General features: G+C 65.6%; 61 protein-coding genes, 2 tRNA genes and 1 pseudogene (1 of these 64 running past the window's edge). 12 read left to right on the forward strand and 52 right to left on the reverse strand.

Features of this window, described 5'->3' with window-relative positions; translation table 11 throughout:
- Nucleotides 1-86: 86 nt before the first annotated feature.
- The 3 genes from AAFU51_07950 (at nucleotide 87) to yajC (ending at nucleotide 1413) form a co-directional block, all read left to right on the forward strand.
- A complete protein-coding gene (locus AAFU51_07950; protein MEO1571189.1) occupies nucleotides 87-575 on the forward strand; it encodes an NfeD family protein in 489 nt (162 codons plus the stop codon).
- Nucleotides 576-618: 43 nt separating this feature from the next.
- Nucleotides 619-1014 carry a MauE/DoxX family redox-associated membrane protein gene (locus AAFU51_07955; GenBank protein ID MEO1571190.1) on the forward strand — a complete coding sequence of 132 codons (396 nt, stop codon included), beginning with the start codon at nucleotides 619-621 and terminating at the stop codon, nucleotides 1012-1014.
- A 102-nt stretch (nucleotides 1015-1116) separates the two neighbouring features.
- Nucleotides 1117-1413, forward strand: coding sequence for a preprotein translocase subunit YajC (gene yajC, locus AAFU51_07960; GenBank protein MEO1571191.1), 297 nt, complete (start codon nucleotides 1117-1119; stop codon nucleotides 1411-1413).
- A 63-nt stretch (nucleotides 1414-1476) separates the two neighbouring features.
- Here yajC and rnc read toward each other — a convergent pair whose 3' ends face one another.
- Nucleotides 1477-2346 carry a ribonuclease III gene (rnc, locus tag AAFU51_07965; protein ID MEO1571192.1) on the reverse strand — a complete coding sequence of 290 codons (870 nt, stop codon included), beginning with the start codon at nucleotides 2344-2346 and terminating at the stop codon, nucleotides 1477-1479.
- Between the two features lie 348 nt (nucleotides 2347-2694).
- On the opposite strand from rnc, the gene AAFU51_07970 reads away from it, so the two are divergent.
- On the forward strand, nucleotides 2695-4092 hold the full coding sequence (locus AAFU51_07970; GenBank protein MEO1571193.1) for an MBL fold metallo-hydrolase: 1398 nt from the start codon (nucleotides 2695-2697) through the stop codon (nucleotides 4090-4092).
- 30 nt (nucleotides 4093-4122) lie between these two features.
- Here the strand turns inward: AAFU51_07970 and rpoN are convergent, their stop codons facing one another.
- Together rpoN and AAFU51_07980 are read right to left on the reverse strand one after the other, a co-directional pair.
- Nucleotides 4123-5673 (reverse strand): RNA polymerase factor sigma-54, encoded by a 1551-nt coding sequence (gene rpoN, locus AAFU51_07975; GenBank protein ID MEO1571194.1) that lies wholly within the window; start codon nucleotides 5671-5673, stop codon nucleotides 4123-4125.
- Nucleotides 5674-5798: 125 nt separating this feature from the next.
- Nucleotides 5799-6416 (reverse strand): DUF3109 family protein, encoded by a 618-nt coding sequence (locus AAFU51_07980; protein ID MEO1571195.1) that lies wholly within the window; start codon nucleotides 6414-6416, stop codon nucleotides 5799-5801.
- A gap of 251 nt (nucleotides 6417-6667) precedes the next feature.
- Between AAFU51_07980 and ruvB the strand changes: the two genes are divergently transcribed.
- The 5 genes from ruvB to AAFU51_08005 all read left to right on the forward strand — a co-directional run bounded on the left by ruvB (nucleotide 6668) and on the right by AAFU51_08005 (nucleotide 11487).
- Entirely contained in the window at nucleotides 6668-7702 is a 1035-nt protein-coding gene (ruvB, locus tag AAFU51_07985; protein MEO1571196.1) for a Holliday junction branch migration DNA helicase RuvB, read from the forward strand.
- 44 nt (nucleotides 7703-7746) lie between these two features.
- Entirely contained in the window at nucleotides 7747-8301 is a 555-nt protein-coding gene (locus AAFU51_07990) for a hypothetical protein (GenBank protein ID MEO1571197.1), read from the forward strand.
- Between the two features lie 153 nt (nucleotides 8302-8454).
- On the forward strand, nucleotides 8455-9231 hold the full coding sequence (locus AAFU51_07995) for a class I SAM-dependent methyltransferase (GenBank protein ID MEO1571198.1): 777 nt from the start codon (nucleotides 8455-8457) through the stop codon (nucleotides 9229-9231).
- An 86-nt stretch (nucleotides 9232-9317) separates the two neighbouring features.
- On the forward strand, nucleotides 9318-10697 hold the full coding sequence (locus AAFU51_08000; GenBank protein MEO1571199.1) for a dipeptidase: 1380 nt from the start codon (nucleotides 9318-9320) through the stop codon (nucleotides 10695-10697).
- Between the two features lie 121 nt (nucleotides 10698-10818).
- The gene (locus AAFU51_08005; GenBank protein ID MEO1571200.1) at nucleotides 10819-11487 is read left to right on the forward strand and encodes a hypothetical protein; all 669 of its coding nucleotides are present in this window, start codon (nucleotides 10819-10821) and stop codon (nucleotides 11485-11487) included.
- Here AAFU51_08005 and rpe read toward each other — a convergent pair.
- From rpe to AAFU51_08215, 42 genes and pseudogenes are all read right to left on the reverse strand, one after another.
- Nucleotides 11481-12146, reverse strand: a complete 666-nt coding sequence (gene rpe / locus AAFU51_08010; GenBank protein MEO1571201.1) for a ribulose-phosphate 3-epimerase — start codon at nucleotides 12144-12146, stop codon at nucleotides 11481-11483. The two genes, AAFU51_08005 and rpe, sit on opposite strands and share 7 nt — an antisense overlap.
- A gap of 768 nt (nucleotides 12147-12914) precedes the next feature.
- Nucleotides 12915-13283 (reverse strand): annotated as a pseudogene (gene rplQ, locus AAFU51_08015) (50S ribosomal protein L17).
- 84 nt (nucleotides 13284-13367) lie between these two features.
- Nucleotides 13368-14357 carry a DNA-directed RNA polymerase subunit alpha gene (locus tag AAFU51_08020; protein ID MEO1571202.1) on the reverse strand — a complete coding sequence of 330 codons (990 nt, stop codon included), beginning with the start codon at nucleotides 14355-14357 and terminating at the stop codon, nucleotides 13368-13370.
- A 78-nt stretch (nucleotides 14358-14435) separates the two neighbouring features.
- Nucleotides 14436-15038, reverse strand: coding sequence for a 30S ribosomal protein S4 (rpsD, locus tag AAFU51_08025; protein ID MEO1571203.1), 603 nt, complete (start codon nucleotides 15036-15038; stop codon nucleotides 14436-14438).
- 194 nt (nucleotides 15039-15232) lie between these two features.
- On the reverse strand, nucleotides 15233-15637 hold the full coding sequence (rpsK, locus tag AAFU51_08030; GenBank protein MEO1571204.1) for a 30S ribosomal protein S11: 405 nt from the start codon (nucleotides 15635-15637) through the stop codon (nucleotides 15233-15235).
- Nucleotides 15638-15821: 184 nt separating this feature from the next.
- Nucleotides 15822-16202, reverse strand: coding sequence for a 30S ribosomal protein S13 (gene rpsM, locus AAFU51_08035; protein MEO1571205.1), 381 nt, complete (start codon nucleotides 16200-16202; stop codon nucleotides 15822-15824).
- A 95-nt stretch (nucleotides 16203-16297) separates the two neighbouring features.
- Nucleotides 16298-16414 carry a 50S ribosomal protein L36 gene (gene rpmJ, locus AAFU51_08040; GenBank protein MEO1571206.1) on the reverse strand — a complete coding sequence of 39 codons (117 nt, stop codon included), beginning with the start codon at nucleotides 16412-16414 and terminating at the stop codon, nucleotides 16298-16300.
- A 41-nt stretch (nucleotides 16415-16455) separates the two neighbouring features.
- Nucleotides 16456-17295, reverse strand: a complete 840-nt coding sequence (map, locus tag AAFU51_08045; protein MEO1571207.1) for a type I methionyl aminopeptidase — start codon at nucleotides 17293-17295, stop codon at nucleotides 16456-16458.
- Nucleotides 17296-17388: 93 nt separating this feature from the next.
- Nucleotides 17389-18702 (reverse strand): preprotein translocase subunit SecY, encoded by a 1314-nt coding sequence (gene secY / locus AAFU51_08050; GenBank protein MEO1571208.1) that lies wholly within the window; start codon nucleotides 18700-18702, stop codon nucleotides 17389-17391.
- 80 nt (nucleotides 18703-18782) lie between these two features.
- On the reverse strand, nucleotides 18783-19295 hold the full coding sequence (gene rplO / locus AAFU51_08055; GenBank protein MEO1571209.1) for a 50S ribosomal protein L15: 513 nt from the start codon (nucleotides 19293-19295) through the stop codon (nucleotides 18783-18785).
- Nucleotides 19296-19544: 249 nt separating this feature from the next.
- Nucleotides 19545-19733: a 50S ribosomal protein L30 gene (gene rpmD, locus AAFU51_08060; GenBank protein MEO1571210.1), complete on the reverse strand. Its 189-nt coding sequence runs from the start codon at nucleotides 19731-19733 to the stop codon at nucleotides 19545-19547.
- Between the two features lie 61 nt (nucleotides 19734-19794).
- Nucleotides 19795-20328, reverse strand: a complete 534-nt coding sequence (gene rpsE / locus AAFU51_08065; GenBank protein MEO1571211.1) for a 30S ribosomal protein S5 — start codon at nucleotides 20326-20328, stop codon at nucleotides 19795-19797.
- Nucleotides 20329-20361: 33 nt separating this feature from the next.
- A complete protein-coding gene (rplR, locus tag AAFU51_08070; protein MEO1571212.1) occupies nucleotides 20362-20721 on the reverse strand; it encodes a 50S ribosomal protein L18 in 360 nt (119 codons plus the stop codon).
- 137 nt (nucleotides 20722-20858) lie between these two features.
- A complete protein-coding gene (gene rplF / locus AAFU51_08075) occupies nucleotides 20859-21413 on the reverse strand; it encodes a 50S ribosomal protein L6 (protein MEO1571213.1) in 555 nt (184 codons plus the stop codon).
- A gap of 63 nt (nucleotides 21414-21476) precedes the next feature.
- Nucleotides 21477-21878 (reverse strand): 30S ribosomal protein S8, encoded by a 402-nt coding sequence (rpsH, locus tag AAFU51_08080; protein ID MEO1571214.1) that lies wholly within the window; start codon nucleotides 21876-21878, stop codon nucleotides 21477-21479.
- A gap of 138 nt (nucleotides 21879-22016) precedes the next feature.
- Nucleotides 22017-22286, reverse strand: a complete 270-nt coding sequence (rpsN, locus tag AAFU51_08085) for a 30S ribosomal protein S14 (protein ID MEO1571215.1) — start codon at nucleotides 22284-22286, stop codon at nucleotides 22017-22019.
- A 27-nt stretch (nucleotides 22287-22313) separates the two neighbouring features.
- On the reverse strand, nucleotides 22314-22886 hold the full coding sequence (gene rplE / locus AAFU51_08090; protein ID MEO1571216.1) for a 50S ribosomal protein L5: 573 nt from the start codon (nucleotides 22884-22886) through the stop codon (nucleotides 22314-22316).
- 161 nt (nucleotides 22887-23047) lie between these two features.
- A complete protein-coding gene (gene rplX / locus AAFU51_08095; protein ID MEO1571217.1) occupies nucleotides 23048-23434 on the reverse strand; it encodes a 50S ribosomal protein L24 in 387 nt (128 codons plus the stop codon).
- Between the two features lie 86 nt (nucleotides 23435-23520).
- The gene (gene rplN, locus AAFU51_08100; GenBank protein MEO1571218.1) at nucleotides 23521-23889 is read right to left on the reverse strand and encodes a 50S ribosomal protein L14; all 369 of its coding nucleotides are present in this window, start codon (nucleotides 23887-23889) and stop codon (nucleotides 23521-23523) included.
- A gap of 90 nt (nucleotides 23890-23979) precedes the next feature.
- Entirely contained in the window at nucleotides 23980-24423 is a 444-nt protein-coding gene (rpsQ, locus tag AAFU51_08105) for a 30S ribosomal protein S17 (GenBank protein ID MEO1571219.1), read from the reverse strand.
- Nucleotides 24424-24495: 72 nt separating this feature from the next.
- Nucleotides 24496-24684 (reverse strand): 50S ribosomal protein L29, encoded by a 189-nt coding sequence (gene rpmC, locus AAFU51_08110; protein ID MEO1571220.1) that lies wholly within the window; start codon nucleotides 24682-24684, stop codon nucleotides 24496-24498.
- A 57-nt stretch (nucleotides 24685-24741) separates the two neighbouring features.
- The gene (gene rplP, locus AAFU51_08115; protein ID MEO1571221.1) at nucleotides 24742-25173 is read right to left on the reverse strand and encodes a 50S ribosomal protein L16; all 432 of its coding nucleotides are present in this window, start codon (nucleotides 25171-25173) and stop codon (nucleotides 24742-24744) included.
- Between the two features lie 88 nt (nucleotides 25174-25261).
- On the reverse strand, nucleotides 25262-26047 hold the full coding sequence (rpsC, locus tag AAFU51_08120) for a 30S ribosomal protein S3 (protein ID MEO1571222.1): 786 nt from the start codon (nucleotides 26045-26047) through the stop codon (nucleotides 25262-25264).
- Nucleotides 26048-26059: 12 nt separating this feature from the next.
- On the reverse strand, nucleotides 26060-26422 hold the full coding sequence (gene rplV / locus AAFU51_08125; GenBank protein ID MEO1571223.1) for a 50S ribosomal protein L22: 363 nt from the start codon (nucleotides 26420-26422) through the stop codon (nucleotides 26060-26062).
- 104 nt (nucleotides 26423-26526) lie between these two features.
- The gene (rpsS, locus tag AAFU51_08130; GenBank protein MEO1571224.1) at nucleotides 26527-26811 is read right to left on the reverse strand and encodes a 30S ribosomal protein S19; all 285 of its coding nucleotides are present in this window, start codon (nucleotides 26809-26811) and stop codon (nucleotides 26527-26529) included.
- A gap of 86 nt (nucleotides 26812-26897) precedes the next feature.
- Nucleotides 26898-27728 (reverse strand): 50S ribosomal protein L2, encoded by an 831-nt coding sequence (rplB, locus tag AAFU51_08135; GenBank protein MEO1571225.1) that lies wholly within the window; start codon nucleotides 27726-27728, stop codon nucleotides 26898-26900.
- A 148-nt stretch (nucleotides 27729-27876) separates the two neighbouring features.
- Nucleotides 27877-28170 carry a 50S ribosomal protein L23 gene (gene rplW / locus AAFU51_08140; protein ID MEO1571226.1) on the reverse strand — a complete coding sequence of 98 codons (294 nt, stop codon included), beginning with the start codon at nucleotides 28168-28170 and terminating at the stop codon, nucleotides 27877-27879.
- A 28-nt stretch (nucleotides 28171-28198) separates the two neighbouring features.
- On the reverse strand, nucleotides 28199-28852 hold the full coding sequence (rplD, locus tag AAFU51_08145; GenBank protein ID MEO1571227.1) for a 50S ribosomal protein L4: 654 nt from the start codon (nucleotides 28850-28852) through the stop codon (nucleotides 28199-28201).
- Between the two features lie 42 nt (nucleotides 28853-28894).
- Nucleotides 28895-29533: a 50S ribosomal protein L3 gene (gene rplC, locus AAFU51_08150; protein ID MEO1571228.1), complete on the reverse strand. Its 639-nt coding sequence runs from the start codon at nucleotides 29531-29533 to the stop codon at nucleotides 28895-28897.
- A gap of 35 nt (nucleotides 29534-29568) precedes the next feature.
- Entirely contained in the window at nucleotides 29569-30105 is a 537-nt protein-coding gene (locus tag AAFU51_08155) for a hypothetical protein (GenBank protein MEO1571229.1), read from the reverse strand.
- 39 nt (nucleotides 30106-30144) lie between these two features.
- Nucleotides 30145-30453 (reverse strand): 30S ribosomal protein S10, encoded by a 309-nt coding sequence (gene rpsJ / locus AAFU51_08160; GenBank protein MEO1571230.1) that lies wholly within the window; start codon nucleotides 30451-30453, stop codon nucleotides 30145-30147.
- Between the two features lie 86 nt (nucleotides 30454-30539).
- Nucleotides 30540-31727 (reverse strand): elongation factor Tu, encoded by a 1188-nt coding sequence (gene tuf / locus AAFU51_08165; protein MEO1571231.1) that lies wholly within the window; start codon nucleotides 31725-31727, stop codon nucleotides 30540-30542.
- A 102-nt stretch (nucleotides 31728-31829) separates the two neighbouring features.
- Nucleotides 31830-33926 (reverse strand): elongation factor G, encoded by a 2097-nt coding sequence (fusA, locus tag AAFU51_08170; protein ID MEO1571232.1) that lies wholly within the window; start codon nucleotides 33924-33926, stop codon nucleotides 31830-31832.
- A 122-nt stretch (nucleotides 33927-34048) separates the two neighbouring features.
- The gene (rpsG, locus tag AAFU51_08175; GenBank protein MEO1571233.1) at nucleotides 34049-34516 is read right to left on the reverse strand and encodes a 30S ribosomal protein S7; all 468 of its coding nucleotides are present in this window, start codon (nucleotides 34514-34516) and stop codon (nucleotides 34049-34051) included.
- Nucleotides 34517-34595: 79 nt separating this feature from the next.
- Nucleotides 34596-34970 carry a 30S ribosomal protein S12 gene (gene rpsL / locus AAFU51_08180; GenBank protein MEO1571234.1) on the reverse strand — a complete coding sequence of 125 codons (375 nt, stop codon included), beginning with the start codon at nucleotides 34968-34970 and terminating at the stop codon, nucleotides 34596-34598.
- Nucleotides 34971-35276: 306 nt separating this feature from the next.
- A complete protein-coding gene (locus AAFU51_08185; protein ID MEO1571235.1) occupies nucleotides 35277-35900 on the reverse strand; it encodes a hypothetical protein in 624 nt (207 codons plus the stop codon).
- A gap of 96 nt (nucleotides 35901-35996) precedes the next feature.
- Complete coding sequence (gene ftsH / locus AAFU51_08190; protein ID MEO1571236.1) at nucleotides 35997-38090, reverse strand: ATP-dependent zinc metalloprotease FtsH; 2094 nt, start codon at nucleotides 38088-38090, stop codon at nucleotides 35997-35999.
- Between the two features lie 186 nt (nucleotides 38091-38276).
- A complete protein-coding gene (locus AAFU51_08195; GenBank protein ID MEO1571237.1) occupies nucleotides 38277-41165 on the reverse strand; it encodes a tetratricopeptide repeat protein in 2889 nt (962 codons plus the stop codon).
- Between the two features lie 163 nt (nucleotides 41166-41328).
- Complete coding sequence (gene pyk / locus AAFU51_08200) at nucleotides 41329-42753, reverse strand: pyruvate kinase (GenBank protein ID MEO1571238.1); 1425 nt, start codon at nucleotides 42751-42753, stop codon at nucleotides 41329-41331.
- 101 nt (nucleotides 42754-42854) lie between these two features.
- Nucleotides 42855-43622: a response regulator transcription factor gene (locus AAFU51_08205; protein MEO1571239.1), complete on the reverse strand. Its 768-nt coding sequence runs from the start codon at nucleotides 43620-43622 to the stop codon at nucleotides 42855-42857.
- Between the two features lie 197 nt (nucleotides 43623-43819).
- Nucleotides 43820-44722: a 4-hydroxy-tetrahydrodipicolinate synthase gene (dapA, locus tag AAFU51_08210; protein ID MEO1571240.1), complete on the reverse strand. Its 903-nt coding sequence runs from the start codon at nucleotides 44720-44722 to the stop codon at nucleotides 43820-43822.
- Between the two features lie 95 nt (nucleotides 44723-44817).
- Nucleotides 44818-46389: a T9SS type A sorting domain-containing protein gene (locus tag AAFU51_08215; GenBank protein MEO1571241.1), complete on the reverse strand. Its 1572-nt coding sequence runs from the start codon at nucleotides 46387-46389 to the stop codon at nucleotides 44818-44820.
- A 393-nt stretch (nucleotides 46390-46782) separates the two neighbouring features.
- Between AAFU51_08215 and AAFU51_08220 the strand changes: the two genes are divergently transcribed.
- Complete coding sequence (locus tag AAFU51_08220) at nucleotides 46783-47994, forward strand: hypothetical protein (GenBank protein MEO1571242.1); 1212 nt, start codon at nucleotides 46783-46785, stop codon at nucleotides 47992-47994.
- 81 nt (nucleotides 47995-48075) lie between these two features.
- Here the strand turns inward: AAFU51_08220 and AAFU51_08225 are convergent, their stop codons facing one another.
- The 4 genes from AAFU51_08225 to AAFU51_08240 all read right to left on the reverse strand — a co-directional run bounded on the left by AAFU51_08225 (nucleotide 48076) and on the right by AAFU51_08240 (nucleotide 51707).
- Entirely contained in the window at nucleotides 48076-49176 is a 1101-nt protein-coding gene (locus tag AAFU51_08225) for a TIGR03032 family protein (GenBank protein MEO1571243.1), read from the reverse strand.
- 35 nt (nucleotides 49177-49211) lie between these two features.
- Entirely contained in the window at nucleotides 49212-51470 is a 2259-nt protein-coding gene (locus tag AAFU51_08230; GenBank protein ID MEO1571244.1) for a tetratricopeptide repeat protein, read from the reverse strand.
- 36 nt (nucleotides 51471-51506) lie between these two features.
- Nucleotides 51507-51580 (reverse strand) — tRNA-Arg (locus AAFU51_08235).
- A gap of 50 nt (nucleotides 51581-51630) precedes the next feature.
- Nucleotides 51631-51707 (reverse strand) — tRNA-Pro (locus tag AAFU51_08240).
- Nucleotides 51708-51821: 114 nt separating this feature from the next.
- Here AAFU51_08240 and AAFU51_08245 point away from each other — a divergent pair.
- The gene (locus AAFU51_08245; GenBank protein ID MEO1571245.1) at nucleotides 51822-52265 is read left to right on the forward strand and encodes a hypothetical protein; all 444 of its coding nucleotides are present in this window, start codon (nucleotides 51822-51824) and stop codon (nucleotides 52263-52265) included.
- A 60-nt stretch (nucleotides 52266-52325) separates the two neighbouring features.
- Here the strand turns inward: AAFU51_08245 and AAFU51_08250 are convergent, their stop codons facing one another.
- The 3 genes from AAFU51_08250 to rpmB are packed head-to-tail and all read right to left on the reverse strand — an operon-like array spanning nucleotide 52326 to nucleotide 53007.
- A complete protein-coding gene (locus tag AAFU51_08250) occupies nucleotides 52326-52502 on the reverse strand; it encodes a hypothetical protein (GenBank protein MEO1571246.1) in 177 nt (58 codons plus the stop codon).
- A 48-nt stretch (nucleotides 52503-52550) separates the two neighbouring features.
- Complete coding sequence (gene rpmG / locus AAFU51_08255; protein ID MEO1571247.1) at nucleotides 52551-52721, reverse strand: 50S ribosomal protein L33; 171 nt, start codon at nucleotides 52719-52721, stop codon at nucleotides 52551-52553.
- A gap of 49 nt (nucleotides 52722-52770) precedes the next feature.
- On the reverse strand, nucleotides 52771-53007 hold the full coding sequence (gene rpmB / locus AAFU51_08260; protein ID MEO1571248.1) for a 50S ribosomal protein L28: 237 nt from the start codon (nucleotides 53005-53007) through the stop codon (nucleotides 52771-52773).
- A 323-nt stretch (nucleotides 53008-53330) separates the two neighbouring features.
- On the opposite strand from rpmB, the gene AAFU51_08265 reads away from it, so the two are divergent.
- Nucleotides 53331-54101, forward strand: the 5' portion of a protein-coding gene (locus tag AAFU51_08265; protein ID MEO1571249.1) for a YihY/virulence factor BrkB family protein. Its footprint extends 378 nt past the window's final position; only the first 771 of its 1149 coding nucleotides appear in the window; it begins with the start codon at nucleotides 53331-53333; its stop codon lies off the right edge, out of view.

Raw genomic sequence — 54101 nt, forward strand, 5'->3', positions numbered from 1 at the left:
GCCGTTGCGCAGGATAGGGTGCATCTGTTGGCGCGCTGGCCCGTAGATTTCGCCCAACGTCCCCCTCACCTGCTCCTCGCCGCGCTGTGGACTTCATCACGCCGCTGCTCTTCGTACTGGTCGGCCTCGCGCTGATCACGGCCGAGGTCTACTTCATTCCCGGCCTCAACGTGGTCGGCGTGGCGGGGGTGCTCAGCTTGCTGCTGGGCGTCGGCTATGCGTTTGTGACGAGTGGTCTGATAGGCGGTGCCGTGACGCTCGGTGGGTCCGTCGTGCTGAGCGGGTTGCTCGGCATCGCACTCGTGCGCTCTGGAGCGTGGAACCGATTCGTTTTGCAGTCGGACCTCGGTTCTTCGCCCTCGGACCGCTTGCTTGAGGAGGAGACCCGGGCCCGCTACCTCGGGCGCTCCGGCACCGCGGTGTCGCCGCTGCGCCCCACGGGCGTCGCGGAGATCGACGGGGAGCGGGTGGAGGTGCAGACCGAGGGTGAGTTCATCGCGGCCGGGAGCCGCATCCGCATCGTGGCGATGGACCGCCGCCGCTACTTCGCGCGCCTCGACAAGGGCGAGGCATGATCGGTGTGCCTGTGGTCCGGGGTGAACGGGCAGCCATAGTCGCATGACGCACCAGGGATCCGAAAGCCGGTGGCGGCGAGGGGCTCGCTGGGGGCTCGCGGCGCTGTTCGTGGGGGCCGGCGCGATGCACTTCGTGAACCCGGAACCCTACGTGCGCCTCATCCCACCCTACCTCCCCGCCCCGTTGCTGCTCGTCTACGTGAGCGGCGTCGCGGAGGTGCTCGGCGGCCTCGGCGTGCTCCCGAAAGTGACGCGGCGCTGGGCCGGGCTCGGTCTGATCGCGCTGCTGGTGGTGTTCCTCCTCACGCACGTCCACATGGCGCTCAACCCGGCGGACTACGCCGATCTCGGGGTGCCCGCGTGGGGCTGGTGGGCGCGCCTGCCGGTGCAAGGTGTCCTCGTCGCGTGGGTCTGGTGGACGACGCAGCCCCGCCGCTAGCGGGCCCGAATCCACGCGCGGCGCACGGATCGGCCGGGACCAGCCCCGTATCTTCTGCGCGGGAAACACCCCCACCTCCCACCTGCATCGCAGATCCACGCCATGACGCCCATTCTCGCCCAAGCCGCGCCCGGCTTCGACCCGAGCTTCCTCATCATGATGGGGTTGATCTTCGTGGTCTTCTACTTCTTCATCATCCGCCCGCAGCGCAGCCGCGAGAAGCAGCACCAGGCCATGATCGAGGCGCTCAAGAAGGGCGACCGCGTCACCACCATCGGCGGCATCCACGGCAAAGTCCACAGCCTCGACGACGGCACCGTGCTCGTAGAGGTCGATGGCAACACGACCAAGCTGCGCTTCGACCGCAAGGCCATCGCTGCCGTCCAAGGCAAGGAGTAAGGCAGCGCCTCGCCGTCCGCTATCCGCCTTCGACGACTCGAGCTCTCTGCACGGCGCGCACCGCTACGCGTCGCTCTCGGCATCCACCGTCACCTCGGCTCCGTCCTCTGCGGCCTGCCGGAAATACTCCAGCGCGACGCGCGCGGCTTTCTGCTCCGCTTTCTTCTTGGAGCGCGCCGTGCCCCGTCCGTAGGCGTTCTCGCCCACGTGCACCTCGACCGTGAACCGGCGATCGTGGCTCGGCCCCTCCTCGTGGACGACGAGGTAGGACGGCTGCGGCCACGCGCGGGCCTGGGCGTACTCCAGGAGTAGGCTCTTGTAGTTGCTGCGCGTTGCGGCGAGGTCGTCCAAGTCGACGCGTTCGTCGAGGAGGTCGAGGACGAACGTGCGCGCCGCCTCGATGCCCTGGTCGCGGTAGAGCGCGCCGAGGATCGCCTCGAAGGCGTCGGCAAGGATGGTCGCGTTGTGGCGGCCGTCGGTGGAGGCCATGTTGTCGCTCATGAGGATGAGCGGGCCGAGATCGATGGCCTCGGCGTAGGCTGCGAGCGCCTGCCCGTTGACCAGCTTGGCGCGCATGCGCGTGAGGAAGCCCTCGTCGCGGTCGGGGAACTCGTCGTAGAGCCGCTCGGCGACGATCATGCCCAACACGGCGTCGCCGAGGAACTCTAGGCGCTCGTTGGAGAGCAGATGGCTGTCGGGCTGGCCGCGCAGCACGGAGCGGTGGCGCAGCGCCCGCTCGTAGAGCGCGAGGTCGCCGACGGGCATGCCGAAGAGCGCTTCGAGGTCGCCGCGGGCCACGCCGGCCGGGCTCGCTTTGGGCGGGCGGCGCAAGAAGCGAAGTGCGCGCCCGAGCAGCGCGGCGGCGGCCGCGGCGCGCGAGGAGGAGCCGTTGCTGGTGACCGTGGTCGCCATCCTGAAGAGCAAAGAAGACACGCGCCGCATCAGGACGAGCAGGCGCGCCCGAGACACAAAGGCAGAAGCAGCGAAGCCGAGGGCGCGGCGATGCGGGCAGGGGTGGACATCTAATCTCCTTGTTTTCGTCCAAGGCTGCAAGCCCTTTTCTGGACAAGGGGGACAGCCTGCGACCTTTTGTTTGTAGTTCGCTCGCTTGTGGGACGCTCTCGGTGCTCGCTGTGGTTTGTTGCGTGTTGCGTGTTGCGTGGAAGCAAACTAGCCACCTCGCCGCGCCTAAACGAGTTCGTCCTCCTCTTCTCTAGTCGCTAGTTACCAGTCGCCTCCCTACCTTCCCCCACGCTCTTCTCCCCTCGATCCCCCCTCGCCATGCGACTCACCTTCTGGGGCGCGGCCCGCACCGTCACCGGCTCGCAGCACCTCGTCGAAACCGCCAGCGGCCACCGCCTCCTGCTCGACTGCGGGCTCTACCAGGGCCGCCGCTCCGAGGCCAACCGCATCAACCGCACCTTCGGCTTCGACGCCGCCTCGCTCGATGTCGTTCTGCTCTCGCATGCGCACATCGACCACTCCGGGTTGCTTCCGAAGCTCTACCGCGAGGGCTTCCGCGGGCGCATCTACGCCACGCACGCCACGCGCGACCTCTGCGCGCTCATGCTCCGCGACAGCGCCTACATCCAGGGCAAGGACGCCGAGTTCTACAACCGCAAGCTCCGCAAGCGCGGCCAGCCGCAGGTCGAACCGCTCTATGAGATGGAGGACGCCGAGGACGTGATGAACCTCTTCGTCGGCGTGGGCTACCGGCAGCCGTTCACGCCCGTCGAAGGCGTCTCGGTCGAGTACCGCGACGCAGGGCACATCCTGGGCTCAGCGTCGATGGTGCTCTCGGTCACGGAAAGCGGCACCACGAAGCGCGTCGGCTTCACGGGCGACCTCGGCATGCCCGACCGCCCCATCCTCCGCGACCCGCAGCCGATGGCCGACTGCGACGTGCTCATCGCCGAGTCGACTTACGGCGGGCGCACCCACGAGCCCGCCGACCAGGCGAAGGACCGCCTCCGCGAGATCATCAGCGAGACGGCGGCGCGCGGCGGCAAGGTCATCATCCCGGCGTTCGCCGTCGGGCGCACGCAGACGCTCGTCTACTACCTCGACCAGCTCGCCACCGAAGGCGCGCTGCCGGACCTGCCGGTCTTCGTCGACAGCCCGCTCGCGGTCAACGTCACCGGCGTCTTCCAGAGCCACCCCGAGTGCTACGACCGCGACCTCCTCGACTATATGCTCGCCGACCCGAACCCGTTCGGCTTCAAGCGCCTCGAATACGTCCGCGAGGCCGAGCGCTCGAAACAGCTCAACGACCTCAAGGTGCCGTTCGTGGTCATCTCGGCGAGCGGCATGGCCGAGGCCGGGCGCATCCTCCACCACCTCCGCAACCACATCGAGAACCCGAAAAACACGGTGCTGATCGTCGGCTACCAGGCCGAGCATACGCTCGGGCGGCGCATCGTCGAAGAGCGGCGCGAGGTCAAGATCTTCGGCCAGCCGCACCAGCTCCGCGCGAACGTGGAGGTGCTCAACTTCTTCAGCGCCCACGCCGACGAGCCAACCCTGGTCGACTTCGTCGGCACGCAGGACCGCGACCGCCTCCAGCGCATCTTCCTCGTCCACGGCGACCTCGAACGCCAGCAAGCCATGACGCACGCGCTCAACGAAGACGGCTGGGCCGACGTCGCCATCCCCGAGCGCGGCGAGTCGTTCGACGTGTAGCCCAACCTCTGACTACGCCAGCACGATTGACTACGCCAGCACGATCTGCTTGCGGAGGCGCGCGACGGGGATGTTGAGCTGCTCGCGGTACTTCGTGACGGTGCGGCGGGCGATGTTGAAGCCCTTCTCCGAGAGCGCGTCGGCGATCTTCTGGTCCGAGAGCGGCTTGCGCTTGTCCTCGGCCGCGATGATCTGCTCGATGATCGCCTTGACCTCCTTGTTCGATACCTCCTCGCCACTGTCGGTCGTGAGGCCTTCGGAGAAGTAGTACTTCAGTTCGTAGACGCCCCACTCGGTCTGGACGTACTTCCCGTTGACGACGCGGCTCACCGTCGAGATGTCCATCTCGATGATCTCGGCAACGTCCTTGAGGATCATCGGCTTGAGGTGGCCTTCGCCCATCCGGAAGAAGTCCTCCTGGATCTCGACGATGGCGTGCATCACCTTGAGCATCGTCTGTCGCCGCTGGTTGATCGAGTTGATGAACCAGCGCGCCGATTCCAGGCGGCTCTTGAGGAACGTGCGCGTCTCGTTGGAGCGTCCGTGGCGCTTGCGGCCGTTGCGGCCGTTCTTCGCACCCGCTTTCGAGGCAGCGAGACGGCCCTTTTTCTTGTCGACCGACATCTGGTTCCACATCTGCCGGTAGTGCCGGTTGACGCGGAGTTCGGGCGCGTTGCGGCCGTTGAGCGTGATGATGAACTCGCCGTCGACCTCCTTGACCGTGAAGTCGGGCGTGATGTAGTTGATCTGCGCCGAAAACTCGCCCTCACCGGGCTTCGGGTTGAGCGAGCGAATCAAGTCGTAGGCCTCCTTCAGCTCTTCCTCGTCGATGGAGAGCTTGCGCATGATCGTCCCGAAGTGCTTCATCGTGAACGCCTTGTAGGCGGTCGTGAGCATCTGGCGGGCATGCGTGCGGCCCGGCGTGTCGGACGGCATCACGTCGAGCTGGACGAGCAGGCACTCCTTCAGGTCGCGCGCGGCGATCCCGGCCGGTTCGAGGCGCTGGATGCGCGTGAGGACCTTCTCAACGTCGTCCTCGGTGAGCATCAGGCCCTGGTTGAACATGATGTCGTCGATGATCGACGTGATGGGGCGGCGGAGGTAGCCGTCCTCGTCGATGGAACCGATGACCTGCTCGGCGATGACCGTCTCGTGGTCGTTGAGGCTCAAGAGCCCGATCTGGTCGAGGAGGTTCTCGGCGAGCGTGGTGCGCGCGGGCATCGGAATCTCGCGGTCCTCCTCCAGCGCAGAGTGGTCGACCTGCGCCTTGTAGCCGTAGAGGTCGTCGCCGTTGTTGAGGTACTCGTCCCAGTCGAAGTCGTCCTCGGAATTGGCCTCGGTGTCGCGCTGGTCGGCGTCGGGGCGGTCCTCTACGCCCTCAGCCGTCGGCGACTCGTCAGGCTCGGTCTGGATGATCTCGTCCTCTTCCTCCATGCCCTCTTCGAGGACCGGGTTGGTCTCCAGCTCGGCCTTGATGCGCTGTTCGAGCGCGAGCGTCGGCAACTGCAGCAGCTTGATATACTGGATCTGCTGCGGCGACAGCTTCTGCTGCAGGCTTTGCTTTTGTTGGAGGTTGAGCATGGCGGAGAGTGCGGCTGGACCGCCGGGGTGACGGAGGAGGGAGGGAAAGCTTAGAGGAGTGCCAAGTGGCAGGTGTCAAGGAGGCCTTGGGTGCGAGTGTCTTGCTACCTGTCACTTGTTTCTTGCTACTCACGGCGCATCGCGTCGTTGAGCGTGGCGATGCGGTCGCGGACGGCTGCGCGGAAGCGCTGGTACCAGTCGGGGCCGTACTTGCGCGTCAGCGGCGTTTCGAGAAAGTCGGCGAGTTGGGTGTTCGTGCGCGTGCCATGGTTGATCGCGGGGCGGCAGAGGTCGATCTGCTCGTAGTTGACGACGTCGGTGCCAGGACCATCGTCGGTTGGGTAGGTCTCGATGCGGATCGGGTAGAGGTGGCAGGAGATCGGCTTCTCGAAGGTGAGGCGGCCGGCGTGGTACGCCTGTTGCAGGGCGCACTTGGCGACGGCGCGGTCGTAGACGACGAAGACGCACTCGCGATTGTCGACGGTAGTCGTGGCGTAGTGCCCCGGCTCATCCTCCTCCCAGACGCCGTCGCGGTCGATGACGGCGAGGGCCTCGGGGCGAAGGCGGTCCCGGACGACAGGGAGCGCGTGTTCGAGCTCCTGGCGTTCGTCTGGGTCGAGCGGCGCGCCCCGATCGCCGTGGACGCAGCAGCCGCCGAGGCAGCGGCCGAGGTGGCAGGCGAAGGGCGCGTCGAGCACCGCGTCGGACACGAGTACGTGGTCTACAGCAAACATCGTACCCATAACCTAGAAGGTTACCGAGCCAGTGTCAATAACCTCCTGGTTTTGCAACGCGATTTTCGCCGAGAGCCTCAAATGGAGCGCATAATCGACACATTTTTTCGCCAAACCTTGTGGACAAAATGTGCTCTCTCGGCTTCGGAACCCATGACACGAGGCTGACACCGCCTGCGCGTAGCTTGTAGCTCTCGCCCCCCCTCTCCAGGTTCTACCCGCGCAGGCCGCGCCGCGCGCCGATGCCCAGCAGTGACGCCATGACGACGCCCGAACGCGGCCCGCTCGCCGCCCAGCCCGACACCCGCGACGCTGACCTCGAACGGCAGCTCCGCCCCCGCTCGCTCGACGAGTTCATTGGGCAGGAGAAGATCAAGAGTAACCTCCGCGTCTTCATGACCGCCGCCCTGCAACGCGGCGAGACACTCGATCACGTGCTGCTCTCCGGTCCGCCCGGCCTCGGCAAGACAACCCTCGCCATCATTATCGCTGAGGAGATGGGCGCAGCCGTCAAGACGACGTCCGGCCCGGCGCTCGATAAGCCCGCCTCGATCGCGGGGCTGCTGACCAATCTGGAAGAAGGCGACGTGCTCTTCATCGACGAGATCCACCGGCTCAGCCCGGTCATCGAGGAGTACCTCTACTCGGCGATGGAGGACGGGGCCATCGACATCCTGATCGACTCCGGCCCGTCCGCGCGGAGCGTGCGCCTGGCACTGCCGCCCTTCACGCTCGTCGGCGCAACGACGCGCAAAGGATTGCTGACCGCCCCGCTGCGCGCCCGCTTCGGCATCGACTTCCGCTACGACTACTACACCGCCGATGTGCTCCGCCGCATCGTCCTCCGCTCCGCCGATGTGCTCGGCGTGGAGATCGACGAGCAGGGCGCGCACGAGATCGCGCGCCGCAGCCGGGGCACGCCGCGCATCGCCAACCGGCTCCTCCGCCGCGCCCGCGACTTCGCCGAGGTGGACGGCGACGGCGTCATCACGATCGCGCTCGCCGACCGCGCCCTCAACGCGCTCGACGTGGACGAGGCCGGGCTGGACGACATGGACACGCGCATTCTGCTGGCGCTCCTGGAGAAGTTCGAGGGCGGCCCCGTGGGCGTCTCGACGCTCGCTGTGGCCGTGGGCGAGGACCCCGGCACCATCGAGGAGGTCTACGAGCCGTACCTCATCCAGGAGGGCTTCATGGCGCGCACCCCGCGCGGGCGCGTCGCCGCCCGCCGCGCCTACGACCACTTCGACTACCAGCCGCCGCTCAAGTCCGGCGACCTGTTTCCATTTGAGTAGGAGTTAAGCCTTTGGACACCAACCTTTAAACACCCCTCAAACCCTTGTCAATTATCGAGACAGCATCCGCAGCATTCGGTTTACTTGAGGCAGGAATAAGACTTAGCAAGTCGACTACCGACGGCGACTTGGGGATCAGCCTCAAGATCAAAAACCTGGCTGTTGGTAAGAGTCGATTGGACACTGGTGCAGCACTAGCTTTTCTGGTTGTGACAAACAACTCGGACCAGCCTCGCTCCATAACGGATATCATTCTCGACTGGGGCACAACCCGAGCCAATCGCGTTCCCCTCGTCAGCCTAGAACCTATAGATTCTTTTGACTCTGCCCTAAATGAGCTTGACGCCAAGTCCCATGTGTATTCAGCTCTCTTCTACGAGGTCGATCCACTTTTCGCCGACTTGCGTATCCTGCCAGACGACATATACCTACGCCCAAATGAGTCACGTTCCGGTTGCGCGCTCTTTGCCTTCGAGGAGAAAGCAGGGGTAAGTGCTCCCTTAATCATAGTGGAGGTCGGTGGGCTTGGAGTGCTGTCGAAATCGCTTTGGTGCAACCCACGTGTCGAACCAGTACCGAAGGCGATCGAGGTAAAGTGACCTGTTCCCGTTTGAGTAGGAAGCCGAGGGCTTCAGGGGTTCAATTTCTCAGCAGTTCAGTGGGAGCTCACTGAAACACCGAACCCCTGGAGAACCCGAGCACCCAGTGCAGTGGTAGGTTGGGGCACGCTCTTCTCCTCGCCCCTGCCCCGCATGTCCTGGTACGAAGCCTGGTTTGACTCTGACGCCTACGAGGTCGTCTACCAGAACCGCAACCTCGCCGACGCCCGGCGGCTGCTCGACCTCATCGAGCGCGTCGCCGCGCCCGCACCCGACGCGGCGCTTCTCGATGTCGCCTGCGGGCGCGGGCGCCACGCACGGCTCCTCGCCCAGCGCGGCTACGACGTCACTGGTCTCGACCTCTCCGAGAACGCCATCGCCACGGCGCGCAAGCGGGCGAAACAGGAGGGCTTGAGCGAACGCGTCCGGTTCATGGTCGGCGACATGCGGCTGCCGCACTTCCAGCAGCGCTTCGACGGCGTTGTGAACCTCTTCACGTCGTTCGGCTACTTCGCCGACGAGGCCGACCACGCCCGCGCGGTCAGCGCGATGGCGCAGGCGCTCAAGCCGGGCGGCTTCCTCGTCCAGGACTTCCTCAACGCGTCGTACGTCCGCCAGCACCTCGTCCCTCGCGACGTGCGCACGCTCGACAGCATCGACGTGACGCAGGAGCGCTGGATCGCCGAGGACGCGCCGGGCGGCCCGCGCGTCGAGAAGCGCATCACGCTCTGCTGCTTCGAGTTCGACGAGGCCGAGGGTATCGCGGCCGAGGACCACGTCTTTACGGAGTCGGTCCGCCTGCTCACCCGCGACGACATCGCTGCGCTCTACGACGCCGCTGGCCTGACGCTCCTCGACACCTACGGGACCTACGACGGCGACCCGCACACGCCTGAGAGCCCCCGGCTTATTTTGCACGCACGGGCGTAGTCGGCTTGTCCCTGGTCACCAGTCACTGGTCAGCGACGACAGGGAACCGCCCAGCCGCCCTCACCAGTGACCAAGGACAACGAATCATGGACCAAGCCCTCGCCTACGCGCACGACCACGCCGACACGTTCGTCGACCAACTCCAGAACTGGCTGCGCATCCCGTCGATTTCGACGGACCCCGCGTACAACGACGAGACGCGCCGCGCCGCAACCTGGCTCCGCGACGAACTCGCGCGCGTCGGCGTGCAGGAAGTGCGGCTGATGGAGACCGGCGGGCACCCCATCGTCTACGCCGAGCACCGCGCGGGCGACGACAAGCCGACCGTCCTCGTCTACGGGCACTACGACGTCCAGCCGCCCGACCCGCTGGACCTCTGGACGAGCCCGCCCTTCGAGCCCGTCATCAAAGACGGCGACGCGCGCACGGGCACGCTCTACGCCCGCGGGGCCTGCGACGACAAGGGCCAGGCGTTCATGCACGTCAAGGCGCTCGAAGCCTACCTCCAGAGCGGCACCGACCTGCCCGTCAACCTCAAGTTCCTGATCGAGGGCGAGGAGGAGAGCGGCTCCGTGCACCTCGCCCCGTTCATCGAGGCGAACGCGGACCTGCTCGCCGCCGACGTGGTGCTGATCTCTGACACGGGCCTCTTCGGCCCCGGCATCCCGTCGATCACCTACGGGCTGCGCGGGCTGGCCTTCGTCGAGGTGACGCTGGAGGGGCCCAGCCGCGACCTCCACTCGGGGATGTACGGCGGGGCGATCGAGAACCCGATCAACGCGCTCGCCCGGATGATCGCTGACCTGCACGACGACGACCACCGCATCACCGTCGAGGGCTTCTACGACAACGTGCGCCCGCTCTCCGACGCCGAGCGCGAGCAGTTCGCCGCGCTGCCCTTCGATGTCGCCGAGTGGGCGGGCGAGGTGGGCGTCTCCACGACCAAGACTGAGGGGAGTTTCACCGCACTCGAAGGCGTGTCCGCGCGCCCGACGCTCGACGTGAACGGCATGTGGGGCGGCTACATTGGCAAGGGCGCAAAAACCGTGTTGCCCTCCAAGGCGAGCGCCAAGATCTCGTGCCGCCTCGTCCCGGACCAGACGCCGGACGAGATCACCGAGAAGCTACGCCGCCACTTTGAGGCGCACGTCCCCGACACGATGAAGCTCACGTTCACCGACCTCCACGGCGGGCACGGTGCCATCGTCGACATCACGGCGCCCGCGATGCAGGCCGCCAAGCAGGCGATGCGCGAGGTGTTCGGCCAGGACCCCTACTTCACCCGCGAGGGCGGCTCGATCCCCGTCGTCGCCGACTTCAAGCGGCTGCTCGGCCTCGACTCGGTGCTCCTCGGCTTCGGCCTCGACACCGACGCCATCCACTCGCCCGACGAGCACTTCGGCCTCGACCGTTTCCACCAGGGCATCGAGGCGGGTATCCGCTTCCTGAAGGCCTATGGTGGGTAGACGATCGGCCATCGGCTATCCACTCCTGGCGGCGAGCCTGCTCCTATCTCTGGCAGTGGGCTGCGGAACGAACGAGCGCCGGGCAGCGCCCAACCCACGCGCGGCGGCGGCCGTGCTGGACATGCCCCCGACTGAGGCGTTCGAGACGCTGCGGCAGGGTCTGCTTGACCAGCGCTTCGTGCGGGTCGACTTCAGCGTGGTTGCGGACTCGGGGCGGACGGCGAACCTCTCGGGCGCCTTGTGGCTCGGCCCGCAGAACCGCGCCTGGCTGCGCGCCTCCGGCACCTTTGCAGGCCAGCCGGTCTCCCCGAGCGCGCTCTCCGATGGCGGCCAGATGGTCTACGGCCGCGACGGCCTGACCGATTTCGACGCGCCGGTCCCAACGCCGCCCGCGCTCAACGAGGCACTCGTCGTCGGCTTCTTCGGGATGGGCGTCCTGCACAACCTGGCACTGCTCACCGCCGACACGCCGCCCGACCACGCTGACGGCGCCGCCGCGGCCTGGGTGACGGCCCACGACCTTGCCTGGGGCTCACCGGAGGAGCGCCGCGGACGAACGCTGCAGCCGCTCACGTTCGCGATCCAGATTGAAGGGCAACCGTCCGGCACCGCCACGCTGTGGCTCGACACGGAGACAGGCCACCCGGTCGAGCGGTCGCAGACCGTGCAGTTTGCAACGGGCGCGATGGAGGTCGTGGAGCGCTACCGCACCTGGCGCTTCGACCGCCCCCCGTTCGATTTCGTGCTTCCCCCCGCACCGCCTGACCCCACCGGCAGCGCGGCTCAGTGAGTCACCGCCTCACGGAACGCCCGCACATTTTCGGCGATGGATCCGGCGCCCTTGAAGATGGCGCTCGCAGCGACGAGCACATTGGCCCCCGCCTCTACGTTCTGAGCCGCGTTGGCGGGCGTCACGCCGCCGTCCACCTGGATGTAGAGGTCGGGCTGCTCCTGCGCAGCGCGGTGGGCGACCCCAGCGATTTTCGCCGTCGTAGTCGGGATGTAAGCTTGCCCTGCAAAGCCTGGATTGACGGACATGACGAGCACGAGGTCAAGGTCAGGCAGGATGTGGTCGAGTGCGCTGAGCGGCGTCGCCGGGTTGAGCGCGACGCCCGCCTGGCAGCCTAGCTCCTTGATGTGCTGCACGGTGCGATGCAGGTGCGGACACGCCTCGGCGTGCACGGTCAAGAGCCCGGCCCCGGCGTCGGCGAAGTCGCCGAGGTAGCGATCTGGCTCTTCGATCATCAGGTGCACGTCGAGCAACGTGGCCGTCTCCTCTGCGAGCGCGCGGAGGCTCTTCATCACCGGTGCCCCGAAGGAAATGTTGGGCACGAAGTGTCCGTCCATCACATCGACGTGCAACCACTCGCACCCGGCGTCGATAGCAGCGCGGGCGTCGGTCCGGAGATCGCCGAGGTCGGCGCCGAGGATAGAGGCAGAGAGGCGCATAGGAAGGACAATGAGCTAGGGACTATCGTGCTGGCTTTGCTCAAAAAACTACGACCGTGTCATCCTGAGCTCGTCTCAGAGCCGAAAGTCGGCGAAGCCAATCTCTGACAATTGCGATGCTACCCAGCATCGCTGCGATGCTGAATCAAGTTCAGCATGACAAGGTGGGTAATTTGTTCTCGAACGTAGTAGCAGCCGTCCGTGTAGCAGCCGTCCGTTGGGAGTGCGGTGGGACCGAACCTACGACGTATCTCGTGGCCCTCGCGTCAATGGGAAGCGCCCCGCTGGCATCAAGCTGGCGGGGCGCTTACGGTCGGGATCGGCGACGAGCTAGGCTGCGTCGCCGGTCTTTTCCTCGCTGGCATCGTCTGCCGCGTCGGCCTCAGGGGCGTCTGCGCCAGCCTTGGCAGCCTTCATCGACTCGACGTAGGCCGCGAGGCCTTCGGTGTCACCTTTCGCGAGGAAGGCGGCCTGCTCGGCCCACGTCTCCTCGTTGGCAGCCTCGTCGCTCGTGTCGCTGTCGGAGGCGATGACACCGCGCAGCGTGTCGAGGTCGGCATCGGCGAGCTGCTGGAACGTCGTGATGCCGTTCGCGGCCAGCGCGCCGGAGAATACCTTGCCGATGCCGTAGACCTTGGTGAGGTCGTCGGCTTTGGGCGTAGCCTCAGTCTGAGCTGCCGGTGCGGCCTGCTGGGCGTCGCCGCTCTTCTTGCGACGGCGGCCACCGCTGCGACGGGTACGCTTGCGGCTGCCGCTCGATGCGCCATCGGGACGCACGTCGTTGTAGTCGACGAGTTCGATGATGGCCATCTCCGTGGCGTCGCCTGCGCGCGAGCCGAGCTTGACGATACGCGTGTAGCCGCCGGGGCGGTCGCCGATCTTCGAGGCGATGTCGCCGAAGAGCTCCTTCACCGCGTACTTGTTGCGGAGGTAGCGGAATGCCTGACGCCGGTTGTGCGTCGTGTCCTCCTTGGCGCGGTTGATGATGGGCTCGACGAACATGCGCAGCGCCTTCGCCTTGGCGGCGGTGGTCTTGATGCGCTTGTGCTCGATGAGCGCCGACGACATCGCGGCCAGCGTGGCCTTGCGGTGCGCCGCCGTGCGCCCCATCTTTTTGAGTTTGACTCCGTGTCTCATGATTTCTGTGGTCGTGGGTCGTGCGTCCCAGGTCACAGGTCATCCCGACCCTAGACCCACGACGCGTGACCCTGGACGCAGCCGCTAGGCTGCCTCGGGTTCGAGATACTTGTTGACGTCCATGCCGAAGCGGAGGCCGCGCTCCTCAAGCACCTGCACGAGTTCCATCAGGCTCTTGCGCCCGAAGTTGCGGAACTTGAGCATCTCGCTCTCTTCGCGGCGCACGAGGTCGCCGATGGACTTGATCTGGGCCGCCTTGAGGCAGTTCTGCGCGCGTACGGAGAGCTCGAGGTCGTCAACCGACTGGTTGAGCATCGTGCGGATGCGCTGCACCTCGGCGTCGACTTCGGTCTCCTGCTTGGTCGGCTCCGGCTCCTGCTCGACCTGGACGAAGAGTCCGATGTGGTCGCGGAGGATGGCGGCGGCGCTGGTCAGGGCGTCCTCGGGCGTGATCGAGCCGTCGGTTTCGATCTCGACGGTGAGCCGCTCGTAGTCGATCCGCTGGCCGACGCGCGTGGGCGTGACGTTGTAGCGGACGTTGCGGATGGGCGTGAAGATCGAGTCGATGGCGATGACGCCGATGGGGTCGTCCGCGCGCTTGTTGTCGTCGGAGGCGACGTAGCCGTGGCCCTGGCCGAGGCGCAGGTCCACGAGTAGGCTGGCCTCGTCGCCCAGCGTGGCGATGTGATGCTCGGGGTTAAGGATTTCGAACTCGGCGGTGGCGTCGGCGACGTCCTGGCCGGACCAGGTGCCGGGGCCCTTGAGCTCGAACGAGATGACGCCTTCCTCGTCCTCCTCGTCCTGCGCCTTGAAGCGGAGGCCTTTGAGGTTGAGGATGATGTCAGCGACGTCCTCGGTCACGCCGGGGATGGTCGAGAACTCGTGCTGGACGCCGTCGATCTTGAGGGCCGTGATGGCGGTGCCACGCAGCGAGGAGAGCAGCACGCGCCGGAAGGCGTTGCCGATCGTGACGCCGAAGCCGCGCTCGAGCGGCTGCACGACGAAGCGGCCGAAGGTGGCGGTCATCTCCTCGACCTGGACGCCCTCGGGCATCTGGAGCAGGGGGTTGCTCATCGGTGGTTGCGGGTGCTTGTGGGGCAGGATGGCGAGGGACCCGCCCGCGCTCGGGACGAGGGCGGGCGGTGGGCAGTGCTACTTCGAGTACAGCTCAACGATGAGCTGCTCGCGGATTTGCTCCGGGATGTCCTCGCGCTGCGGGTAGTCGAGGAACTTGCCGGTGAGGCGGTCGCGGTCGACTTCGAGGTGCGGGAAGTTGCGGCGATTGCGCGCTACAGCGTCCTGTATCACTTCGAGGTTCTTGCTCTTGGGCCGGACCTCCACGATGTCGCCCGCGCGCAGCTGGTGGCTCGGGATGTTCGACACACGGTCGTTGACCATCACGTGCCCGTGGTTGACGAGCTGCCGGGCCTGTCGGCGTGTCCGCGCGAAGCCGAGGCGGAAGACCACGTTGTCGAGGCGCGCCTCCAGGAACTGGAGCAGGTTCTCGCCAGTGATGCCTTTCTTGCGGGACGCCTTCTCAAAGAGGTTGCGGAATTGACGCTCTAGGAGGCCATAGGTGTACTTCGCCTTCTGCTTTTCTTTGAGCTGGACGGAGTACTCGCTCTCCTTGCGGCGACGGCTCTGGCCGTGCTGTCCGGGGGGATAGGGCTTGCGCTCAAGCGCTTTGGAGGGGCCGAAGATCGGTTCCCGGAAACGCCGGGCGAGCTTCTGCTTTGGTCCGCGATATCGGGCCATGATGTGTTCTCAGTTGTCGTGGGTTGGGACAATGTGCGGTCCGCCCCCGCCGAAGCGTTTCCTAAGGAAGGGCTCGACGGAGCGGGCGCAACCGGGCTTATTCCGATTGAGGGTGTCTGATCTTCGATGTTCGACCTGCTGAGCAGCTGCTTTGAGCATCCACTCACAAGTTGAACAACTCCGATCGCAAACCCTCAGACGCGGCGACGCTTCGGAGGCCGGCAGCCGTTGTGAGGGATAGGGGTGACGTCGCGGATCGTAAGGATCTCCAGGCCCGCGGCGCTGAGGGCACGCACGGCGCCTTCGCGACCCGAGCCGGGTCCCTTGATGTAGACGTCGACGCGACGGAGGCCGAGGTCGTAGGCTTCCTTCGCGGCTTCGCCGGCAGCTACCTGCGCGGCGTAGGGCGTGTTTTTGCGCGAGCCTTTGAAGCCCTGCTTGCCCGACGAGCCCCACGAGATGGTATTCCCGTAGGAGTCGGTGATCGTGATGATGACGTTGTTGAACGTCGCCTTGACGTAGGCCGCGCCGTTGGACTCGACCTGGATCTTCTTGCGTTGCGTGCGGCGGCCCTTGCCGCCCTTCTGCTGCTTCGCCATGATTCGGAGTTTGTGTGTAGGGAGCCGGGCTCAGTGTCAGCGACCCGGCTCGTCTCGGTGAGGTGTTTATGCCGGGGTCGCCGCGCCCAGGGTGTGCTCGCGCCGGTAGCGAAAGCGTCTGGTCTGCGACGGGCCCAAGCCGAGCGACTGCACGCCCAACCATAGAGGCCGGGCGCAACGGGCGCTACTTACGGGGTGCCTTCTTCTTGCCCGCGACGGTCTTCTTGCGGCCCTTGCGGGTGCGCGCGTTGGTCTTCGTGCGCTGGCCGCGAACCGGCAGTCCGCGACGGTGGCGCAGACCGCGGTAGCAGCCGATGTCCATTAGCCGCTTGATGTTGAGTTGGATCTCGGTGCGGAGGTTCCCCTCCACGACGTAGTTGTCCTCGATGAGGCGGCGGACGCGGCGTGTCTCCTCATCGGTCCAGTCCTCCGCCTTGGAGGTGGGATCGAGTTCGGCACGCTCCAGGATCTCGATGGCGCGGCTGCGCCCGATCCCATAGATGTCCGTCAGCGCGAACTCCGCGCGCTTGTTGTTCGGTACGTCGACTCCTGCGATACGTGGCATAGGTGCTGGTCGATTTTTGATTTTTGATTTTTGATTTTTGAGATGCCTGACGAATCCGTCAATCGCAAATCAAAAATCTCCTATCGCAAATCCGCTTACCCCTGGCGCTGCTTGTGCTTGGGGTTCTTCTTGTTGATGATGTAGATGCGGCCCTTGCGGCGGACGATCTTGTCGTCGGCAGAGCGCTTCTTGACGCTGGCGCGGACTTTCATAGCTCTTGCTGGCTGTGTGATGGACTAGGAAGCGATTGGAATCAGGACGTGACAGCCGCGAGCGGCGTGGGCTCCGCGACGAAGGCCCCCCTTGCGCGAAGGGCGGCCTCGATGGATTCAAAGCTGGATAGGATTTCAGCGCGACCGCGACGGACAGCGACCATGTGCTCGTAGTGCGCGGCCGGCAGTCCGTCGGCAGTGCGGACAGTCCACCCGTCGGGGTCGACCTCCACGTCGGCGGTGCCGCGGTTGATCATCGGCTCAATGCAAATCGTCATGCAGGGCTTGAGTTTCTTGCCCTTGCCCTGGCGACCGTAGTTGGCGACCTGCGGGTCTTCGTGGAGACGTCGGCCGATGCCGTGCCCAACGAGGTCACGCACAACGCCATAGCCGCGGTCTTCGCAGTATGTCTGCACCGCATGACCGATGTCGCCCAGGCGCTTTCCGGCATAGGCGTTGGAAATGCCTGCATAGAGCGATTGTTTCGTGACAGCTAGGAGCCGCTGGTCCTCCTCCGAGATTTCGCCAACGGCAAACGTGTAGGCGTAGTCACCAAAGTAGCCGTCGAGTTCCACGCCGCAATCGACCGAGACGATGTCCCCCTCGGCGAGGATGGTACCGTTGGGGATGCCGTGCACGACGATGTCGTTGCGCGAGATGCAGAGCGACGCGGGAAACGGCTGGAGGCCGCCACCGCCGCCGTAGCCCTTGAACGCAGGGCGCGCGCCCTTCGAGCGGATAAGCGCCTCAGCGGCCTCATCTAGCTTGTGCGTCTCCACCCCCGGCTCCACCATCTGCGCGACGGTAGTCAGCACCTCGCCCACGAGCTCCGCCGACCGGCGAAGCCCCGCGATGTCGCGCTCGTTCTTGAGGTGGATCATGGGAGTGTTGCGGTATAGGAGTGTTGCAGTTTTGCGGTGGGCTTGAAGCAGTCACCGCCTCACTGCCGCACCGAAAAAGCGGCCGGACACACTTTAGCCTCGGCGTCCGCGCACGCGGCCGGACTTCATGAAGCCGTCGTAGTGGCGCATCAGGAGGTGGCTCTCCACCTGCTGGAGCGTGTCGAGTGCCACGCCGACCATAATGAGAAGGCTCGTGCCGCCGAAGAAGCTCGCGAAGCCGGGCAGGATGCCGAACTGGAACGCAACCGCCGGGAGGATGGCCACGACCCCGATGAAGAGCGAGCCCGGCAGCGTGATCCGCGTGAGGATGTTGTCGATGAACTCGTTGGTCTGCTTGCCCGGCCGGATGCCCGGAATGAAGCCGCCCTGGCGCTTCATCGTGTCCGCCATTTCCTGCGGGTTCACCGCGATAGCGGTGTAGAAGTAGGTAAAGAAGACGCAGAGGACGAAGAAGATCAGCGAGTACCAGAACCCGAAGATGTCCGCCGTCGCGCCGCCGATGCTCTGCCAGAACGTGCTGTCCGGGAAGAACGAGGCGATCGTCGCTGGGATGAACATGATCGACTGCGCGAAGATGATCGGCATGACGCCCGCCGCGTTGACGCGGAGCGGGAGGTACTGCGTCGCGCCGCCATAGACCTTGCGGCCGACCACGCGCTTGGCGTACTGCACTGGGATGCGGCGCGTGCCCTGCGTGACGTAGACAATGCCCATCGTGACGAGGAAGAGCGCCCCGATCTCGATCAGGAAGATGAAGACGTTCGAGGTCTCGCGCTGGAACTCGTTCAGCATCGCCGTCGGCAGGAACGTGATGATGCTCACGGTGATGAGGAGCGAGATACCGTTGCCGATGCCCTTCTCGGTGATGCGCTCGCCGAGCCACATCACGAACACGGTACCGGCTGTCAGGATGATGACCGCCGAGACCATAAAGGCCGTGTCACTCACCACGATGGCATCGCCAAACTGCACGCGCAAGTTGATGGCGTAGCCGATGGCCTGGAGCGCTGTGATGCCGACCGTCGCGTAGCGTGTCCACTGCGTGATCTTGCGGCGTCCGTCCTCGCCCTCGCGCTGCAACTTCTGGACGGTCGGGCTGACCGCGCCCAAGAGCTGGAAGATGATCGACGCCGTGATGTACGGCATGATGCCGAGCGCGAAGATGCCTGCCTGGCTGAACGCGCCCCCGACAAACATGTCGAACAACCCGAGCAGCCCGCCAAAGCCTTCGCCGACGAGGTCTTCGAGTTGGCCCGCGTCCACACCAGGCAGCGTGATGTACGCGCCGACACGGTAGACGAGGAGCAGCCCGAGCGTGAACAGGATGCGCTGACGCAGCTCGACGATGCGCCAGATATTCTGGAGGCTTTCCGTGAAGGAGGCCATGGGGATTGGGGAGCTTCGCGGAGCCGCCTAGCCGCGCGTGTCGCGGGGGCTAGACCGTCGTCTCCGCACGGGTGGAGAGCTTAGGCGTCGGCAGGGGCGTCGGCGCCCGAGGGGACGTCGTCGGAGGAAGCGTCGCCGTCGACGGTGGTGGCAGAGCCGCCCGCAGCCTCGATCTTCCGGATGGCCGACTTCGAGAAGGCGTGGGCCGTCACGTTGAGCTTGGCCGAGAAGTCGCCGTCGCCAAGGATTTTGAAGCGGCCGTTCTTGCCGCCGATGCCGAGCGCGCGGAGCGTGTCGGGCGTCACCGTCGCACCGTCTTCGAGCACGCCGTCTTCGACGAGACGACCGAGGCGGCTGAGGTTGACCGGATCGTAGGCAACGCGGAAGCGGTTCTTGAAGCCGAACTTCGGCAGGCGACGCTGGAGCGGCATCTGACCGCCTTCGAACCACGCGGGGAGCTTGCCACCGGAGCGGCTCTTCTGGCCCTTGTGACCCTTGGTAGAGGTGCCACCGTAGCCGCTGCCCTGGCCGCGGCCGATGCGCTTCTTCGAGTGCGTGCTGCCTTTTGCAGGCGTGAGCTTGCTGAGGTCCATGATTTATAGTTGGCTAAGGGCGCCTACCGGGCCGTCGGACGAACGGCGTGGCGGACTCGCAAAGAGTCAGAACATAGAAACGCAGCCGCCAGGGTCCTAGCCGCCGCGCCGGGCTTTACGCCCTATTCGCAAGGATGCGTATGGACTCTGTTTTCCATTTTAGTCATGCTGAACTTGATTCAGCATCTCAACAAGCTGTGGGAGACCCTGAAACGAGTTCAGGATGACAGCGGTGGGAAATCCAGAGTGCTACGCCGCGTCCACCGGCTCGACCGCGATGAGGTGCTTTACCTTCGCGATCATGCCCTGGATCTGCGGCGTGTCGTTTTGCTCGACCGACTTGCCGATGCGGCCCAGCCCGAGCGCCTCAATGGTGCGCTTCTGGACCTGCGAACGCCGGATCGTGCTGCGGGTCTGCGTGATTTTCAGTTTCGACATCGAACTAGGGTATGTGGAAGCTGGAACTAGCCGCTCCTGGCTTCCCACTTCAAACTTCGGCTTAGCCTTCGTAGACGCGCTTGAGCGAGATGCCGCGGCGCTTGGCCGTCTCGGCGGGGTCTTCGAGTTGACCGAGCGCGTCTACCGCCGCCGCAACGACGTTGTGTGGGTTGGACGAGCCCTGGCTCTTCGAGAGCACGTTCTTGACGCCCGCGCATTCGAGTACGGCGCGCACGCCGCCGCCCGCGATCACGCCCGTACCCTCGCTCGCCGGCTTGAGGAGCACCACGCCTGCGTCATTGCGACCACGCACGGCGTGCGGGATCGTGCCGTTCTTCGTGATCGGCACCCGGATCATGCTCTTCTTGGCGACCTCGGTGCCCTTCGCGATGGCGTCCGCCACCTCGTTGGCTTTGCCAAGACCGTGGCCGACGGCACCGTTGCCGTCACCGACGACGACGATGGCGTTGAACGACAGGCGACGCCCGCCCTTCACGGTCTTCGAGACGCGGTTGACCTCGACCAGCCGCTCGATGTAATTGGATTGTTCAGAGGCTTTGGCTCGACGCCCGCGCCCGCGATCATTCTTGGCCATGGTGGTATCTGGTTGTCTTGGGTGGGTGCGTCGTTAGAACTGGAGGCCGCCTTCGCGCGCGCCATCGGCGAGCGCTTTCACGCGCCCGTGGTAGCGGTAGCCACCGCGGTCGAAGACGCAGGTCGTGATGCCGGCGTCCTTCGCGCGCTCCGCGAGGAGCTTGCCGACGGCCTTGCCGACCTCGCTGGCGTTCTGCTCAGCATCGATGCCCCCGTCGGTGCTGCCCGCCGCGGCGAGCGTGCGACCCGCGAGGTCGTCGATGAGCTGGGCGTACATGTGCTTGTTCGAGCGGAAGACGCTCAGGCGGGGGCGCTCTGCCGTACCGCTGATCTTGCTACGAATGCGCCGGCGAATGCGAGCGCGCTGCGTAACCTTGCGTGCAGTCTTTGCCATGGTCTGGTTGCGTTGTGGGCCGACGATTCCGACCGTCCGGCCACGCGTGGGGAGTGTTGCGGTGTTTCAGTGTTGCGGTGTCGCAGTGGACGAGTACGGACACCGCCGCACTGCTCAACTGCCCCATCGCTTCACCACTAGCGGGCGGCGGTCTTACCGGCCTTGCGGCGGACGTACTCGCCCTTGTAGCGGATGCCCTTGCCCTTGTAGGGCTCCGGCGGACGGAGGGCGCGCAGCTTGGCTGCGACCTGGCCGACGAGTTGCTTGTCGATGCCGCTGATCTTGACGCTCGGGTTCTTGCCGCGCACCGTCTCCGCCTCGATGTTGATGCCGTCGGGCGGGAGGAAGTAGATCGGGTGCGAGAAGCCGAGGGCGAGTTCGAGAACGCCGTTCTGCACCGCCGCGCGATAGCCGACGCCGATGAGTTCGAGCTCCTTCGAGTAGCCTTCGGTGACGCCCTGGATGTTGTTGGCCAGGAGTGAGCGATAGAGACCGTGGAGCGCGCGGTGGCGCTTCTGTTCGGTCGGGCGAGTGACGACGAGTTCGCCGTCCTGCTGCTCTACCGCCAGGTCCGGGTCTACCTGGAGCGCCAGCTCGCCCTTCGGCCCTTTGACCGAGACGATGTTGCCGCTGGAGATCGTCACGCTGACCTTGTCAGTGAGCGGGATCGGCTGTTTTCCGATTCGGGACATGGGTTCGAGATCCTGCGTCCCGCAGCGCGCCGAGGCGACAAGCTGCGTGGACCGGTGACTGGTTTAGCTGACGTAGGCGAGAACTTCGCCGCCGATGCCGGCGCGACGGGCTTCTTTGTCCGACATCACGCCCTGGCTCGTGGACAGGATGGCGATGCCGAGGCCGTTCTTGACGCGCGGAAGGCGGTTGGCGCCGACATACTTGCGAAGACCGGGCGTCGAGACGCGCTCCAGGCGCTCAATCACGGGGGAGCCGCCGCGCTGGTACTTCAGGTAGACGCGGAGAAGGCCCTGCTTCCCATCGTCGATGTTGAGGTAGTTCTTGATGTACCCCTTATCCATAAGAATCTGCGTGATCGCTCGCTTGAGCTTTGACGCGGGGATGTCCGTGTGGGGGTGACGGGCCTTCTGGGCGTTGCGGATGCGGGTGAGGTAGTCCGCGACGGGATCAGTGATCGCGCTCATGGAAAGTGGGTTCTTCGACCAGTTTGTGCGGCCCCGCAGTGCAGTAGGAGGCACGCCACTTAATCGCTAGAGAAACGCCGACCGGGTCGGCTGACCGATGCGCTCGGCGGGCGGAGCCTGGAGGCTCAGGGGTCGGGCCTACCAGCTCGACTTGCGGATGCCGGGGATCTTGCCCTGGAGCGCGAGCTCGCGGAACATGACGCGGCTGATGCCAAACTTGCGCATGTAACCGCGCGGACGGCCCGTGAGGGCGCAGCGGTTGTGCAGACGCACCGGGCTGGCATTCTTGGGGAGCTTCTGGAGGCCCTCCCAATCGCCCTCGGCCTTCATGCGGCGACGCCTCGCGGCGTATTTCGCGACGAGACGTTCGCGCTTTTTCTGGCGGGCGATGACGGCAGTACGTGCCATGATTCAGTCAAAATCTGGAGGTTGGAGTTAGGCGAGTTCCTCTTCGCCGCGGCGGACGAACGGCATCCCGAGTTCCTTGAGCAGCCAGTAGGCCTCCTCGTCGGTCTCGGCGGTGGTGACGAACGTCACGTCCATCCCGCTCACGCGGTCCACCTTATCGATGTCGATCTCGGGGAAGATGATCTGCTCCTTGACGCCGAGCGTGTAGTTGCCCCGGCCGTCAAACGAGCGGTCGGGGACACCGCGGAAGTCACGGACGCGAGGGAGCGCTAGCGTCACGAAGCGGTCGAGGAACTCCCACATCTTGGCGTCGCGCAGCGTCACAGACGCGCCAATCGGCATGCCGTCGCGGATCTTGAAGTTCGAGACGCTCTTGCGAGCGCGGCGCGTGACCGGCTGCTGCCCAGTGATCTTGCGCAACTCCTCGATGGTATCGGTGAGGACCTTCTTGTTTGTTGCGGCCTCACCAACGCCCTTGTTGACGCTGATCTTGACGAGGCGCGGGACCTGCATGACGTTGTCGTAGCCGAAGCGCTCGGTGAGCGCAGGCATCACCTCCTCGCGGTACTTCGTCTTCAGGCGGGGGATGTAGTCTTCCATCGGAATGGGTTCGTTCTGGCTGCGCGCCGGGCGTTGTCGTGCTGAGCTTGGTGCAGTCGGGGCAGCCGAGGAGAAACGGAGGCGGGTGGAGGATGTTCTGCGCGCCCTGGGCTTTGTCCACACTTCAAACGCGAAGGCGGGCTGGAGGCGCAGCGTCGGACTTAGCTGTCGAGCTCTTCGCCGGTGGTCTTGGCGTAGCGGACCCAGCGGCCCTTGCCCGTCTCAGGATCTTCGATGCGCTTGCGCCCGACGCGGGTCGCGTTGCCGTCGGAGTCCACGGGGAGCACGTTGGAGACATGGATCGGCGCTTCGCGCTCGATGCGGCCGCCGTTCGGGTAGGTCTGGTTGGGCTTCGTGTGGCGGATGCGCACGTTGACGCCCTCCACGATCACCTGCTCCTTCTCGGGCATTACGGCGAGCACGCGGCTCTGGTAGCCCTTGGCGCGGTCGCGACCGAGCGACTTTGCGGAGGTGATCGCCTTCGTCAGCACGACCCGATCGCCCTTCTTGATGTGGAGCTTCTTCTGCTTGTTCTTGGTACGAGGCATAATAGGATTGGCGATTTTTGATTTATGATTTTCGATTTATGGGTGCGTATTGACCCAATCGTCAATCGAAAATCTCAAATCGTCAATTAGAGGACTTCGGGGGCGAGGGAGACGATGCGCATGAACTCCTTCTCGCGGAGCTCGCGGGCGACGGGCCCGAAGATGCGGGTGCCGCGGGGCTCGTCGGCGTCGTTGAGGAGCACGGCGGCGTTCTCGTCGAAGCGGATGTACGAGCCGTCCTTGCGACGGTATTCCTTCTTCGTGCGAACGACCACGGCGCGGGACACCTGCCCCTTCTTCACGTTGCCGCCGGGAATGGCCGACTTCACGGTCACGACGATCTTGTCGCCCACGCGGGCGTAGCGGCGACCTGAGCCGCCGAGGACGCGGATGCAGAGGACTTCTTTTGCCCCCGAGTTGTCCGCGACGTTGAGTCGAGATTCTTGCTGGATCATGACTAGACGAGTTAAAGGGTGAGTGTTGAACGTTGAAGGGTGAGCCGCTCAGCGCATGAGCGTTCCACCTTACACCTTCAACCCGTTGGCTTAGCGGCGGCGTTCGAGAACTTCGACGAGCATCCAACGCTTCGTCTTCGACATGGGGCGCGTCTCGCGGATGCGGACGGTGTCGCCTTCGCCGGCGTTGTTCGTCGCGTCGTGCGCCTTCAGCTTGGTCGTCTTCTTGATGATCTTGCCGTAGATCGGGTGCTTGACCTGGCGCTGCACGGCGACGGTGATGGTCTTGTCCATCTTGTCGGAGACGACAAGGCCGATACGCTCCTTGCGCGCGTTGCGGCTCTTGGGCGCGTCCTCTTTCGTCTCGTCAGCAGCCGGGGCCATGACCGGCGCGGGGGCGACCGGCGCGGGGGCCGGTGCTTCAGCGGCAACAGGGGCGTCGTCCTCGACCGCCGTGTTCGGCGTCTCGGTGGCGTCGACTACCGGCTCAGCGGCCGTGCCTGCTTCGGGAGCAGTAGTGTCTTTCGGTTCCATGGGTTGTCAGCGGTTTGCTTCGCTTGGTGAGCCGACACCTCACCAACTACGGGTTGTCGGAAGGGAAGACGCTCAGGCGCTCTTCTCCTTGAGGATGGTCTTGAGGCGAGCGACCTCACGGCGCTTGCGGCGCAGCGTGAGCGGATCGTCGAGGGGCGTGATGGTGTGCCGGAACGTGAGGTCCCGGATGGCCTGCTGCTCCTCGGTGATGCGCTGCTGGATTTCAGCAGCAGACAGCTCGCGGATGTCTTTGGGCTTCATAGGTCTAGTCAGTGACGGTGGACGCGCTTGAGCGAGGGGGCGCGGGTGAGCGCTCGCTTAGGCGTTCTTCTCGGCCTCGTAGGCGGGGCGCACGACGATCTTGCACTTGATCGGCAGCTTCTGGATCGCCAGGCGCATGGCCTCGCGACCGGTCTCTTCGTCGATGCCGCCGATCTCGAACAGGATGCGGCCGGGCTTCACGACGGCCACCCAGTACTCGGGCGAGCCCTTGCCCTTACCCATGCGGGTCTCGGCAGGCTTCTTCGTGATCGGCTTGTCGGGGAAGATGCGGATCCACACCTTGCCGACACGCTTCATGCGGCGCGTCATCGAGATACGGGCGGCCTCGATCTGGCGGCTCGTGATCCAGCCCGCTTCGAGGGCCTTGATGCCGAAGTCGCCGAAGTCGACGCGGGTGCCGCGCTGGGCGTTGCCCTTCATGCGGCCCTTCTGCATCTTGCGGTACTTCGTCCGCTTAGGCATTAACATGGCAATTCTCGTCGGTTGGGCAGCGGCGCGGAAGACAGGGCCGCTGCGAGTGAGCTAAAGGCTGTTCAGTGCTGGGGGGCGGCTGCGCTTAGGAGCGGTTGCCGCCACGGCCGCCGCGACCACGGCCACCGTCGCGTCCGCCGCGGCCTCCATCGCGACCGCCACGACCACCACGGTCACGACGACGATCCGGCGGGGCTGGCTGCGACTGCGCGCGCTGCTGCTGCACGTTCGGGCTAAGGTCGGGCTTGCCGAGGATCTCGCCCCGGTAGATCCAGACCTTGACACCGCAGGTGCCGTAGATCGTGTAGGCCGTGCCCTCCGCGTAGTCAATGTCAGCGCGGATGGTGTGGAGCGGCACGCGGCCTTCGAGATACTGCTCGACGCGGCCCATCTCCGCACCGCCGAGGCGGCCTGCGAGCTTGATGCGGATGCCCTCGGCACCCATGCGCATTGCCGCGCCCATCGCCTGCTTCATCGCGCGGCGGTAGGAGATGCGGCCTTCGAGCTGCTGCGCGATGTTGTCCGCGACCAGCTGGGCGTCAAGCTCCGGACGCTTGATCTCGCTGATGTTAATCTGGATGTCCTTGTCGGTGAGCTTGCGCAGTTCCTGGCGCAGCTTCTCGACTTCGGCACCGCCGCGGCCGATCACGACGCCCGGACGACTCGTGTGGAGCGTCAGGATGACGCGCTTCGGCGTGCGCTCGATAACGATGCGCGCTAGGCCAGCACGCTTGAGGCGCGCCTGGAGGTAGCGACGAATCTCCTCGTCTTCGACAATCTTGTCGCGGTAAGAACCGTCTTCGTACCAGTTGGACTCCCAGCCGCGGATCACGCCGAGACGGAAGCCGGTGGGGTGGATTTTCTGACCCATGATATTCGGCGTTTATGCTTCTTCGAGTTCGTCTTCGGGGAGCGCCACGACGACCGTGAGGTGGCTGGAGCGCTTCAGGATCGGGTGTGCACGACCGCGCGATACCGGCTGGAACCGCTTGAGCATCGGCCCCTCGTCGACGTAGATCTCGCTCACGATGAGCGCCTCCTCGTCGATCCGCTCGTCGCGGTTCTGGTCGAGCAGGTTGGCGACCGCCGACTGGATGGTGCGCTCGATGAAGGCGGTGGCCTTCTGCGGCATGAAGTGCAGCGTGTTGAGCGATTCCTGCACGTTTTGGCCCCGGACGACGTCCGCGACGATCCGCATCTTGCGCGGGCTGATCCGGATGTGCTTGGCTTTGGCTGTGGCTTGCATAGGATTGGTGCTTCAGTTTTTCAGGCTTTCAGTGCTTCAGTTTCTCAGGATGCGCAATCGAGGCATCACTGAACTACTGAACCACTGCTCACTGAGTCACTGGTCTATCGGCGGCGCTTGTCTTTCTTGTCGGCGGCGTGTCCGCGGTAGGTGCGGGTCGGCGAGAACTCGCCGAGCTTGTGGCCGATCATGTTCTCGGTCACGTAGACCGGGATGAACTGCTTGCCGTTGTGCACGGCGATGGTGAGGCCGATCATGTCCGGCGTGATCATCGAGGCGCGGCTCCAGGTCTTGATGACCTTCTTTTTGCCGCCGCCCTCGTTCATCGCGTCGACCTTGCGGGCGAGCTTGTAGTGGACAAAGGGGCCTTTACGTAGGGAACGAGCCATGGGATTGTCGATTGGGGATTTTTGATTTGAGATTTAAGGCAGGCTCTGCTACCAATCGAAAATCATCGATCCAACATCAAAAAGGTCTACCGGCGCTTGCCGCGCTTACGGACGATGAGCTTGTTGGACGCCTTCTTCTTCGAGCGCGTCTTGTAGCCCTTCGCCGGCACGCCGGTCGGGCTCTTCGGGTGACCACCGGAGGCCTTGCCTTCACCACCACCCATCGGGTGGTCGATCGGGTTCATGGCCACACCGCGCGTCTTCGGACGGACGCCGAGCCAGCGCTTGCGACCGGCTTTGCCGATCTCGATGTTCATGTGGTCCGGGTTCGATGCGACGCCAACGGTGGCCATGCAGTCGACCGGCACCATGCGGACTTCGCCCGACGGCATCTTGAGCGTGGCGTACTTGCCTTCGCGCGCCGTGAGCTGCGCCGACGTGCCCGCCGAGCGAGCAAGCTGAGCACCACGGCCCGGCTTCATCTCGATGGCGTGGACCGTCGTACCGAGCGGCAGATTCTTGAGCGGGAGGCAGTTGCCGAGTTCCGGCGGGGCGTCCGGCCCGTTCATCACCGTCATGCCGACCTGGATCTTGTCGGGCGCGATGATGTAGCGCTTTTCACCGTCGGCGTAGACCAGCAGCGCGATGCGCGCCGAGCGGTTCGGGTCGTACTCGACCGACGCGACCTTGGCGGGGATGCCCATCTTGTCGCGCTTGAAGTCGATGATGCGGTAGCGGCGCTTGTGGCCGCCGCCCTGGTGCCGGGTCGTGATGCGCCCGTTGTTGTTGCGTCCGCCCTTCTTCTTGAGGGGCGCGAGCAGGCTCTTCTCCGGCTTCGACTTGGTGATCTCGTCGAAGGCGGCGACGCTGCGCTGACGCTGGCCGGGGGTATTCGGCTTGAGCTTGCGAATCGCCATGGGTTCAGTGGTTGAGGCTTACCTGCCCGGCGTCGGTCGCCCGGGCTTTGCGCCTAGTTGCGTGTGTTTCTGTGTTGCGGTGCAGCGGTGTCGCAGTGGGAGGCAATCACCGCCACACCGCTTGACCGGAGCGCTGCCGCACTCATCATCAGATGTTTTCGAAGAAGTCGATCTCGCCGCTCTTGAGCGTCACGATGGCCTTCTTGTAGGAGGCTTCGCGGCCCTGAACGAGGCCACGGCGGGTGTACTGCCGCTTGCGCTTGCCGCGCACGATCATCGTGCGGACCGACGCGATGTCGACGTCGGGATAGCGTTCCTCGACGGCCTTACGGATTTCGATCTTGTTAGCGTCGCTCTTGACCTCGAAGGCGTAGTGGCCCTCCTCCATGAGGCGGGTTAGCTTCTCGGTGATGAGCGGGCGGATGAGGATGTCGTTCGCCATGATGGTTCAGTCGGTCTGGCCGCGCGCCTTAGGCAGCTTCGGCGTGCTTCTTGGTCGGGGTGAGCGCGGCGGTGAGCCCTTCGACAGCGCCTTCCTGAATCAGGACGACCTGCGCGTTCATCACGTCGAGCGTGGACGCCTCGGTAGCGGGCTTAACGTCAAACTTGGGCAGGTTGCGGCCAGCGCGGTAGAGCGTCTGGTCAGACTCCTTCGTGAGGAGTAGCACCTTCCGGCCGGCCACGTCGAGCGCGGCGGTGAAAGCGGCTATCTCTTTCGTCTTGGGCACGTCGAGCGTGAAGTCCTCGACGATGCGGAGCGCTTCGTCCTGGAGCTTGTATGCGAAGGCCGAGCGGCGCGCACGCTGCTTCGTCTTGCGGTTCACGCCGACGGAGTACTTGTGCGGACGGGGCCCGAAGATGGTGCCACCGCCGCGACGCGTCGGGCTCTTGGCGTCGCCAGCACGGGCGTTGCCGGTGCCTTTCTGGCGGTAGAGCTTGCGGGTCGACTTGGCGACTTCGCTGCGTTCTTTGGTCTTGTGGGTGCCCTGGCGGCCTGCCGCCTGGATCGAGCGGACGTCGAGCCAGATGACGTGGTCGTTCGGCTCGACCTCGTAGATCTCAGCGTCCAGCTCGACCTCGCGGCCGGTCTCAGCACCGGATCGGGAGTAAACGGGGAGTTTCATGGGAGCAATGGTTGGATAACGGCTAGCCCGTAGGCTCTGGCGTTATCGCTGGACTTTGTGGATTTCTACGATGCCGTTCTTGTGGCCGGGAACCGCACCCTTGACGAGCAGCAGGTTCTTGTCGGCCATCACACGGATCACGCGAAGGTTCTTGACCGTGACGCGGTCGCCGCCGGTGCGGCCGTGCATCTTGATGCCCTTGAAGACCTTCGCCGGGTCCGACGCCTGGCCGATGGAGCCGGGCGCGCGCTGGCGGTTGTGCTGGCCGTGCGTCTGGTCGTTGACCCCGCTGAAGCCGTGGCGCTTCACGACGCCCTGGAAGCCTTTGCCCTTCGAGGTGCCGACCACGTTGACCGTGTCGCCTTCTTCGAAGATCGCGTCGACCGTGACCGCGTCGCCGAGGCCGTACTCGCCCGCGCCTGAGTGGTCGCGGAATTCCACGACGCGGCGCGGGTAGTCGTCCAGGCCGGCTTTCTCGAAGTGGCCCTGGAGCGCCTTCGTCGTGCGCTTGGCCTTCTTGGTGCCGAAGCCGAGCTGGACGGCGCTGTAGCCGTCCGTCTCAAGCGTGCGGATCTGGGTCACGACGTTCGGACCGAGTTCGATGACGGTGCAAATCTGGTTGTTGCCCGCGTCATCGAAGACGCTCGTCATGCCGAGCTTTTTGCCGATGAGGCCGCTCATTGTAATCCTCAGATTAAGTTAAGCGTGAACAGGAATTAAGAGCCGCGTTGCAGCGATATCGATGCGCCGCGGATAGTGCCGTCAGGCAGGGGGTTGTCGAAGTCGGCGAGCCCGATGAGCGCCTCGACCAAGTCGGGGTCTTCGACACTTAGTTCAAGGCGGTTGTCGCCGTTGAAGTCGTAGTTACCATCGCCGCCAACATCGCCTTGGCTGGTCGACAGGAGCGTGAGCGTGATCTGCCCAGTGCTCTCGTTGATGGCGTAGGTACCAGACACCGTGAAGTCGGTGAGCGGGAACTCGACACCGCCGATTTCGAACGTGCTCCCATCCTCGACGTCGAGGTCGAAGGTGAAGGGGCCGTTCTCGGTGAATGTCGCCGTCAGCGTGCCACCGTTGTCGTCTACATCGTAGACAGGCACAGTGACCGGCACCCCGAGCACCCGCGTCTCCACATTCAGGCTCGTGCCCGTCCAGACTCCGACGAAGAGGTCGGTGTCGGACATCGTCGTCTCTTCCGAGTCGCAGGCGACCAGGACGAGCGCGAACATGAGCAGGAAGGAGAGGCGAAGCATAGGAGAGCACGTTGCCGCAAGCGAGGCGCGGCGGTTTGATCAGACCTTGATCTCGACGTCGACGCCGCTAGGGAGTTCGAGCTTCATCAGCGCATCCACGGTCTTCGACGAGGTCGAGAGGATGTCGATGAGACGCTTGTGCGAGCGGTGCTCGAACTGGTCACGGCTCTTCTTGTCGACGTGCGGGCCGCGGAGCACCGTGTAGATCGCTTTCTCGGTCGGGAGCGGGATCGGGCCGCTCACCACCGCGCCGGTGGACTTCACCGTCTTGATGATCTTCTCGGCGCTCTTGTCGACCAGCGTGTGGTCGTACGACTTGAGCTTGATTCGGATTTTCTGGCTAGCCATGTGGCTGTCTCAGGATTGGGTCCGCCGAGCGGACATGACAAAGGGGCGGTGAGTTGGGCCACCGCCCCTTCGCGTGTTCAGTTGTCTTAGTCGAGGATTTTGGCGACGACGCCCGCACCCACCGTCCGGCCACCCTCGCGGATCGCAAACCGCAACCCCTCCTCCATCGCCACCGGCTGGATCAGCTTCACCCGGAACTGCGTGTTGTCCCCCGGCATCACCATCTCTACCCCCTCGTTCAGCTCGATATCACCCGTGACATCCGTCGTGCGGAAGTAGAACTGCGGACGGTACCCCTTGAAGAACGGCGTGTGGCGCCCCCCCTCCTCTTTGCTCAAGACGTACACCTCGCACTCGAACTCCCGGTGCGGCTTGATGCTTCCAGGCTTGCACACCACCATCCCGCGCTGCACCTCGTCCTTCTTCGTGCCGCGCAGCAGGATCCCGGCGTTGTCGCCCGCCTGCACCTGGTCCAGCAGCTTCCGAAACATCTCGATCCCCGTCACGGTGGTCGTCAGCTTCTCCTCCTGCATGCCCACGATCTCGACCGTCTCGCCGACCTTCAAGACGCCGCGCTCGGCACGGCCCGTCACCACCGTCCCGCGGCCTGTGATCGAGAACACGTCCTCCACCGGCATCAGGAACGGCTTGTCCTCGTCGCGCTCCGGCGTCGGGATGTAGTCGTCCACCGACGCCATGAGCTCGTTCACCGTCGCCACCCATTGGTCTTCGCCGTTGAGCGCGCCGAGCGCCGACCCGCGGATCACCGGGATGTCGTCGCCCGGGAACTCGTACTGGCTCAAGAGCTCACGGACTTCCATCTCGACGAGCTCCAGGAGCTCCTCGTCGTCGACGAGGTCGGCCTTGTTCAGGAACACGACCAGCGACGGCACGCCGACCTGGCGGGCCAAGAGGATGTGCTCGCGCGTCTGCGGCATCGGGCCGTCGGTGGCGGCGACCACGAGGATGGCGCCGTCCATCTGGGCCGCGCCCGTGACCATGTTCTTGACGTAGTCGGCGTGGCCGGGGCAGTCGACGTGGGCGTAGTGGCGGTTGTCGGTCTCGTACTCGACGTGGGCCGTGGCGATGGTGATGCCGCGCTCGCGCTCCTCGGGGGCGTTGTCGATGTCCTCGAAGTTCATCGCGGTGCCGCCCTGGGCCTCGGCGAGGACCTTGGTGATGGCGGCGGTGAGGGTGGTCTTGCCGTGGTCGACGTGGCCGATGGTGCCGACGTTGACGTGGGGCTTGGTGCGCTGGAACGTTTCCTTAGCCATAACTGGAGTTGGTTTCGCCCCGAATGGGGAGCGTCTGCGTTAGCGGAAGTGGACGCTCCCGCGCCCGGGGTGGTTGTTCAGGTTGGTGTTTCGCGGTGCCGCTTAAGCGACCATCGCGGATTTGGAGGCGACGATCTCTTCAGCGATCGACTTCGGCGTCTCCTCGTAGTGGTCGAACTGCATCGAGTAGAGCGCGCGGCCCTGGGTGATCGAGCGGAGGTCGGTCGAGTAGCCGAACATCTCACTCAGCGGGACCATCGCCTTGATGACCTGCGCGTCGTTGCGCTGGCCCATCGACTCGATGCGGCCACGGCGGGAGTTGAGGTCGCCGATCACATCGCCCATGTACTCTTCGGGCGTAATCACCTCGACGTCCATGTAGGGCTCCATGATGACCGGCTTCGCACGGCGAGCGGCTTCGCGGAAGGCCATGCGGCCCGCGATCTCAAACGACATCTGGTCGGAGTCCACGTTGTGGTACTTCCCGTCGTAGAGACGTGCCTTGATGCCTTCGATCGGGTAGCCCGCGAGCGGGCCCTGGTCGAGGGCGCTGGCGATGCCCTTTTCGACGGAAGGAATGAACTCGCGCGGGATGTTGCCGCCCTTGATCTCGTCGATGAACTCGAAGCCGACGCCGTCGTCGGTCGGGATGAACTCGACCTCGATGTGCGCGAACTGGCCGCGACCGCCGGACTGCTTCTTGTGCGTGTACTTGTGGTCCACCGACGAGGTGATCGCCTCGCGGTAGGCTACTTGCGGCTTGCCGACGTTGGCCTCGACCTTGAACTCGCGCTTGAGGCGGTCTACGATGATCTCGAGGTGGAGCTCGCCCATCCCTGCGATGAGGGTCTGGCCAGTCTCCTCGTCCGAGGACACCTTGAAGGTCGGGTCCTCCTCGGCAAGCTTCTGAAGACCGAGACCGAGCTTGTCGATGTCGGCCTTGGTCTTCGGCTCGATGGCAATGCGGATGACCGGCTCAGGGAAGTCCATCGACTCCAGCACGACGAGGTCGTTGGGGTCGCAGAGCGTGTCGCCGGTCTTGGTGTTCTTGAGGCCCACGATGGCGCAGATGTCGCCTGCCTTGACCTGGCTCACATCCTCACGCGTGTTGGCGTGCATGAACATGAGGCGGCCAGCGCGCTCCTTCTTCTCGGAGGTCGCGTTGACGAGCGAGTCGCCCTTGTTGAGCGTACCCGAGTAGACCCGCGCGAAGGTCAGACGGCCGACGTAGGGGTCGGTCGCGATCTTGAACGCGATGGCGGCCAGCGGGCCGTCGGGGTCGGGGAGACGCGTGACCTCCTCCTCGCTGCGCGGGCGGTTGCCCGTAAGCGGCGGCACGTCGAGCGGGCTCGGGAGGTAGTCGATGACACCGTCGAGCAGGCGCTGCACGCCCTTGTTCTTGAAGGCGGAGCCGCAGAAGACCGGTGTAATGTCGATCGACAGCGTGGCCTCACGAACGACGCGCTTGATGTCCTCGGGGGCGATCACCTCGCCTTCGAGGTACTGCATCAGCAGGTCGTCGTCGTGCTCGGCAACGGCCTCCAGGAGGTTGATGCGCCACTTGCGGGCGACTGTCTTGAGGTCTTCCGGCACGTCAATCTCGTCCCAGGTCGCGCCCTGCGTCGAGTCGTCCCAGACGATGGCCTTGTTCTCGATGAGGTCGATGACGCCACGGAACATGTCGCCTTCGCCGATCGGGATCTGGACCGGGACGGCGTTCGCGCTCAGGCGGTCGTTCATCATCTCGACCGCGTTCGCGAAGTCCGCGCCCGTACGGTCCATCTTGTTGACGAACGCGATGCGCGGCACATCATACTTGTTCATCTGCCGCCACACCGTCTCCGACTGCGGCTCGACGCCACCCACGGAACAGAACAGCGCAATCGCGCCGTCGAGCACGCGGAGCGAACGCTCCACCTCCACGGTGAAGTCGACGTGCCCGGGCGTGTCGATGATGTTGATGCGGTGATCCTTCCACTCAGCGGTGGTCGCGGCCGACGTGATCGTGATGCCGCGCTCCTTTTCCTGCTCCATCCAGTCCATCGTGGCGCCGCCCTCGTGGACTTCGCCGATGCGGTGGGTGCGCCCGGTGTAGTAGAGGATGCGCTCGGTGGTCGTCGTCTTGCCCGCGTCGATGTGGGCCGAGATGCCGATGTTGCGCGTCCGCTCTAGCGAGAATGATTTGCCGGTGAGGCTCATGACAGTGTCGTGGTTGGGTGCGGCGGGAGGGCTGCGGTTAGCAGACCTCGTATGCTGAGACCCGGGGTTCGTTCGGGGTCGAACGGGTAAGAAATCGCGAAGGGCTTGAGCCCAGATCAGGCCTAGAAGCGGAAGTGCGAGAACGCCTTGTTGGCCTCGGCCATGCGGTGTGTGTCGTCCTTCTTTTTGACCGCGTTGCCTTCGCCGCGGCTGGCCGCGAGGATCTCGGCGGCGAGGCGGTTGGTCATGCTCTTGTCGCCGCGGGCGCGGGCGAACTGGATGAGCCAGCGGAAGGCGAGCGACGTGCGGCGCTCGGGGCGCACCTCGATCGGCACCTGGTAGGTCGCGCCACCGACGCGGCGGCTGCGGACCTCCACGAGCGGAGCGATGTTGTTGATCGCCTTGCGGAAGATCTCCACGCCCGGCTCGCCGGTGCGCTCCTCGACGGTGTCAAACGCGCCGTAGACGATTTTCTGGGCAAGGCTCCGCTTGCCGTCACGCATGATGGCGGAGATGAACTTGGCGACGGTCACGTCCCCGTAGATCGGATCGGGGACTGGAATCCGCTTTTCGGCTTGCTTTCTACGCATAGGAGTTGGCTATTGGCTTCCGGCTGTACACCATCGGTGGCCTTCCCTGAGAACCGATGGTCGCGAGCTGAGAGCGGAACTACTTCTTCGGCTTCTTGGCACCGTACTTCGAGCGGCTCTGCTTACGGTCGGCAACGCCGGCCGTGTCGAGCGCGCCACGCACGATGTGGTACTTCACGCCGGGGAGGTCTTTCACACGACCGCCGCGCACGAGCACGATGGAGTGCTCCTGGAGGTTGTGGCCTTCGCCGGGGATGTAGGCGATCACCTCGATACCGTTCGTGAGGCGAACCTTCGCCACCTTGCGGAGGGCCGAGTTCGGCTTCTTGGGGGTCGTCGTGTAGACGCGGGTGCAGACGCCGCGCCGCTGCGGGTTGCCCTGGAGGGCCCGCGCGGTCTTCTTCGCCTTCTTTGGGGTGCGGCCCTTACGGACCAGCTGCTGAATCGTAGGCACGCCGTGCGAGAGGTCAGTTTCTTGGGGGTGCTCCGGGCGAATTCCAGGAGCGAAAGCGGTCGTCTCGCGAGCAAACTTTGACGCTGAGACAGGAAAGAAAGGTACAGAGCTTGCGATGCGCTGCCAACCAGGATGGTGTGCATAAACCACGAAGGGGGGCTTTCGGCCTGTATCAGCCCCTTTCATCCATCAACTAGTGATATTCTGGTCTATATCAATTATCACAGCCCTGCATATTTACTCCGCAAACGAGCCGCCCCACCCTCGGTTCGGGTGAAGCGGCTCTGGCGCCAGACATCAGTGCGCTCAGATGCCGAACAAGACCATGCGTCCGTCCGACTCGAAGCCCTCCGTTTCAGGGAACGGGTCGGGATCACTGCATTCGCACGTCCATGGATCGCAAATTTCCATGCACCCCGCACACGAGCAGTCATCGTCGTCCTCAGGAGGATCGTCGGCAGGCGGGTCACCCTTCGGCGGATCGTCGGCGGGCGGGTCGTCCGTGCCGCTCAGCGGCATCAAAAAGCCGTGTGTGGTCCCCCTGCTCCGCACCAGGAACTCACGCAGGTACTCCGGTGCCGGGACGAGACCCTCGCCGACGAAAGGAAACTCTCCTCCCTCGGCGGTAATGAGCCGGTCGGCGAGGCTGTAGCGACTCAGCCCTGGCGTGCTGCGAGGAGCGGTAAAGAACACGGCCTCGAGATCACGGGTCCACTCAGCGCGAGCACCACGCTCTACTGGCGTGATCGTGACGCGGGCTCGACGCAGCGCACCCGACCTGGATAGATACTCCACGCGAACCGTGTGGGTACTCTTAACGATCGTGACCGAGGCAGTTGGCTCTGAGGACAACTCGGCCGTGGAAGGGGCCGAGGCGAACGCAGTGAGGGTGCACAGGAGCACCCCACCGAAGAGGAAGCGAGCGAGCATGACAGAAGGGAGGTTGGTAGTACGGATTCAGCGCCTCGCGGAGCGACGCCCTTATCTCCGTACGCGCACCTCCCTTCTGGTGCAGGTCACCCGTGCCTATGCATTCGGCTCGGCCTGGTCGGGCTCCACCTGATCCGGCTCTACAACCGCACCGTCGCCGCCGCTGACCGCGTCGAGATCATCATTCGACTTGTTGACCGGCTGCTGCTCGGCATCGACGGCCTGGTCGTAGATCGGGCGCTTGTAGGGCCGCTCGCCGAGCACCTCCTTGAGGTCGTTCTCGTTGAGCACCTCCTTCTCCAAGAGCGCCTGAGCCAGTGCCTCGAATTCCTCGTTGCGCTCGCGAAGCAGCCGGTGCGCCCGCTCGTGTACGCCGTCGACGACGCGCTTCACCTCGGCGTCGATCAGTTCGGCGGTCTTGTCTGAGTAGGGCTTGTAGAACGATGCCTGCTGCTCGCGGCCCGGATCGAAGTTGACGTGACCAACCTTGTCGCTCATTCCAAGCTGGACGATCATGCCGTAGGCGGTCCTGGTGATGCGCTGAAGGTCGTTGGAGGCCCCGGACGAGAGGTGCCCAAACTTGATCTCCTCGGCAACGCGGCCGCCGATGGCCATAGTCATTTGGTCGAGGAACGCCTCTTTCGTCGTGATGTAGCGCTCGTCCGGCAACGACTGTGCGAAGCCGAGTGCGGCCAGTCCGCGGGGTACGATCGACACCTTGATGACGGGGTCGGTGTGTTCCAAGAACCAGCCCGTGACGGCGTGACCCGCCTCGTGGTAGGCCACGATCCTCTTCTCTTCTGGCGAGATCAGCTTGTTCTTCTTTTCCAACCCGCCGATCACGCGGTCGATGGCGCGCTCGAAGTCCTTCATCTCGATCGCGTCCTTGTCGCCGCGTGCCGCAAGGAGGGCGGCCTCGTTGCACACGTTGGCGATCTCCGCTCCGGCGAAGCCCGGCGTCATGTTGGCGAGCATCTCCATGTCCACCTGGTCACCGAGCTTCAGGTTGCGGGTGTGGACGCGGAAGATGGCCGCGCGCTGGATGCGGTCGGGGCGATCCACCATGATCTGGCGGTCGAAGCGACCGGGGCGGAGGAGCGCTGAGTCGAGCACGTCGGGGCGGTTGGTCGCCGCGACGATGATCACGCCCTTGTCGGTGTTGAAGCCGTCCATCTCCACAAGCAGCTGGTTGAGCGTGTTCTCGCGCTCGTCGTTGCCACCGATCATCATGCCCTTGCCACGGCTGCGGCCGATGGCGTCGATCTCGTCGATGAAGATGATGCAGGGGGCCTTCTCTTTCGCCTGCTTGAAGAGGTCGCGCACGCGCGCTGCGCCGACGCCGACGAACATCTCGACGAAGTCGGAGCCGGAGAGGCTGAAGAACGGCACGCCTGCCTCGCCGGCGACGGCCTTGGCGAGGAGCGTCTTGCCGGTGCCCGGAGGCCCGACGAGCAGCACGCCCTTGGGCAGCTTGCCGCCGAGCTTGGTGAACCGCTTCGGGTTCTTGAGGAAGTCGACCACCTCCGCGACCTCGTCCTTGGCTTCGTCCAGCCCAGCGACGTCTTTGAAGGTGAGCTTCTCCTCACCCAGTTCGTCGAAGAGCATGGCCTTCGACTTGCCGATGTTGAGCACCTGCTGGCCCGGCCCCCCCATGCGGCGGAGCAGGAAGATCCAGAGGAAGACGAGCAGTGCGAGCGGGAAGACCCAGCTTAGGAGCCCGGCAAACCAGTTGTCCTCGTAGCGTGCGCCAAACTCGACGGCGGTATCGCCGGCCTCGCGCGCCTCGGCGTTGTAGGCCGTCAGGAACTCCGTCAGGTCGTGGTCCTGCGGCTTGATCGAGCGGAACTGGCGGCGGGCCTCGTCGGGCGGCGTGGTGTTGAAGAGGCTGCGCCCCGGCTCAGACGCCTCAACGCGCCCCTGCTCGACGGCTTCGGTGGTGTAGAGCCCCTGGACCCGCACGTTGTCGACGATCTCGACTTCCTCGACGTAGCCCTGCTCAACCTGGTCGAGAAAGGCGGAGTACTCGACCTCGCTGCCGCCCGCGCCGCCTGCAAAGTAGGCCTGCACCAGGAGGAGAGCGAGGAGGATGGCGACGTAGAACACCCAGAGCGAGAAGCGCGGCTGCTTCTCCTTTTTGGGCTTCTCGGAGCCGTTTCGGGGGTTGAGCGAGTCGCCTTCGTTCTGCGACATAGAGTAGGCTAGACCAAGCGGCGGAGGGGTGCCGTCGTTCGTGAGCGGTGTCAGCGGGCGCGTGCCCGCGCGGCCCATCGAGGGCAGGAGCCCCTGAAAACAGACAGAAGGGCGACGCGCTACGCCGCCCATGGTGGTGGAGCCGTACCGTTCGGCTGGCGGCTTGGTTCCACCGTCCGCCGCATGCTAGCCGCCATCCGGTACGAACTGGAGCGGACCGCTCGGTGTGGAGCGCAGGTCGGCCCCCTGCAACACAATCCGCACGCCCTGCAGTTCGATCTGGTAGGGCAGGGTTTCCTCGCCGTCGAGCAGCGTGCGGACGGCGGGCTCCATGCGGGCGGCCTGCTGCGGCTGGCGGAACTGCCCGACCGCGACCAGGAAGCGAACCTCGCCGTCGCGGTCGTCGCGGAGGAGCGCGCTCTGGTAGCCACGTTCTGCCAGTTGGCTCAGGATCGCCTCGCCCTCGTCGCGCTGCTCACGCGTGGCGACGATCCAGGTGGTCGTGCCTCGGCGAGGCAGGATTCGTGCCCGGCTTCGTAGCGCTCGGTCGTTGACGGGCGCGCGGGCACCGGGAGACTGTGGAGTCGGTGCGGTCTCCTGCTGCGCGGCCACCGGCTCCCCGGTCTCGTCTGCGTCCCCCTCCTCTTCCACACTGGTGCTATCCACGCCCGTGCTGTCTACGCCCGTGCTGTCAGCGCCGGGAAGGTCGTCGAAGACCGGTAGCGCGAGGCTGTCGGGCGCGAGGTCGTCCAGGTCAAAGTCGAAGGCGAGGGTATCGGGGACGGGGCGGTTCTCTTCGAGGGTCGTGCGCAGCACCTCCGCGCGGCTTGCGAACGGCGTCCCGGCGTAGCGCTCGCTGACCTGGCCATAGAGCCCGCTCAGGTCGAGCGAGTCGGCCTCGGGGAGCGGCGCGTAGAGGTCGACGGAGCCCGTGATTGCCCACTCGGCGTAGACATGTCCGGCTGCGAGGAGCGCGCGCGGGGCCACGTCGCTCTCGGGGTAGCGCTCGTGGACCGTGAGCAAGTCGGAGAACGCCTGGTCGTAGTCCCCGCGCTGCCACGTCGCATAGGCGAGGGCATAGTCTGTTTCCGCTTGGTCCTGCGCAAGCTCGGTGCGCTCGGCACGCGCGAGGCCGAGGCGCGTCCGTGCCTGGTCGGCCAGATCAGAGTCGGGATACGTGTCGATGACGTAGCGGTACCAGCGCTCCGCTTCAGCGCCCTCGCCGAGGGCCCGCTCGACCTCAGCGAGGGCATAGTAGGCACGCTCAGCCACAGAAGGGTCGGCGGCCTCGTCCACGACTTGACGATAGACGACGGCGGCCGAGTCGGGGCGCCCCAGCGCGAGGAAGAGCGCCGTGCCCATCTCGTAGAGCGACGCAGCACGTTCGGCGCGCATGGTGGCCTGGGCGTCCGCGGTGCGCGGTATATCGGTCACGTCCACACCCAGCGCCTGATCGGTTGGCAAGAACGCATCTACCTCGATGTCTTGCCCTAGCTCACCCTCGGCTACAACCAAGTTGATCGCGTCGCGTCGCCGCCAGTTGGGCACGAGTTGGCGCTCGCCCCATCGGGCCTGGAACGCGGCGAGCGCTTCGAGCACCCGCGAAGGGTTGCGGTACGAGAGGAAACCGAAGTCACCGCCGGAGCCCTGTCCAGACGTTGCGGTGAGCGGGCCGCCCGTGTCCGTCGGCTGCCGACCGAGGCCTCCGCGCGACGCGTTGAACCCTTGCGCGCGTCGCAGGCGCTCCTGCTCGGCGGCCTCCTCGGCGGCGGCGAGCTGCCGGGCCTCCTGGATCGCGAAGATGCGCGCCCGGAAGGCGGCGTCGTCGAGGCTGCCCAGTTCCAGCAGCGAGTCGTAGCGCGCCACGCGCCCGGCGGCGTCGGCGAAACCGGTGTACACCTCCGCCTCCTCGTCGATGTCCAGCATCGCCTGCCCGGTCATCTCGGAGCGTCGGCCCGTGGGGTTGCGCAGGGCCGTGGCCGCGCTGTCGAGGTAGGCGGCCGCGAGGCTGAAGTCTTCGAAGCCGTCCCGGTAGACACCGCCAAGGCGGTAGAGCGCCTGCCCGCGCATCTGCCCGACGTTCTGGCCCTCGTCGTCGTAGAGGAGTTGCACGAGCACGTCGCGCGCCTCCTGCGGGCGCCCAGCCCTCGTGAGCACGCGCGCCTCGATCACCTGGAGTTCAGCGAGGTTCGAGAAGTTGTTGTCGTCGCGCTGCATCCGCCGGACGAGGTCGAGCGCCTGCCCGGGCTGGTCTGCGTAGAGGCCGAGCACGAGCACGCGGTTGACGGCGGCGGCGTAACGTAGTTCGTAGAGCGGGCGGTAGCGGCGGACCTCGTCGTAGGCCTCGGCGGCTTCGGGGTAGCGCTCCAGCTTCTCGTAGACCTGTCCGAGCAGGAACTGCGCGCGCGCCGCGATGTCGCCGTCGTCCACACGCGCGACGCCTTCCACGAGGGCCGACGCGGCATCGACCCAGCGTTCGTCCTGCACGTAGAGCTGTGCGAGTGCCAGCTGCATGAGCGAGGTCCAGCGTGCACGTGCGCCTTCCCGGATGATGCTTTCGCGGAGCAGGTCTTCGGCCTGGGTGCTCTCGCCGTTGGCCGCGAGGGCGCGACCGAACCAGAGCCGCGCCTCGTCCTCCTCGCGTCCGCGGTCTTGCTCCTGCGCGACCCGGATGGCCTCGCGTAGGTTCAGCTTAGCCCCCTCGAAGTTGCTCTGGTAGAAGTAGGACTTCCCGATCAGGAGCAGCGCATCGGCGGTGTACTTCGTGTCGGGGTTCTCGCGGAGCAGGTCCCCGAGGCGTTGGATGACGCCGTCCTGGAACGGCCCACCGCTGCTGCTAGCCCGGCGCTCGTCGGTGCGCGGGAGCACCTGGAGGTAGCGAGTCCGGTCGACCGGGTCGTCCTCGCGAACGATTTGCTCCTCAGCTTCGTCGAAGGCCTGCCGTGCGTTGTAGACCGCGTTGAAGTACGCCTGGAAGTTGTCGTAGCGGCTGCCGAAGATCCGGGCACACCCGGGAAGCAGCGCTCCAGCGAGGAGCACCACCATGCAGGTGAGCAGCAACGCACGTCGGGTCACGGGAGGAGCAGTCGGGTCAGGGGAGCAGACGTAGCGAAGCGGTCAGCAGCACAGCGGGCTAGGCGAGGGACACCGGTAACGCCGTGATGATACGAATTCGTTCGCGCGCTGACCGCCTACGCGCGTCGTTTTACCCCGCCGTCCGTCTCCGCTCTAGGCTTTGCTAGAGCCGGCTCACGTGCACCATGTTGGTCAGACCCTTGGCCGGGAGCGGGAGGCCCGCCGTGATCACGATGCGGTCGCCGCGCTCGCCGAGACCGCGGTTGAGAAACTCGCGGTGCACCGTCGCGATGCCCTGGTCGGTGTGCTCTTGGAACGGAATCGAGAAGGCCTCGGTCCCCCAAAGGAGCGCCAACTGGCCGACCACGCGGGGGCTGTCCGTGAACGCATAGAGGGGTACGCTGGGACGGTGCCGGGCGATGGAGCGCGCGGTCGTACCCGAGTGCGTGAGGCAGGCAATGGCGACAGCCTCGACTTCCTCTGCGAGACGACTGGCGGTAAGCGACACGGCCTGCGTGATGCGGTTTTGCCCGCCGCTGACCACGCTTGGCGCCTGTTCACCACCCAGGAGCCGCCGGTTGTCCTCGACCGTGCGGATGATCTCGGCCATCGCCTCGACGGCGCGCACGGGGTACTTGCCCGCAGCCGTCTCGCCGGAGAGCATCACGGCGTCCGAGCCATCGATCACGGCGTTGGCCACATCGGACGCCTCGGCGCGCGTGGGGCGCGGGTTCTCGATCATGCTCTCCAGCATCTGCGTCGCCGTGATGACCGGCTTGCCCTCGCGGAGGCACTGGCGGATGATCTGCTTCTGTACGATCGGCACACGCTGCATCGGGATCTCGATGCCGAGGTCGCCGCGCGCCACCATCACGCCGTCGGTGCGGTCGAGGATGTTCTCGAAGTCGTCCACGGCCTCAGGCTTCTCAATCTTCGAGATCACGCCGACGCTCTTGCCCGACGCCTCGATGCGGCTGAGCAGGTCCTGCACATCGCTTCCCGTGCGCACGAAGGAGAGCGCGATGAGGTTGACATCGTGATCGAGTCCAAACTCAAGGTCCTTGACGTCTTTCTCTGTGAGCGAGGGCGTTGAGGAGCGGATGTGCGGGAGGTTGACGCCCTTCTTGGAACGAAGCGGCCCACCGACGACGACCTCGGTCTTGACGTCCAGTCCATTCACGTCCACGATGCGCAACTCGATGTTGCCGTCGTCCATAAGGATGGTGCCGCCTACGTTCACGTCGGAGGCGAGGCCATCGTAGGACACTGTTGCCCGCTCCGTCGTCCCGACCTCGAGGGGCTCACTGGTGAGCGTGAAGGCCTGCCCTTCGTGCAGGAGCACGGCCCCATCCTCCATGTTGCCCACGCGGATCTTCGGACCTTGCAGGTCTTGGAGGATCGGGATCACGCGTCCGGCGCGGCGGGCTTCCTCGTGCACCATCTCCATGCGGCGGCGATGCTCGTCGTGCGTGCCGTGGGAGAAGTTGAGCCGCGCGACGTCCATCCCGGCAGCGATGATGGCGCGTAGCGTTTCGCGGTCATCGGTAGACGGGCCGAGGGTACAGACGATCTTGGTGCGCCGTTTCATAGGGGTGGGGCAGCGTAAGGGGAGAGGTGGAAGCGCTTAGCCTCTCAAGATACGCCGGGCGTCTGTCACCCCGATGTGATCGTTTGGGCACCTCGCCGACGCTACTCTGCCCGCTCGCTTGGCGGAACAGGCACGTCCGCGTTGTTGGGGTCGCTCGTCGCCTGGTACCACGCGAAGGCATAGTGGGCCAGTTCGGTCGCGTTCTGCAGGTCGAGCTTGCGCTTGATGTTGGCGCGGTACGACTCGATCGTCTTGATGCTGAGCGTGAGTTGCTCGGCGATGTCGCGGGTGCGCACCCCCTGCCCGATGAGTTGGAGAACTTCGAGCTCGCGGTCCGAGAGCACCTCGGCGGGGTTGGTGCTGGCCTCGGCCCGGCCCTCGACCGCGCGGCGGAGCAGGTCGTCGGAGAGCTCCTCGCTGAGGTAGAGATCGCCTTCGAGAACGCGTCGGATGGCCTCGATGACTACGTCGGGAGCCCGCTGCTTCATGACGTAGCCCTGCGCCCCGGCGCGTAGCGCGCGCTCGGCATAGAACCGTTCGTGGTGCATCGAGAGCACTAGCACGAGCAGGCCTTCGTGCTGCGAGCGGATCTGACGCACCAGTTCCAGCCCGCTGACGCCTTCCAGGGTGATGTCAACCACCGCGAGGTCGAAGGTCTGCTCCTCCAGCAAGGCCAGCGCTTCTTCGGCACTCGACGCCTCGCCTGTGACTACGAGGTCGGTTTCCAGGTTGACAAGGCGCATGAGCCCTTGCCGAACAACGGGGTGGTCATCAACGAGCATCACGTGACGCGCCGCCGAGGCTGTGCCATTGGAAGCGGCCCCGCCGGAAGCGGAGCTGCGGCTGGAGGAGTGCGTACCGTCGCGCATGGAGTAAGGAGACTAGGAAGAAGAGGAGGCCAAGCAATGCGGTCACGCCCCTCGGCGCGGCCGTAGCTCATGTAGCGCCGGCTTAAAGTCACAAAGTAGCCCTCGGTTTCGCACATATAATGGAATCCCTGGGCTTTCGGTAGTCATTTTCTACCCCCAGCCTATATCCCGGGGCCGGCAGTCTAGAGGGGTGGGCCCTATGCCCTGGCCCGCATGTTGGCTTCGATCTTGAACGCGCTCAAGATTTGCCAGCGGAGGTGGGGATCAGGTGGAACGAGGGGCAGACGGACAGCCTCCTCACATACACCGAGGGCTGCTAAAACCATCTTGACCGGGATCGGGTTGGCCGTCATAAAGCAGGCCCGCATGGCAGGAAGTAGCTCGAAGTGCAGGCCGCGAGCAGCCTCGACGTGACCGTCGAGCGCGAGGTGCATCATCTGGCAAAACTTCTCGGGAAGCGCGTTGACGAGGACCGACACGACCCCGTCGGCTCCGAGCGCCACGAGCGGAAGCGTGAGTTCATCGTCGCCCGCGTAGACGGCAAAGCCATCGGGGCGGTGCGCGAGCACGTCGCCGATCTGCGCGAGGTTGCCTGAGGCTTCTTTGACCCCGACGACGTGGGGAATCTCTTCGGCAAGCCGTAGGGTAAGGTCAGCGGGGACGTTTTGCCCGGTCCGCCCGGGCACGTTGTAGAAGACGATCGGGAGGTCGGCTGCCTCAGCGATGGCGCTGACGTGGGCCACTAGACCATCGGCGGGAGGCTTGTTGTAGTAGGGCCCCACGACCAGCAGCGCGTCGGCCCCGGCGGCGGCGGCCTCGCGCGAGAAGCGGACGCTCTCGGCTGTGTTGTTCGTGCCCGTTCCGACGATGACCGGCACGCGTCCTGCGGTGTGCGCAACGGCCCGCTCGGTGACCCGCTGTCGCTCCGCAGGCGTGAGGGTTGGGTTCTCGCCGGTCGTCCCGAGCACCACCAGCGCATCGACGCCGCCCTCGATCTGTCTGTCGATGAGGCGCTCCAGCGCCGCTTCGTCGAGCGCGCCCTCGGAGGTGAAGGGCGTGACGAGCGCAGGGGCAGTACCGCGAAAGAGGAGATCGGGCATACGGGCACGGAGAGGTCGGTGGGAACGCTCCCACAAGCTACGGCCGGACCGTGCGCTCCGGCGACTGCTCCGCCCGCTGTATCCCGAAATGGCGCTCAGCGCACCACCGTGATCCGCTGCGCCGCCACGGCACCTCCGGCCTTGACCCGCACCACATAGGTCCCGGTCGGTAGGCCCTCGAGCGTGAAGCGCGCCGCATGTAGACCCGGTAGCCGCGTGCCCACCGCGTGGGTGAGCATCGTGCGGCCAAGCACATCGGTCACCGTGACGAGGACGCCCGAGGTGGCAGGCAACGCATAGTGCAGCGTGGCCCTGTCGCGGGTCGGATTGGGATGGACGGATCGGACCGACAAGGCCTGCGGCAGCCCCGTACCCCCTTCCGTACCCACCGGGGACGCCGCAAAGCGCTGGGCGTAGATGCCGTCGCCGTCGCCGTCCTGGTCACGGCTGGACCACGCCACGACGAAATCGCCGTCGGCTTCGACGCCGAGGGCTGTGAGGTACTGCACCCCTGTGGTGAAGGTGTTGACCTGGAACTCGCCGCCGTCCGGCGTGCCGTCAGCCCGGTAGCGCCGGGCGACGATGCCGAAGTCGTCGCCGTCCTGGCCGTAGCTCCGCCACACGACGACGAAGTCGCCGTCGCCGTCGACGCCCACCTCGGGCAACAGTTGGTCGTTCTCGGTGACGGTGTTGACCTGGAACTCCGCGCCGTCCGGCGTTCCATCAGACCTGTATCGCTGCGCCGCGATGCCATCGCCCGAGCCGTCCTGGCCGTCGCTCTGCCAGGCCACAACAAACGCCCCGCCAGCGTCGACGGCCACGGCAGGATGTCGCTGGTCGCCCGTGCTGAAGGTGTTCACCCGAAACGGCGGCCCCGGCGACGTGCCGTCGGCGGCGTACTGCTTTGCCATGATGCCGAAGCCGGACCGGTCCTGGTTGAAGCTCGACCAGGCGACCACGAAGTCGCCCTCGCTGTTCATCCCAAGTGCGGCGAGCGACTGGGTGCCTGCGACGAATCTGTTGGCTCGCACCTCGGGGCCGCGCGGCTCTCCATCAGCCCGGTAGCGCCGGAGGAACACGTCGAAATACGAGCCCGCTTCGCTGTAGCTGTCCCAGGCCACCACGAAATCGCCCTCAGCATCCATCTCCACCGAGGGACCATACTGGACGTTCTCCGTGGCGATGTTGATCTGGAACTCGCCGCCCCGGGGGAGCCCGTCGGCGGCGTAGCGCTGCGCGTAGATGCCATAGCCATCGCCGTCCTGGAGGTAGCTCGCCCACGCGATCACAAAGTCGCCGTCCTCGTCGATGCCAACAGAGGGGACGACCTGGTCGTTGGGCGTGGAGGTGTTGACCTGGAATTCAGCGCCAGCGGGAGTCCCCTCGGCGGTGTAGCGCTGGGCGTAGATGCCGGTCCCCGACCCATCCTGGCCGCGGCTGGACCAGGCGATTACGAAGTCGCCGTCGGGCGCGACGGCCACGGCGGGGTTGCGCTGGTTGCCCGCCGTCGCGGTGTTGACCTGGAACTCGGGGCCGACGGGCGTCGGTGTCTGGGCTTGGACCGCAGGCGCCCCTCGCAGCAGCGGCAAGGCGAGCAGGCCTGCTGCGGCGCGCTGCCTCAGCCAGGCAAGACGTGAGGATGCGGACGAACGATACGCAGGACGCATGCGGCCGTTGGGTTATCGAGAACGACGAGCGAGACGGGGCGAGAGCTACCCACCGTGCCTGCCCGGGGTTCGCCGCGATGCAGACGCGTCCTTCCTGCAAGGCCAGCACGGCTACGCTCTGCGCTGTCACCGTGCTCTTCGCTGCCACTGTGCTGTGAGCGTGCTGTGGGCGTCGAGAGGCGGGAGATAGACGCCGCCCCAGGTGCATCGCCTGGGTTTGGACGCGTGCCGCTCAGGCTTGCCGCCCCCCTCGTGCCTTCCTGCCAAAGACCCCGCTGAGGTCCTCAGGATTCAGGTGAATACGGGAGGCGCCCCAAGGTTGCCCTCCCCTAGCCTGACGAACACGCCAGCCTCCCTGGATGCCCACACCCACAACACGCAACCGGCCGACTCATGCGCTTTGCCTACTGCCTCCTGCTGACAACGCTCGTGCTTTTGCATGGCGCCTTTCCAGCCTACGCCCAAGAGCAGACGCCGCCCCGGCCCTCCTCCGGGACGCCCTCCTCCGGGACGCCCTCCTCCGGGACGCCCTCCTCCGGGACGCCCTCCTCCGGGACGCCCTCCTCCGGGACGCCCTCCTCCGGGACGCCCCCCTCCGGGACGAGCACGCCTGCGGACACGTTGGACGCTGCGGTCCTGATGGATTCGCTGCAGTCCAGCCTTGCCACGATCGGCGCAGCCGTGAAGGCGGTCACAGGCTATGCGGATCAACTCAAAAAGGCCCAGGAAAAAAAGGAGCCCGACGAACGCGCCTGGAACGCCCCCTATGCCATCGCGGTCGGCAGTTCGCTCGACCTGCTCGATGGCGCACGCCCGAATGATCTGTACACGGATGTTCGCCTGTTTCTCCCCCGCCTGTTTGCGCCGGAGGCCACACGCTCCTTGGGCCTCGACGCAGGCATCACCAGCGGCCGGACGATCTCGCTCAGCGACTCGACGCAGGACCAGGAGCGCCGCCTCAACCTCTACGACCCGGCGCTCGACTCCCTGCGGCGCGTCGACCAGCGCTTTGGCCGGCAGACGAAGACCACCGCGGAATTTCTCAGCCTCCATGCCTCCGTCACCTATCCGCTCATCGTAGACAAGCTCTACCTCGTCGGGCATGCCGAATACCGCCGCCGCGACATCAGGACAACGACGACGACCTCCATCGATTCCACGCGCTTTACCGCCTTTGGCGACACGGTGCTGGCTGAAGGCGTCCCGTTCGTGCCGCTGAACCCGCTCGTACCCAACCTGGCGACGACCGCCGAGACCCAAACCAGCCGGCAGACGACATCCTTCGGGCACTTCGGCGTTGGACTGCTGCTCGACTATGCGGACGAGAATCTGGGCGTGCGATCGCGCCTGAAGGCCGTCTTTGGCTTCCGCGACGATGGCGACCCGTTCTACATGTTCCAGTTTCAACTGGACGAGCGCAAGTTTGGGCTACGCCTGGGCGGCGAAATCCATGGACTGCTGAGCCGCAACGACCCGGCCCTAGACGATCCATTCGGGATGCCTTCGAGCGGCGCTGTCGAGGCCGCGTTCGCACCGCCGACCATCACGATCTATCTGGCGAAGGTGTTCTCGCTACGAAGCCTGGGCACCTTTCTTGGGTCATGAGCCCTGGGCTACTGCCCGAGGCCGTCGCGCCATCGGAGCCGGAAGCGAACGAGCACCACCACCTACGTCCAGTCCAGGTCTTCAGGTTGCCCTTACCTCGTCTTTCTGGTCGGGGCGACCCCAGAAGCCGTACTGCGGCGTCGCGAGAGCGCTCGTCCGCAGCTTGCTCTCCATCCCGAGGATGCCGGGGCGACGGAGTCCTGGCAGCACGGCGACGTCGTAGATCTCCTCGCACGATGTCTCGTAGGTCAGTTGCCCGACGAGCATCCCGCTCCCGAGGTGCACCACGGCGATGCCGGCCTGGAGGTCCTGCTGCGCCAGCGGCAGGTCCCCGAGCGAGCGGCCCGGCCGCAGCTTCGACATGCCCACGAAGAGGTAGTCGCCGTGGCGGGCGAGGCCGCGCACGAAGCCCGGGAGCCGGATGATGGGCTCGACGGTGCCCGCCTGCACGTCGACCTCCACGAGCAGACCCTCGGCGGAGACGAGCGCGAAGAGCTTGCCGTCGATTAGGCGCGGCGAGTGCGGCATCGCGAGGCCGGACGCGACGATCTCGCCCGAGGCCACGTCCATCAGCACGCCGCCCCCGAGCCGGCTGTCGCGCCAGCCCCGCTCGGTGTTGGTCGCCCCGAGCGCGGTCACGTAGACGGGTCGGCTGCCGCCCTCGCTGATCGCCATGCCGTTGAGGTGGCAGCGGTCCTCGTCCACCAAATCCGTGATGAAGGGCGGCGACCATACTGGCTGGAAGTGAAAGCGACTGTCGAAGCGGCACAGGCACGAGAAGCGGGTGTTGACCGCGATCAGCTCAGTGCGGCTCGATGGGTCGCTGCCTGGCGCGCCGATGAAGGCCATGTCGTGCAGGTCGCACTCGCCCGTGAAGAAGACCTGCGTCGGGACGAAGAGCGTGTCGTAGGTCTGCGGCTTGGCCGGGTACCCGGGAGCGAGCGCGCGCGACGCACCAAGGAGCACGACCTCGTCCTTCGTCGCCACGGCCATCCGGTCGCCTTGGATGGTCATGCCCATCGGCTTGCGGAACGTGCGCGGAAGCTGAACGAGACGACCCTCGCGGCCCCCGATGAAGATGACCTTCCCGGCTTGGTAGGTCGAGAGCGCCACCGAGCAGTTCAGCCGGTCGAGCAGGTCGGGAAAGTCCGGAGTGTGGGTGCAGGCGAAGGGCTGGCTCACAAGAGGGATGATGTGCGTCGGTTGGAAGTAGGAGGTCAGGCGAGGCGCGCGGAGGCTGCGTTGCGAGCCGAGGCTGCGTTGCGGACGACGGTGGCGAGGTCGTCGAGCGCGCCGTCGTTCTCGAAGAGGAGCGCTTCGGCGCTATGGAATGCGGTACGGAGGTGCGCCTGGCGGTCCCGGTCGGCGGCCCATGCTACGGCCTGCTCCACGTAGGCCTCGGCGCTGTCCACGACGAGCACGCGGAGGTCAGCAAGCACGGCGTCGGCCCGGCCTTGCTCGGCCGCGTCGGCGAGGTAGTCGTAGACAGCCGCGGTCCAGCGGCTGCGCTGGTGCACAGTCGGCCACGTCACGATGGGCGTCCCGGCCGCGCAGGCGTCGAAGACGGTGTTGGCCCCGCCGCCGTAGTGCCGCGTGTCGAGCAGCACATCGACCTGCTCGACGAGGCCGAGGTAGGCCTCGGCGTCCATCCGGTCGAGCACCTGCACACGGTTGGCGAGATTGCCGAGGGCCGCATCGAGGCGGGCGCGAAACTGCGCGGTGATGGTCGGCTCCTTGTCAGCGATGAAGAGCACGCGCGCACGTCCATCGCCGTGCTCCGCTTCGTCCTGGCGGAGGATTTCAGCGACGAGCGCGTCCATCGACGGGTGCACCTTGCGGAGGTTCTGCGCGCAGAGGTAGAGCCGCTGGTGGACGGTGAGGCCCCAGCGGCTGCGCGGCGACGGCGGGTCGGGTACAGGTGGACGGAAGTAGTAGGTCGGTAGATGGGCGAGCCGGACGAGCCGCTCGGTGTAGTGCACCTCCGCTCCCCCGGGATCGAGGCCGTCCGTGGTGAGCACGGCGTCCATCGCGGGGAGCCCCGACGGGCTCGGCCAGCCCCAGCTTGAGACTTGCGTGGGCGCGCAGCGGAAGAGGGGCAGGAGGTAGTTCATCGTGTCAGTGCCGACCTCCCAGAAGTGCAGCACGTCGCAACACGCCGCCTTGAGCGCGTCGGCTGCCCTGCTGATGTCGTTGGGGAGCGGCAAGATCTCGACGTCGGTGCTGCCTGGCACCGCAGCGTCGTGGATCGCGGGCGGAACGACAAGGGGGCCTACCGGCGTGCCGCACGCGACCGTCACGCGAAGGCCTCGCGCGGGGAGGCGCTGGATCAGGCCCCGCATTCCCTTCAAGAAGACGCCCTCGTGGCCGCTGGTTACCACGAAGCCGATGTGCGGGCGACTATCAGTGCGCGGGCGGCCGTCGGAGCGGTCCCTAGTCGGCAGCGCCTCGGCGAAGAGCGGCGTGCCCTCGGGTGTCTGTGCTTGTGCGACGAGGGCAGCCCAGCGCTCCTTCAGCGCACGGTCGTCGTCGCGGCCCTGGTAGGTGGCGAGCATCGGCGGCTCCAGCGCGACCTGCCCGAGGCATCCGGGATCGACGACCAGCGCGCCCTGGGCCTCGGCCTCTTGCTCGACGCGGGTGAGCGCGGCGTCGAGGCCAACCCGATAGGCGTCGATAGCCGCCTGCGACTCCGGGATAATCGGCGCGAGTGTCTCGATGCGCAGCCGGTGGGCGAGCGCTTCGGCCAGAGGCACCGTCCCAGCCTCTATGCCCAGACGCAGCGCTTCCTTGTAGGCCGCACGCGCTTGGTCGCGGTCGCCCTGCTTCTCCAGCACCTGCCCGAGGTTGCGGTGCGCCTCGGCATACGACGGGCGGCGCGCCAGCGCGGCCCGAAACGATGCCTCGGCCTCGGCGGTGCGGTCGAAGTGCTTGAGGACCGCACCGAGGTTGTTGTGCGCCTCAGCATGGTCGGGGCGCAGACGGATGGCTTCGCGGAGAGCGCGCTCAGCCGAGGCATAGCGCGCGAGTTCCATGAGCGTGTTGCCGAGGTTGTAGAATGCCCCTGCATGAGTCGGCGCATGGCGAACGGCCTGCTCGTAGTGCCGGACGGCCTCGCCGAGCGCGCCCGTAGCCTTTAGCACGTTGGCGAGGTTGTAGTGCGCGGGCGCAAACCGCACGTCGAGGCACAGCGCCTTGTGGTAGGCCCGCGCGGCGGCTTCGAGGTCGCCCGACCGCCGCTCGGCCTCGCCGAGGTTGGTGAGCACATCGGGGCGACGCGGCAGCGCGGCGGTAGCCTGGCGGAGGTGCGGGAGCGCAGCGGCAACCTGTCCAGCTTGGGCGAGCGCGAGGCCGAGGAAGTGCGCGGCGTCGGCGTGGCCTGGGACGAGACGAAGTACATCGCGGTAGCGGTCGGCGGCCTGGCGCAAGCGCCCGCGCTGATGAGCCTGCTGCGCCTGCCGGAAGAGGGCGTCGGGATTCATGCCCCGAAACTACACGCCGTGCAGCTTACCTATGCGCACCCCGGACAGGACTCGAACCTGTAACCTGCGGATTAGAAGTCCGCTGCTCTATCCGGTTGAGCTACCGGGGCTTAGAAAGCCACGCGGGCACGCGTCTGTTGTGACGGTGCCCGCGTGGACCTGGTCGGGGTGGCCGGATTTGAACCGACGACCCTCTGCTCCCAAAGCAGATGCGCTACCGGACTGCGCCACACCCCGAGTGTTTTGATACGATGCGTAGAAAGAACAGGTCCGCCGTCATTGTGTCACGAGAAAAATACGCGGCGGCGCTAAGTTGAGCACCCGTTTCAACCGTGCTCGATTCGCCTTGCTATGTCTGACCGCCCCCTCTCCGACGATGTTCGCGCCCTTCAGGTGATCTGGCTCGCCATCGTTGGCGGCGCTGTGCTCGCGGTGGCCGTGCTCTGGTGGGTGGCGGGGCGGTCGGCAAATGCCGCGCCGATGGCTGAGTCGGCAGATGTGCTCTTTATGCTCAATGCGCTGGCGAGCGTCGGGGCCATCGTGGTCGGGTTCGCGCTGCAGCGGATGATTCCGGCCCGGGTGATGTCGCGAGACACCGAGGAGGCAGCGTTCGGTCAGGTGCGCGCGCTGGGGATCGCCTCGGTCGCGGTCATGGAGGCATCGGCGCTGACGGCGGGCGTGGCGGCGTTTCTGACAGGCAACGCGCTCAACCTCGCCTTTGTCTTGCCGTTTCTGGCGTTCGCGGCGCTGTTCTTCCCGTCGGGTGCGCGCGTAGCCAGCCTAATGCGACGCTAGCGGGGGTCGCCCGCTGACCAGGGGCCGCCCGCTGACCAGATCGAAGGACCCGCGACCCGCCTACTGGGCCTTGGCGGCGGCGAGCTCGTCCTTCACCTGGCTGGCTTCGACCATCTTGGTGCGGAACTCGTAGGAGCCGTTCTGCTTCTTCGACGCGACGATGATCTTGGCCATCTGCTTAGCGTCGGCGCCGGCACCACGGTTGGTGCGCTGGTTCTTGGAGACTTTCTTCGCCATGGGTCTGACCTCTGGGAGTCTAGAGCGTGGACGCGAGCGAGCAGGGGGCTACTTGATCTCGCGGTGGAGCGTGTGCTTGCGGAGCTTCGCGTTGTACTTCTTGAGCTCCATCCGCCCGGTGGTGTTCCGGCGGTTCTTGGTGGTCGCGTAGCGCGACGTGCCCGGCGCCTCGGTGCATTCGAGGATGACCTTGATGCGGGCTTCTTTGCCTTTCGCCATCGGTCTGGGGGGGTTACGGTGTGGTCTGAAGGGGATAGCGGGGTGCGCGTTAGACGCGGACGCCTTGCTTGCGCGCTTCGGCGAGAACGGCCGAGATGCCCTTCTTGTTGATCGTCTTGATGGTCTGCGCGGTGACGCGGAGCGTGATCCAGCGGTCTTCTTCGGGAATGTAGAAGCGCTTCTTCTGGAGGTTCACGTTGAAGCGGCGGCGCACCTTATTGTGAGCGTGGGAGACGTGGTTGCCCGACATCGGTCCCTTGCCCGTGAGCTGATCTCTGCGTGCCATGAGCGTGGCCGTCGAGTGATATGAACGGAATGGTGACAGCCTTCCAAAATAGAGGCTGGCCGCGCCGCGCCCAAACGGAATCCGGTCCAAAGCGGCGAAGGACGTGTTAATAGCGATGCCCTAGCTCCGGGTTCCTCGAAGGAATGGTGAGGGAGAAGCAGCCCGCGGCTCGCTTGCTGCACGCCCCGTAGCCCGTCTCCCCGTAGCCCGTCTCCCCGTAGCCCGTCTACACGGGGCGCCTGGCACACCTTTCGGACACATCGGCGCGAACCTCGGGGAATCCTTATCGGTTTGCCCCGAGCCTCCTTCCTGTTTCTGCCCGCATGCTACACGCTCTCTGGTCTCGGTTCTCCGACCTCGCCCGGTTCTACGCGAAGGGGCTGGGCACGCGGCTGCGCAACCCGTATGTGTTGCTCTTGGCGCAGGCGATTGCCTTCAAGGTGCTCGTCACGATCCTCCCGCTGCTCGTGCTCGGGACGGGCATCTTTGGTCTCGTGCTGCGGCAGGACGACCCCTTCGACACGGTCTCGCGCTTCCTCGGCTCGTTTCTGCCGAACTACCAGAGCGACACGCTCTTTCAACTGCTCGGGCAGCTTCAGCGGGCTGGCAGCACCATCACCATCGTCGGCGGCATCGGGCTATTTCTGACCGTGCTGACGCTCTTCAGCGCACTGCGCATCGTGATTGCGGGCGCGTTTGGGGGCGAGCGGCACGAGCAGCGCTCGTTCCTCGGCGGCTACCTCTTCGACCTGCGGATGATCGGCCAGGTGGCGCTGCTGTTCCTGCTCTCGTTCGGCCTGACGGTGGGCATGCGCGTGGCGATGGCACGCTCGGAGGCCCTCGCTGCGGAGAACGGCCTCGACGCGGCGCTGGTCTCCCAGGGCTGGGAGTTCATCTTCGGCGTGGCGGCGTGGCTCGTCCCGTTCGCGCTCTCGCTGGCGATGTACACGCAGCTCTACTACTTCATCCCGAAGCCGAAGCCACCCTCGCGCAGCGCCTTCACAGGGGCCCTCTTCGCAGCACTGCTCTTCGAAGGAGCGAAAAACCTCTTCGCCTACTACGCCGTCTACGTGGGCCGCTTCGATCGGTACGAG

The sequence above is a fragment of the Bacteroidota bacterium genome (genome assembly GCA_039821555.1).
Taxonomy (GTDB): domain Bacteria; phylum Bacteroidota; class Rhodothermia; order Rhodothermales; family Rubricoccaceae; genus JBCBEX01.

Excerpts from the sequence above, each read along its gene's own strand:
- rplN (MEO1571218.1), bottom strand. The coding sequence starts at position 23,889 with ATGATCCAGCAAGAATCTCGACTCAACGTCGCGGACAACTCGGGGGCA.
- rpoN (MEO1571194.1), bottom strand. The coding sequence starts at position 5,673 with ATGCTCAACCTCCAACAAAAGCAAAGCCTGCAGCAGAAGCTGTCGCCG.
- AAFU51_08205 (MEO1571239.1), bottom strand. The coding sequence starts at position 43,622 with ATGCGCGACGGTACGCACTCCTCCAGCCGCAGCTCCGCTTCCGGCGGG.
- rplF (MEO1571213.1), bottom strand. The coding sequence starts at position 21,413 with ATGTCCCGAATCGGAAAACAGCCGATCCCGCTCACTGACAAGGTCAGC.
- pyk (MEO1571238.1), bottom strand. The coding sequence starts at position 42,753 with ATGAAACGGCGCACCAAGATCGTCTGTACCCTCGGCCCGTCTACCGAT.
- dapA (MEO1571240.1), bottom strand. The coding sequence starts at position 44,722 with ATGCCCGATCTCCTCTTTCGCGGTACTGCCCCTGCGCTCGTCACGCCC.
- AAFU51_08245 (MEO1571245.1), top strand. The coding sequence starts at position 51,822 with ATGTCTGACCGCCCCCTCTCCGACGATGTTCGCGCCCTTCAGGTGATC.
- rpsN (MEO1571215.1), bottom strand. The coding sequence starts at position 22,286 with ATGGCACGTACTGCCGTCATCGCCCGCCAGAAAAAGCGCGAACGTCTC.
- map (MEO1571207.1), bottom strand. The coding sequence starts at position 17,295 with ATGATCCACCTCAAGAACGAGCGCGACATCGCGGGGCTTCGCCGGTCG.
- rpsQ (MEO1571219.1), bottom strand. The coding sequence starts at position 24,423 with ATGGAACCGAAAGACACTACTGCTCCCGAAGCAGGCACGGCCGCTGAG.
- AAFU51_08020 (MEO1571202.1), bottom strand. The coding sequence starts at position 14,357 with ATGAGCAACCCCCTGCTCCAGATGCCCGAGGGCGTCCAGGTCGAGGAG.
- AAFU51_08005 (MEO1571200.1), top strand. The coding sequence starts at position 10,819 with ATGCCCCCGACTGAGGCGTTCGAGACGCTGCGGCAGGGTCTGCTTGAC.
- rplD (MEO1571227.1), bottom strand. The coding sequence starts at position 28,852 with ATGAAACTCCCCGTTTACTCCCGATCCGGTGCTGAGACCGGCCGCGAG.
- AAFU51_07980 (MEO1571195.1), bottom strand. The coding sequence starts at position 6,416 with ATGGGTACGATGTTTGCTGTAGACCACGTACTCGTGTCCGACGCGGTG.
- rpsM (MEO1571205.1), bottom strand. The coding sequence starts at position 16,202 with ATGCCACGTATCGCAGGAGTCGACGTACCGAACAACAAGCGCGCGGAG.
- rplV (MEO1571223.1), bottom strand. The coding sequence starts at position 26,422 with ATGCAAGCCACAGCCAAAGCCAAGCACATCCGGATCAGCCCGCGCAAG.
- rpsD (MEO1571203.1), bottom strand. The coding sequence starts at position 15,038 with ATGGCCCGATATCGCGGACCAAAGCAGAAGCTCGCCCGGCGTTTCCGG.
- rplO (MEO1571209.1), bottom strand. The coding sequence starts at position 19,295 with ATGGACCTCAGCAAGCTCACGCCTGCAAAAGGCAGCACGCACTCGAAG.
- fusA (MEO1571232.1), bottom strand. The coding sequence starts at position 33,926 with ATGAGCCTCACCGGCAAATCATTCTCGCTAGAGCGGACGCGCAACATC.
- rplB (MEO1571225.1), bottom strand. The coding sequence starts at position 27,728 with ATGGCGATTCGCAAGCTCAAGCCGAATACCCCCGGCCAGCGTCAGCGC.
- rplP (MEO1571221.1), bottom strand. The coding sequence starts at position 25,173 with ATGTTAATGCCTAAGCGGACGAAGTACCGCAAGATGCAGAAGGGCCGC.
- ftsH (MEO1571236.1), bottom strand. The coding sequence starts at position 38,090 with ATGTCGCAGAACGAAGGCGACTCGCTCAACCCCCGAAACGGCTCCGAG.
- rpmC (MEO1571220.1), bottom strand. The coding sequence starts at position 24,684 with ATGAAGCCCAAAGACATCCGCGAGCTGTCTGCTGCTGAAATCCAGCAG.
- rpsC (MEO1571222.1), bottom strand. The coding sequence starts at position 26,047 with ATGGGTCAGAAAATCCACCCCACCGGCTTCCGTCTCGGCGTGATCCGC.
- rpmB (MEO1571248.1), bottom strand. The coding sequence starts at position 53,007 with ATGGCACGCAGAGATCAGCTCACGGGCAAGGGACCGATGTCGGGCAAC.
- rplW (MEO1571226.1), bottom strand. The coding sequence starts at position 28,170 with ATGGCGAACGACATCCTCATCCGCCCGCTCATCACCGAGAAGCTAACC.
- rplX (MEO1571217.1), bottom strand. The coding sequence starts at position 23,434 with ATGCCTCGTACCAAGAACAAGCAGAAGAAGCTCCACATCAAGAAGGGC.
- AAFU51_07970 (MEO1571193.1), top strand. The coding sequence starts at position 2,695 with ATGCGACTCACCTTCTGGGGCGCGGCCCGCACCGTCACCGGCTCGCAG.
- rpsS (MEO1571224.1), bottom strand. The coding sequence starts at position 26,811 with ATGGCTCGTTCCCTACGTAAAGGCCCCTTTGTCCACTACAAGCTCGCC.
- rplC (MEO1571228.1), bottom strand. The coding sequence starts at position 29,533 with ATGAGCGGCCTCATCGGCAAAAAGCTCGGCATGACGAGCGTCTTCGAT.
- tuf (MEO1571231.1), bottom strand. The coding sequence starts at position 31,727 with ATGGCTAAGGAAACGTTCCAGCGCACCAAGCCCCACGTCAACGTCGGC.
- rpsK (MEO1571204.1), bottom strand. The coding sequence starts at position 15,637 with ATGGCGAAGCAGCAGAAGGGCGGCAAGGGCCGCCGCACGCAACGCAAG.
- rplE (MEO1571216.1), bottom strand. The coding sequence starts at position 22,886 with ATGGAAGACTACATCCCCCGCCTGAAGACGAAGTACCGCGAGGAGGTG.
- AAFU51_08185 (MEO1571235.1), bottom strand. The coding sequence starts at position 35,900 with ATGCTCGCTCGCTTCCTCTTCGGTGGGGTGCTCCTGTGCACCCTCACT.
- rpsG (MEO1571233.1), bottom strand. The coding sequence starts at position 34,516 with ATGCGTAGAAAGCAAGCCGAAAAGCGGATTCCAGTCCCCGATCCGATC.
- AAFU51_07995 (MEO1571198.1), top strand. The coding sequence starts at position 8,455 with ATGTCCTGGTACGAAGCCTGGTTTGACTCTGACGCCTACGAGGTCGTC.
- rpsE (MEO1571211.1), bottom strand. The coding sequence starts at position 20,328 with ATGGCCAAGAATGATCGCGGGCGCGGGCGTCGAGCCAAAGCCTCTGAA.
- AAFU51_08230 (MEO1571244.1), bottom strand. The coding sequence starts at position 51,470 with ATGAATCCCGACGCCCTCTTCCGGCAGGCGCAGCAGGCTCATCAGCGC.
- rpsJ (MEO1571230.1), bottom strand. The coding sequence starts at position 30,453 with ATGGCTAGCCAGAAAATCCGAATCAAGCTCAAGTCGTACGACCACACG.
- rpmJ (MEO1571206.1), bottom strand. The coding sequence starts at position 16,414 with ATGAAAGTCCGCGCCAGCGTCAAGAAGCGCTCTGCCGACGACAAGATC.
- AAFU51_08220 (MEO1571242.1), top strand. The coding sequence starts at position 46,783 with ATGCGCTTTGCCTACTGCCTCCTGCTGACAACGCTCGTGCTTTTGCAT.
- AAFU51_08215 (MEO1571241.1), bottom strand. The coding sequence starts at position 46,389 with ATGCGTCCTGCGTATCGTTCGTCCGCATCCTCACGTCTTGCCTGGCTG.
- rpe (MEO1571201.1), bottom strand. The coding sequence starts at position 12,146 with ATGCGCCTCTCTGCCTCTATCCTCGGCGCCGACCTCGGCGATCTCCGG.
- rpmD (MEO1571210.1), bottom strand. The coding sequence starts at position 19,733 with ATGTCGAAACTGAAAATCACGCAGACCCGCAGCACGATCCGGCGTTCG.
- AAFU51_07955 (MEO1571190.1), top strand. The coding sequence starts at position 619 with ATGACGCACCAGGGATCCGAAAGCCGGTGGCGGCGAGGGGCTCGCTGG.
- AAFU51_08000 (MEO1571199.1), top strand. The coding sequence starts at position 9,318 with ATGGACCAAGCCCTCGCCTACGCGCACGACCACGCCGACACGTTCGTC.
- ruvB (MEO1571196.1), top strand. The coding sequence starts at position 6,668 with ATGACGACGCCCGAACGCGGCCCGCTCGCCGCCCAGCCCGACACCCGC.
- AAFU51_08155 (MEO1571229.1), bottom strand. The coding sequence starts at position 30,105 with ATGCTTCGCCTCTCCTTCCTGCTCATGTTCGCGCTCGTCCTGGTCGCC.
- rplR (MEO1571212.1), bottom strand. The coding sequence starts at position 20,721 with ATGGCAAAGACTGCACGCAAGGTTACGCAGCGCGCTCGCATTCGCCGG.
- rpmG (MEO1571247.1), bottom strand. The coding sequence starts at position 52,721 with ATGGCGAAAGGCAAAGAAGCCCGCATCAAGGTCATCCTCGAATGCACC.
- secY (MEO1571208.1), bottom strand. The coding sequence starts at position 18,702 with ATGGCCTCCTTCACGGAAAGCCTCCAGAATATCTGGCGCATCGTCGAG.
- yajC (MEO1571191.1), top strand. The coding sequence starts at position 1,117 with ATGACGCCCATTCTCGCCCAAGCCGCGCCCGGCTTCGACCCGAGCTTC.
- AAFU51_08250 (MEO1571246.1), bottom strand. The coding sequence starts at position 52,502 with ATGGCGAAGAAAGTCTCCAAGAACCAGCGCACCAACCGTGGTGCCGGC.
- rpsH (MEO1571214.1), bottom strand. The coding sequence starts at position 21,878 with ATGAGCGCGATCACTGATCCCGTCGCGGACTACCTCACCCGCATCCGC.